At 74.1% G+C, this 57,514-nt stretch carries 51 protein-coding genes and 1 pseudogene (1 of these 52 cut by a window edge); 34 read left to right on the plus strand and 18 right to left on the minus strand.

Features of this window, described 5'->3' with window-relative positions:
* A partial coding sequence (locus ABD879_RS08895) for a helix-turn-helix transcriptional regulator (protein ID WP_345019312.1) occupies positions 1-298 on the minus strand: 298 nt, incomplete at its 3' end.
* 162 nt (positions 299-460) lie between these two features.
* Between ABD879_RS08895 and ABD879_RS08900 the strand changes: the two genes are divergently transcribed.
* The 4 genes from ABD879_RS08900 (at position 461) to ABD879_RS08915 (ending at position 2,932) form a co-directional block, all read left to right on the plus strand.
* Positions 461-769, plus strand: coding sequence for a hypothetical protein (locus ABD879_RS08900; RefSeq protein WP_345019315.1), 309 nt, complete (start codon positions 461-463; stop codon positions 767-769).
* A gap of 6 nt (positions 770-775) precedes the next feature.
* Positions 776-1,000: a hypothetical protein gene (locus ABD879_RS08905; RefSeq protein ID WP_345019318.1), complete on the plus strand. Its 225-nt coding sequence runs from the start codon at positions 776-778 to the stop codon at positions 998-1,000.
* A gap of 379 nt (positions 1,001-1,379) precedes the next feature.
* Positions 1,380-2,429 (plus strand): ribosome small subunit-dependent GTPase A, encoded by a 1,050-nt coding sequence (gene rsgA / locus ABD879_RS08910; protein ID WP_345019321.1) that lies wholly within the window; start codon positions 1,380-1,382, stop codon positions 2,427-2,429.
* The gene (locus ABD879_RS08915; protein WP_345019323.1) at positions 2,426-2,932 is read left to right on the plus strand and encodes a GNAT family N-acetyltransferase; all 507 of its coding nucleotides are present in this window, start codon (positions 2,426-2,428) and stop codon (positions 2,930-2,932) included. Before rsgA ends, ABD879_RS08915 begins: the two co-directional genes overlap by 4 nt.
* A gap of 49 nt (positions 2,933-2,981) precedes the next feature.
* Here ABD879_RS08915 and ABD879_RS08920 read toward each other — a convergent pair whose 3' ends face one another.
* The 3 genes from ABD879_RS08920 to ABD879_RS08930 all read right to left on the minus strand — a co-directional run bounded on the left by ABD879_RS08920 (position 2,982) and on the right by ABD879_RS08930 (position 6,163).
* Positions 2,982-3,998: a polyprenyl synthetase family protein gene (locus ABD879_RS08920; protein WP_345019325.1), complete on the minus strand. Its 1,017-nt coding sequence runs from the start codon at positions 3,996-3,998 to the stop codon at positions 2,982-2,984.
* 336 nt (positions 3,999-4,334) lie between these two features.
* Positions 4,335-5,174: an ABC transporter permease gene (locus tag ABD879_RS08925; RefSeq protein WP_345019327.1), complete on the minus strand. Its 840-nt coding sequence runs from the start codon at positions 5,172-5,174 to the stop codon at positions 4,335-4,337.
* Positions 5,174-6,163, minus strand: coding sequence for an ATP-binding cassette domain-containing protein (locus ABD879_RS08930; RefSeq protein WP_345019330.1), 990 nt, complete (start codon positions 6,161-6,163; stop codon positions 5,174-5,176). Before ABD879_RS08930 ends, ABD879_RS08925 begins: the two co-directional genes overlap by 1 nt.
* Before the next feature lie 221 nt (positions 6,164-6,384).
* Here ABD879_RS08930 and ABD879_RS08935 point away from each other — a divergent pair, with 221 nt between their 5' ends.
* On the plus strand, positions 6,385-7,578 hold the full coding sequence (locus tag ABD879_RS08935) for an amidase (protein WP_345019333.1): 1,194 nt from the start codon (positions 6,385-6,387) through the stop codon (positions 7,576-7,578).
* Here the strand turns inward: ABD879_RS08935 and ABD879_RS08940 are convergent.
* Both ABD879_RS08940 and ABD879_RS08945 read right to left on the minus strand, forming a co-directional pair.
* Positions 7,575-9,329 (minus strand): ABC transporter ATP-binding protein, encoded by a 1,755-nt coding sequence (locus ABD879_RS08940; protein WP_345019446.1) that lies wholly within the window; start codon positions 9,327-9,329, stop codon positions 7,575-7,577. The two genes, ABD879_RS08935 and ABD879_RS08940, sit on opposite strands and share 4 nt — an antisense overlap.
* 253 nt (positions 9,330-9,582) lie before the next feature.
* Positions 9,583-10,416: an L-histidine N(alpha)-methyltransferase gene (locus ABD879_RS08945; protein WP_345019337.1), complete on the minus strand. Its 834-nt coding sequence runs from the start codon at positions 10,414-10,416 to the stop codon at positions 9,583-9,585.
* A 29-nt stretch (positions 10,417-10,445) separates the two neighbouring features.
* Here ABD879_RS08945 and pdxR point away from each other — a divergent pair, with 29 nt between their 5' ends.
* Positions 10,446-11,924, plus strand: a complete 1,479-nt coding sequence (gene pdxR / locus ABD879_RS08950) for a MocR-like pyridoxine biosynthesis transcription factor PdxR (protein WP_345019340.1) — start codon at positions 10,446-10,448, stop codon at positions 11,922-11,924.
* On the opposite strand, the gene ABD879_RS08955 is transcribed toward pdxR, so the two are convergent.
* Positions 11,919-12,929, minus strand: coding sequence for a tyrosine-type recombinase/integrase (locus ABD879_RS08955; RefSeq protein WP_345019342.1), 1,011 nt, complete (start codon positions 12,927-12,929; stop codon positions 11,919-11,921). The two genes, pdxR and ABD879_RS08955, sit on opposite strands and share 6 nt — an antisense overlap.
* A gap of 171 nt (positions 12,930-13,100) precedes the next feature.
* Here ABD879_RS08955 and ABD879_RS08960 point away from each other — a divergent pair, with 171 nt between their 5' ends.
* Entirely contained in the window at positions 13,101-13,949 is an 849-nt protein-coding gene (locus ABD879_RS08960) for an SAM-dependent methyltransferase (RefSeq protein ID WP_345019344.1), read from the plus strand.
* Positions 13,950-14,540: 591 nt separating this feature from the next.
* On the opposite strand, the gene ABD879_RS08965 is transcribed toward ABD879_RS08960, so the two are convergent.
* Together ABD879_RS08965 and ABD879_RS08970 are read right to left on the minus strand one after the other, a co-directional pair.
* Positions 14,541-15,758: a PP2C family protein-serine/threonine phosphatase gene (locus ABD879_RS08965; RefSeq protein WP_345019346.1), complete on the minus strand. Its 1,218-nt coding sequence runs from the start codon at positions 15,756-15,758 to the stop codon at positions 14,541-14,543.
* Between the two features lie 138 nt (positions 15,759-15,896).
* Complete coding sequence (locus ABD879_RS08970) at positions 15,897-16,838, minus strand: 2-hydroxyacid dehydrogenase (protein WP_345019348.1); 942 nt, start codon at positions 16,836-16,838, stop codon at positions 15,897-15,899.
* Between the two features lie 355 nt (positions 16,839-17,193).
* Here ABD879_RS08970 and ABD879_RS08975 point away from each other — a divergent pair, with 355 nt between their 5' ends.
* The 10 genes from ABD879_RS08975 to ABD879_RS09020 all read left to right on the plus strand — a co-directional run bounded on the left by ABD879_RS08975 (position 17,194) and on the right by ABD879_RS09020 (position 23,720).
* A complete protein-coding gene (locus tag ABD879_RS08975; RefSeq protein WP_345019350.1) occupies positions 17,194-17,400 on the plus strand; it encodes a DUF1918 domain-containing protein in 207 nt (68 codons plus the stop codon).
* Between the two features lie 123 nt (positions 17,401-17,523).
* Positions 17,524-18,351 (plus strand): universal stress protein, encoded by an 828-nt coding sequence (locus ABD879_RS08980; protein WP_345019353.1) that lies wholly within the window; start codon positions 17,524-17,526, stop codon positions 18,349-18,351.
* A 31-nt stretch (positions 18,352-18,382) separates the two neighbouring features.
* Positions 18,383-18,757 carry a CBS domain-containing protein gene (locus ABD879_RS08985; protein WP_345019356.1) on the plus strand — a complete coding sequence of 125 codons (375 nt, stop codon included), beginning with the start codon at positions 18,383-18,385 and terminating at the stop codon, positions 18,755-18,757.
* Between the two features lie 385 nt (positions 18,758-19,142).
* Complete coding sequence (locus tag ABD879_RS08990; protein ID WP_345019359.1) at positions 19,143-19,682, plus strand: putative immunity protein; 540 nt, start codon at positions 19,143-19,145, stop codon at positions 19,680-19,682.
* Between the two features lie 167 nt (positions 19,683-19,849).
* Complete coding sequence (locus ABD879_RS08995; protein WP_345019363.1) at positions 19,850-20,284, plus strand: HEAT repeat domain-containing protein; 435 nt, start codon at positions 19,850-19,852, stop codon at positions 20,282-20,284.
* Positions 20,281-20,484 (plus strand): hypothetical protein, encoded by a 204-nt coding sequence (locus ABD879_RS09000; RefSeq protein ID WP_345019365.1) that lies wholly within the window; start codon positions 20,281-20,283, stop codon positions 20,482-20,484. The genes ABD879_RS08995 and ABD879_RS09000 overlap by 4 nt, the downstream gene beginning before the upstream one ends.
* 18 nt (positions 20,485-20,502) lie before the next feature.
* A complete protein-coding gene (locus tag ABD879_RS09005) occupies positions 20,503-21,492 on the plus strand; it encodes a HEAT repeat domain-containing protein (RefSeq protein WP_345019448.1) in 990 nt (329 codons plus the stop codon).
* 85 nt (positions 21,493-21,577) lie between these two features.
* The gene (locus ABD879_RS09010) at positions 21,578-22,063 is read left to right on the plus strand and encodes an RrF2 family transcriptional regulator (protein WP_345019367.1); all 486 of its coding nucleotides are present in this window, start codon (positions 21,578-21,580) and stop codon (positions 22,061-22,063) included.
* 111 nt (positions 22,064-22,174) lie between these two features.
* A complete protein-coding gene (locus ABD879_RS09015) occupies positions 22,175-23,290 on the plus strand; it encodes an MFS transporter (protein ID WP_345019369.1) in 1,116 nt (371 codons plus the stop codon).
* 22 nt (positions 23,291-23,312) lie between these two features.
* Entirely contained in the window at positions 23,313-23,720 is a 408-nt protein-coding gene (locus ABD879_RS09020) for a RidA family protein (RefSeq protein ID WP_345019372.1), read from the plus strand.
* A 326-nt stretch (positions 23,721-24,046) separates the two neighbouring features.
* On the opposite strand, the gene ABD879_RS09025 is transcribed toward ABD879_RS09020, so the two are convergent.
* Positions 24,047-25,285, minus strand: coding sequence for a hypothetical protein (locus ABD879_RS09025; RefSeq protein ID WP_345019374.1), 1,239 nt, complete (start codon positions 25,283-25,285; stop codon positions 24,047-24,049).
* A gap of 151 nt (positions 25,286-25,436) precedes the next feature.
* On the opposite strand from ABD879_RS09025, the gene ABD879_RS09030 reads away from it, so the two are divergent.
* From ABD879_RS09030 to ABD879_RS09090, 13 genes are all read left to right on the plus strand, one after another.
* Positions 25,437-26,396: an ABC transporter substrate-binding protein gene (locus ABD879_RS09030; protein WP_345019376.1), complete on the plus strand. Its 960-nt coding sequence runs from the start codon at positions 25,437-25,439 to the stop codon at positions 26,394-26,396.
* Positions 26,393-27,388, plus strand: a complete 996-nt coding sequence (locus tag ABD879_RS09035) for a FecCD family ABC transporter permease (RefSeq protein WP_345019378.1) — start codon at positions 26,393-26,395, stop codon at positions 27,386-27,388. Before ABD879_RS09030 ends, ABD879_RS09035 begins: the two co-directional genes overlap by 4 nt.
* On the plus strand, positions 27,385-28,446 hold the full coding sequence (locus ABD879_RS09040; protein WP_345019380.1) for a FecCD family ABC transporter permease: 1,062 nt from the start codon (positions 27,385-27,387) through the stop codon (positions 28,444-28,446). The genes ABD879_RS09035 and ABD879_RS09040 overlap by 4 nt, the downstream gene beginning before the upstream one ends.
* A 47-nt stretch (positions 28,447-28,493) precedes the next feature.
* Entirely contained in the window at positions 28,494-29,360 is an 867-nt protein-coding gene (locus ABD879_RS09045) for an ABC transporter ATP-binding protein (protein ID WP_345019381.1), read from the plus strand.
* A gap of 55 nt (positions 29,361-29,415) precedes the next feature.
* On the plus strand, positions 29,416-29,529 hold the full coding sequence (amiA, locus tag ABD879_RS09050) for a streptamidine family RiPP (protein WP_345019383.1): 114 nt from the start codon (positions 29,416-29,418) through the stop codon (positions 29,527-29,529).
* Positions 29,530-29,619: 90 nt separating this feature from the next.
* Entirely contained in the window at positions 29,620-30,483 is an 864-nt protein-coding gene (locus ABD879_RS09055; protein WP_345019385.1) for a hypothetical protein, read from the plus strand.
* Complete coding sequence (locus tag ABD879_RS09060) at positions 30,480-32,009, plus strand: CocE/NonD family hydrolase (protein WP_345019387.1); 1,530 nt, start codon at positions 30,480-30,482, stop codon at positions 32,007-32,009. Before ABD879_RS09055 ends, ABD879_RS09060 begins: the two co-directional genes overlap by 4 nt.
* On the plus strand, positions 32,006-33,382 hold the full coding sequence (locus ABD879_RS09065) for a YcaO-like family protein (protein ID WP_345019389.1): 1,377 nt from the start codon (positions 32,006-32,008) through the stop codon (positions 33,380-33,382). The genes ABD879_RS09060 and ABD879_RS09065 overlap by 4 nt, the downstream gene beginning before the upstream one ends.
* A 13-nt stretch (positions 33,383-33,395) precedes the next feature.
* Positions 33,396-34,760, plus strand: coding sequence for a nitroreductase family protein (locus ABD879_RS09070; RefSeq protein ID WP_345019391.1), 1,365 nt, complete (start codon positions 33,396-33,398; stop codon positions 34,758-34,760).
* On the plus strand, positions 34,757-36,490 hold the full coding sequence (locus ABD879_RS09075) for an ABC transporter ATP-binding protein/permease (RefSeq protein ID WP_345019392.1): 1,734 nt from the start codon (positions 34,757-34,759) through the stop codon (positions 36,488-36,490). The genes ABD879_RS09070 and ABD879_RS09075 overlap by 4 nt, the downstream gene beginning before the upstream one ends.
* Positions 36,487-38,280 carry an ABC transporter ATP-binding protein gene (locus tag ABD879_RS09080; protein WP_345019393.1) on the plus strand — a complete coding sequence of 598 codons (1,794 nt, stop codon included), beginning with the start codon at positions 36,487-36,489 and terminating at the stop codon, positions 38,278-38,280. The genes ABD879_RS09075 and ABD879_RS09080 overlap by 4 nt, the downstream gene beginning before the upstream one ends.
* 385 nt (positions 38,281-38,665) lie before the next feature.
* Positions 38,666-39,787 carry a coiled-coil domain-containing protein gene (locus ABD879_RS09085; protein ID WP_345019394.1) on the plus strand — a complete coding sequence of 374 codons (1,122 nt, stop codon included), beginning with the start codon at positions 38,666-38,668 and terminating at the stop codon, positions 39,785-39,787.
* 155 nt (positions 39,788-39,942) lie between these two features.
* On the plus strand, positions 39,943-40,425 hold the full coding sequence (locus ABD879_RS09090) for a hypothetical protein (protein ID WP_345019395.1): 483 nt from the start codon (positions 39,943-39,945) through the stop codon (positions 40,423-40,425).
* A 779-nt stretch (positions 40,426-41,204) separates the two neighbouring features.
* On the opposite strand, the gene ABD879_RS09095 is transcribed toward ABD879_RS09090, so the two are convergent.
* On the minus strand, positions 41,205-42,194 hold the full coding sequence (locus ABD879_RS09095) for an AraC-like ligand-binding domain-containing protein (RefSeq protein WP_345019396.1): 990 nt from the start codon (positions 42,192-42,194) through the stop codon (positions 41,205-41,207).
* Between the two features lie 1,456 nt (positions 42,195-43,650).
* Between ABD879_RS09095 and ABD879_RS09100 the strand changes: the two genes are divergently transcribed.
* Complete coding sequence (locus ABD879_RS09100; RefSeq protein ID WP_345019397.1) at positions 43,651-44,118, plus strand: hypothetical protein; 468 nt, start codon at positions 43,651-43,653, stop codon at positions 44,116-44,118.
* A gap of 998 nt (positions 44,119-45,116) precedes the next feature.
* Here ABD879_RS09100 and ABD879_RS09105 read toward each other — a convergent pair.
* The 7 genes and pseudogenes from ABD879_RS09105 to ABD879_RS09130 all read right to left on the minus strand — a co-directional run bounded on the left by ABD879_RS09105 (position 45,117) and on the right by ABD879_RS09130 (position 52,954).
* The gene (locus ABD879_RS09105; RefSeq protein WP_345019398.1) at positions 45,117-46,739 is read right to left on the minus strand and encodes an FAD-binding oxidoreductase; all 1,623 of its coding nucleotides are present in this window, start codon (positions 46,737-46,739) and stop codon (positions 45,117-45,119) included.
* A gap of 336 nt (positions 46,740-47,075) precedes the next feature.
* The gene (locus tag ABD879_RS09110) at positions 47,076-47,513 is read right to left on the minus strand and encodes a cysteine hydrolase family protein (RefSeq protein WP_345019399.1); all 438 of its coding nucleotides are present in this window, start codon (positions 47,511-47,513) and stop codon (positions 47,076-47,078) included.
* Positions 47,514-47,523: 10 nt separating this feature from the next.
* Entirely contained in the window at positions 47,524-47,970 is a 447-nt protein-coding gene (locus ABD879_RS09115) for a helix-turn-helix domain-containing protein (protein WP_345019400.1), read from the minus strand.
* Positions 47,971-48,103: 133 nt separating this feature from the next.
* Positions 48,104-48,379: pseudogene (locus ABD879_RS32930) on the minus strand (AraC family ligand binding domain-containing protein); the annotation flags it as partial.
* Between the two features lie 195 nt (positions 48,380-48,574).
* Positions 48,575-50,137, minus strand: a complete 1,563-nt coding sequence (locus ABD879_RS09120) for a potassium/proton antiporter (protein WP_345019402.1) — start codon at positions 50,135-50,137, stop codon at positions 48,575-48,577.
* 78 nt (positions 50,138-50,215) lie between these two features.
* Positions 50,216-50,887 (minus strand): SPFH domain-containing protein, encoded by a 672-nt coding sequence (locus ABD879_RS09125; RefSeq protein ID WP_345019404.1) that lies wholly within the window; start codon positions 50,885-50,887, stop codon positions 50,216-50,218.
* A gap of 1,029 nt (positions 50,888-51,916) precedes the next feature.
* Positions 51,917-52,954: a PucR family transcriptional regulator gene (locus ABD879_RS09130; RefSeq protein WP_345019406.1), complete on the minus strand. Its 1,038-nt coding sequence runs from the start codon at positions 52,952-52,954 to the stop codon at positions 51,917-51,919.
* Positions 52,955-53,050: 96 nt separating this feature from the next.
* Between ABD879_RS09130 and ABD879_RS09135 the strand changes: the two genes are divergently transcribed.
* The 3 genes from ABD879_RS09135 to ABD879_RS09145 form a co-directional block, all read left to right on the plus strand.
* The gene (locus ABD879_RS09135) at positions 53,051-53,947 is read left to right on the plus strand and encodes an alpha/beta hydrolase (RefSeq protein WP_345019408.1); all 897 of its coding nucleotides are present in this window, start codon (positions 53,051-53,053) and stop codon (positions 53,945-53,947) included.
* A gap of 187 nt (positions 53,948-54,134) precedes the next feature.
* Positions 54,135-55,973, plus strand: coding sequence for an ABC transporter ATP-binding protein (locus tag ABD879_RS09140; RefSeq protein ID WP_345019410.1), 1,839 nt, complete (start codon positions 54,135-54,137; stop codon positions 55,971-55,973).
* Positions 55,970-57,514: the 5' portion of an ABC transporter ATP-binding protein gene (locus ABD879_RS09145; protein WP_345019412.1), read on the plus strand. Its footprint extends 186 nt past the window's final position; only the first 1,545 of its 1,731 coding nucleotides appear in the window; its start codon is at positions 55,970-55,972; its stop codon lies off the right edge, out of view. The genes ABD879_RS09140 and ABD879_RS09145 overlap by 4 nt, the downstream gene beginning before the upstream one ends.

Genomic DNA, 57,514 nt, shown 5'->3' on the forward strand with positions numbered 1-57,514 from the left:
CGGCGGCCTCCCACCCGCCAGCCGCGTCACCAACCTGTCGGGACAGAACATCTAGCCAGGACGCGACTTGGTCGAGCGTGGCGGCGAAGGCCAGAGCGATGCGCGCTCGCTGGCTCGCGTGGGGATCCACCTTGCCCTGCTCCCAGCGCGCCCAGGTGGAGGACGACACGCCCACCCGTTCGGCGGCCTGCTCCTGGGAGAGGCCGAATCGCTTACGGGCGGTGATCAAGCCCGGCCGAGGCTGCGGGACCCGTCGCACCATTACCCCCTTGCCGACAGTGATCAATGTCTCACTCATTGTGTGATGGGTGCTTCGGTGGCGTCCGGCCTCTCCGCGAAATGCCCAGCAAATGCCTAGTGGGCGGTCGCCGTATCGAATGATGAGACGGCAGACGCTCTCCACGTCGATCCCTCAGGTCGTCACTCTGCGTGAATCGTCGGCTGCGAGAGAGGAGATCGGATGGCCGTGGACGCGGAGCCGGACGAGGTGCGGCACCTGGAGGGGCTTCGTCTGGCGCTTCGGGAGGTGGCGCCGGAGTTCTACGTCCGGCTGCACCGGCCGTGGCGCGGGCGGGCGTTCCTGCACGTCAACAACCCAGTGGCGGCGGGGCGGTTCGCCGAGGACATCACCGTGCAGCCCGGCGACAAGCCGGGTGAGACATGGTTCATGTGGTCGTGGGGTGAGCGGATCACCCTCACCAGCACCCCCGAGCTCGCCGCACGGGCGGTGGTGCGCGTGCTGGCCGTCGGGGACTCGAGCGGACGGTGAGATGCGGTGGAGAACCGCGCGCCCGACGCCATGACCATCCTGTGGCGACTGCGTCGGGCGTATCCGCACTGGGCGTTCCTCTACGACGCGCGCACCTCCACTTGGACCGCCTTGCGGGGGCGGGACGTGACGATCGTGCGGCGTGACCCCACGTCGCTGTGGTTCGCAGTGGACACGGCGCAAAGCCAGTACCACACGCACCGCCTCACCGGTCCCAGCCACAGCGCTTGAGGGCACGGAGGCTGGGCCGGTCCGGTCGGGTGATGCGTCGTCGAGGCGGTCCGTGGCCCCGTCCGGCAGGAAGGTGGGGTGGGTGGGCGCGGCGCGGAGGGCGTGCCGCGCGCGGTGCTTCGCATCCTTGGCGAGCGTGGTGGGTGTGGCGGCCGGCCCGTCTGGGTTGCGGAGAGAAGGGGCGGTATTGGGGGAATTGGGAGGCGTGTTCCGAGACGGGGCGTTAGAGTAGGGCGCTGGAACCGAAGGGAGGTGTGGTCCATGGCCGTCGCGGCGGTTGTCGCTGCGCGCGACTCCGAGGCCGACCACATTTCCCGGGTCGCCGGCTGACGCTCTTCCGCGCGCCGGGCGGCCCCCTGACACATGGGGTTCCATTCCATTGTTCGAGTCTTCTGACGTCCTTGCCGTCTACGGTTGGGACGAGTACTTCGATGACGCCTTCGCGGCGTACCGTGCCGAAGGGCTGGCGCCGGCCCGTATCGTCCGCGTCGACCGCGGGCGTTGTGATCTCGTCACCGAGCACGGGCCCGTGCGCGCCGACACCTCGCGGGTGAACGGGCCGTGCACGGGTGACTGGGCCGTGCTGCGGCCCGGTGACCGGCCGGTGGTCACGCATCTGCTGCCGCGTCGTACGGCGATCGTGCGGTCGTCGGCGTCCGGCCGCTCGCAGGGGCAGGTGCTCGCCGCCAACGTCGACACGGTCGCGGTGACCGTGTCGCTGGCCGTCCCGGTGGATCTTGGGCGGCTGGAGCGGATGCTCGCGCTGGCCTGGGAGAGCGGCGCCCGTCCCGTCGTCGTGCTCACCAAGGCCGACCAGGTCGGTGACACGGCCGAGATCGAGGCGGAGGTCGCGGCGGCCGCGCCCGGGGTGGACGTGGTGGCCGTCAGCGCCGCCACCGGGTTCGGCGTGGACGCGTTCGCCGCGCTGCTCACCGGGACGGTGGTGCTGATCGGGCCGTCCGGTGCGGGCAAGTCCACGCTCGGCAACGCCCTGCTGGGCGAGGAGCGGCTCGCCACCGGTGCCGTGCGCGCCTCGGACGGCAAGGGGCGGCACACCACCGTGCACCGCGAGCTGCTGCCGCTGCCGGGAGGCGGCGTGCTCATCGACACGCCGGGGCTGCGCGGCGTCGGCCTGTGGGACGCGGCGGACGGGCTGGAGCAGACGTTCGCCGACATCGAGGAACTGGCCGCCGACTGCCGGTTCGCCGACTGCGGGCACCACGCCGAGCCGGGGTGCGCCGTGCTGGCGGCGGTCGAGGACGGTGTGCTGACGCGCCGCCGCCTCGACAGCTACCGCAAGCTGCTGCGCGAGAACGAGTGGATCGCCTCGCGCAGCGACGCGCGTCTGCGCGCCGAACGCGAGAACCGGTACAGGGCGATCAGCAGGTCGCTGCGGCAGAAGTACAAGCACGAGGGGAGGAAGCGGTGAGCGCCTGGACGACGCGGCCCGAGACCTCCCAGGACGTCGCCGACGTGCGGCGGGTGCTGCAGGCGGCGTTCCCCACCGCCGAGGAGGCCGATCTGGTCGACGCCCTGCGGCGGGACGCGGCGTGGCTGCCCGGTCTGGCGTGGGTGGCCGAAGAGCCCGGCGGCCGGGTCGTCGGGTACGCACTGCTGACGCGGTGCCACGTGGGTGAGGTGCCCGCGCTGGCGTTGGCGCCGGTCGCCGTGCTGCCCGCGTTCCAGCGCCGGGGCGTGGGCGAGGCGGTCACGGCCGCCGCGTTGCGCGCCGCCGAGCGGGCGGGCGAACGGCTGGTGATCGTGCTGGGGCATCCGGAGTACTACCCGAGGTTCGGGTTCACGCGGGCGTCCCGGTTCGGCATCGGGGTGTCGTTCGAGGTGCCGGACGAGGCGCTGATGGCGCTGGTCCTGAACGAGGGGGCCGAGGTGCCGCGGGGCGTCGTCCGGTATCCGGCGCCGTTCGGGGTGTGAGTTCGAGACGGCCCGGCCGAACGGCGGCCGGGCCGTCGCCCTGCCCGTGCTACGGGGCGGGTAGGGGCATGGCGGCCAGTTCGGCGCGGGCCCGGCTTTGCGGCAGCCGGTCCAGGGCTTGGCGGGCTCGGATCCAGTACTGGTCGGCCATGTGGCGGGCGCGGGCCAGTGCGCCGGTGTCGTGCAGGATCTGGTGCACCTGCTGCAGGGACGGGGCGCGCCGGGTGAGTGCGCGGCGCAGCGTGCGGCGCTGCTGGCCGTTGCCGCGCTGGTAGGCCAGCAGGAGCGGGAGGGTGGGGCGCCGGTTGCGCAGGTCGCTGACGGCGGGCCTGCCGTTCTTGGACGCGGCGTCGCCGGTGCGGTGGGCGAGCATGTCGTCGCGGATCTGGAAGGCCATGCCGTACCGTTCGCCGAAGGCGGCCAGGGCGGCGGCCTGCTCGGGGTCGGCGCCGCCGAGCACCGCCCCGGACTCGCATGCGGCGCGGGTGAACACGGCGGTCTTGCCGTGCGCCATGGCCAGGTACGTCTCGACCGGGCAGTCGAGCCGACCGGCCAGCGCGAGCTCGTCGTAGGCGCCGCGGCGGGCGGCGGCTCCGGCCTCGGCGGCGATCCGCATCGTCTCCAGCACGGCCTGCGGCGGCACGCCGCGGTCGGCGACGCGGACGAGCGCCCCGAGGAACTCGATGAGCAGCGCGTTGCCCGCGATGACGGCCGGTTCGGCGCCGAGGGCGAGGGGGACGGCGGGCCTGGAGCGGCGGATACCGTCGCCGTCGTGCACGAGGCCGGCGGTGTGCGCGGCCTCGCTGCCGACGGCCACGGGCAGCACGTGGTCCAGGCGGCCGCCGACCGCCAGGGCCGACCAGACCGTCAGCAGCGGACGCACCGGCTTTCCGGGCGGGATCCGCGCGTAGCGCTGGACGCGGCCGAGGCCGTCGACGGTGGCGGGCCGGCGTTCGGCGAAGGCATCCCGCAGCGCCGCGTCGACCTCCTCCGGACTCCACTCGTGAGGCTCCCGGACCGCCGACCCGGCCGATCGCACGACATGGTGGTTCACGATGGTCTCCAAGGGAAAAGGGCAGCCAGCGGGCATCGGGCTGCTGGGGGCACGAGGCTGGCGATACCCGTCCGGTGCGCTGGTCAGCCCTTCCGTTCACTGGCCGTGTCACTGTCGCCCAATCGACGCCGATACCGCCGTCGGGATACATGGCGGGTGCCGGGGCGGCCCCTAGGCTGCGTTACGCAATCGAGTCACCACGGTTCGCGGCACTCTGGAGAGCGCATGACGCAGCGGCCTGCCGAGCGGCTGCGGCAGGAGACCGGGCCGCCCCCGGCCGATCTGCTGATCCGCACCGGTGGCCGCCCCGCCGGACCGCGCGTGAGCGGCCCGGCGGGGACGGGGCGTTCAGCGGCCGCGCCGCTGGTAGGCGCGGATCGTCAGCGGCACGAACACCGCCAGCAGCACCGCCGACCACACCAGCACCGCCGCGACCGGGTGGGCCAGCGGCAGCGGCAGGTCGTCCCCGGTGGGCGCGCCGGGGTTGCCGAACAGGTCGCGGGAGGCCGCGGTCATCGCGCTGACGGGGTTCCATTCGGCCACCACGCGCAGCCAGGCGGGCATCCCGTCGGTGGGGACGAACGAGTTGGACAGCATCGACACCGGCAGCGACAGCGGCACGAAGTTGTCGGCGGTCCGCTCGTCGCCCACCAGCAGGCCCAGGTAGCAGCCCACCCAGCTCAGCGCGAACCGGATCAGCAGCAGCAGGGCGAACGCCTCGGCGGTGGCGACCGGCCCGTTGTGCGGGCGCCAGCCGACCAGCAGCCCGGCACCCACCATGATCAGCAGCGCGAGCAGCCCGCTGACCAGCGTGTCCGCGCCGACCTGCCCGAGCGGCACCGCGGAACGCGCCATCGGCATCGAGCGGAACCGGTCCATGACACCGTGGGAGGCGTCGGTGGCGACCTGCAGCATCAGGGCCAGCACCGCACTGAAGGTGATCATGGAGAACAGGCCGGGCATCAGGTACTCGCGGTAGTCGCCGCCGGGCACCTGGATGGCGCTGCCGAACACGTAGCCGAACAGCAGCACCATGATCCCCGGGAAGATCAGTGCGGTGAGAAGCTGGCCGGGTTCCTGGCGCAGCTTGCTCAGCTCCCGGCCGACCAGCACGGAGGCGTCGGCGGCGGTCCAGCGCAGCCGCCCGGCCAGGGACGCGGGCGGGGCGGGCATGGGCGCAGCGGTCATCACACCGCCTCCTTCACGGGTGCGGTCTCGTCGGCGTGGTCGGGCTGCTCGGTGGCGGGGCGGCCGGTGAGGCTGAGGAACACCTCGTCCAACGTCGGGCGGCGCAGGCTGACATCGGCGGCGGCGACCCCGGCGCGGTCGAGTTCGCGCACCACGTCGGCCAGGCGCACGGTGTCGCCGGGCAGGGCGACGCCGAGGCGCGCGTGTTCGGCGTCGACGGCCGGTTCGGCTCCGGTGAGCCCGGCCAGCACCGACGCGCCGTGCTCCAGCTGCGCCCGGTCCTGCAGGACGACGTCGAGCCGGTCGCCGAGCCGGGCCTTGAGGGCGTCGGGCGTGCCGGTGGCGATGACGCGGCCGTGGTCGACGACGGCGATGTCGTCGGCGAGCTGGTCGGCCTCGTCCAGGTACTGCGTGGTCAGCAGGACGGTGGTGCCGTCGGCGACCAGCCGCCGGATGGCGTCCCAGATCTCGCCGCGGCTGCGCGGGTCCAGGCCGGTGGTCGGCTCGTCCAGGAACAGCACCGCCGGGCGCAGGATCAGGCAGGTGATCAGGTCCAGTCGGCGGCGCATGCCGCCGGAGTATCCGCCGACCTGCCGGTCGGCGGCCTCGGCCAGGCCGAACCGCTCCAGCAGTTCGTCGGCCCGCCGGTGCGCCTCGCGGCGCGGCAGGTGGTACAGGCGGGCGAACATGCGCAGGTTGCCGCGGCCGGTCATCTTCTCGTCGACGGCGGCGTACTGCCCGGCCAGCCCGATGCGCGCCCGCACCCGGTCGGCCTCGCGCACGACGTCGTGCCCGGCGATGCGGGCCCGGCCCGCGTCCGGGGCCGCCAGCGTCGCCAGGATTCTGATCAGCGTCGTCTTGCCCGCCCCGTTGGGGCCGAGCACCCCGCACACCGTGCCCGCCGGGACGGTCAGGTCCAGGCCGCGCAACGCCTGTGTCGTGCCGAAGCGTTTGTGCAGCCCTTCGGCCACGACGATCGGCTCTTCCATCACCCCTCCAACTGGGTACGCCGTACGCATGAATGTCTTGAGGGTAGGCAACCGGGTACGGCGTACGCAACTGGGTGGGCGGGCACCGTCCGCAGGGAGCCGGCCTGCACGCCCGGTATCGGCGTCGCCACCGTCGGCGGGCGCGCGTAGTCTGTCGGACTCACCGAACTCGACAGCGATCGCGTCCCGGGGGCGGGGCCGCAAGTGAAGGCAGGGGCGGCATGGACGACGGCCTGGCGGCACTGGACGCGACGGCGGTGGCGGACATGGTGACCCGGCGCGAGGTGTCCGCGGTCGAGATGGCGGCCGCCGCGTTGGCGCGGGTGCGCGAGATCGATCCGCGGTTGCGGGCGTTCCGTGACGTGTGGCCCGACCAGGCGCTGGCCGCCGCGCGGGCGGTGGACCGGGCGGTGGCGCGCGGGGAGCGGCCGCGGCTGGCGGGCGTGCCGATCGCGGTCAAGGCCTGGCAGCGGATCCAGGCGCCGCAGACCGAACGGCTGCGCCGCGAGGGCTGCGTCGTGGTGGGACTGACGTCGGTGCCCCGGCCGAGCACCGACTGGCAGACCTGGGGGCACACCGACCGCGGCCCCACCCTCAACCCCTGGCGGCCCGACCGCACCCCCGGCGGCTCGTCGGCCGGGTCCGCCGCGGCGGTGGCCGCGGGCATCGTGCCGCTGGCCACCGGAAGCGACGGAGCCGGCTCCCTGCGCATCCCCGCCGCCTGGTGCGGAGTCCTCGCGCTCAAACCCACCAACGCGCGCCTGCCCACCCGCGACCCCTCGGGGCTGGCGGCACTGGGCGCTGCCGTCCGCACCGCCCGCGACGCCGCCCTCCATCTGTCGGTGCTGCTGGACGAGCCGTTCACCATCGACGACCTTCCGGCCGGGCTGCGCGCCGCCTGGTCGACGCCCCTGGGGTTCGCCGCCGTCGATCCCGAGCAGGCCGCCGTCGCCCGCGCCGCCGCCGACCGGCTGAACGACGCGGGCGCGATCACCTGGCGGCCCGCCCCCGTCCGGCTGCTGGACCCCGAACCCGCGTGGCGGGAGATGCGGGAACGGCCCTCCCCCTCGGCCGCCGCGCGGCTGCGTTCGGCCAACGACGCCCGCCTGCGCGAGGTGTTCGACCAGGCCGACGTGCTGCTGACCCCGACGACGCCGATCCCCGCGCACGGGCACGCCGGGCCCGGCACGGCCATGAGCGTCAGCCTCACCTGGGGATTCAACGTCACCGGCCACCCCGCGATCAGCATCCCCGCCGGCCTCGCCCGCGACGGCACCCCCGTGGGCCTGCAGGCCGTCGCGCCGCACGGCCGCGAGGCGACCCTGCTGCGCCTGGCCGCCGCCGTGGAGCGGCACGCGCCCTGGCCCGTCCTGGCCCCCGGACCGCCGCCCGCACCGGCCCGGGCCCGCTCCTAGCCGACGCCCGAGCCGGAGGGGGCGCGGTCGGCGATGCGCAGCGCCTCCACCAGCTCCCGGTACAGCGCGTCGGCGGCCAGCAGCTCCTCGTGGCTGCCCCGGGCGCGGACGCGGCCGTCCTCCAGCACCACGATGGTGTCGGCGTCGATCACGGTCGACAGCCGGTGCGCGATCGTCACCACGGCCCCCGAGTCCGCGCGTGCCCGGACGCAGTCGTGGACGGCGGCCTCGGTGAGCCCGTCGAGCTGCGCGGTCGCCTCGTCCAGCAGCAGCACGTCCGGCGTGCGCAGCAGCGCCCGGGCCAGCGCGATGCGCTGGCGCTCCCCGCCCGAGACGGTCGTGCCCGACAGCGGCGTGTCCAGGCCGCCCGGCAGGCTCTCGACCTTGCCGTCGAGCCGGACCGCCGCCAGCACCTGCCCGATCTCCTCCTCGGACGCCTCGGGATGGGAGAACAGCAGGTTGTCGCGGATGGTGCCCGGCACGATCGGGGTGTCCTGCTCCACGTAGGCCAGCCGGGACCGGATCTCGTCATGGGTGAGGTCGCGGTACGGACGGCCGTCCAGCAGCATCTCGCCGCCCTGCGGCTCCAGGAACCGCAGGATGAGGGAGAACAGCGTCGTCTTGCCCGCGCCCGACGGACCGACGATCGCGACGTGCCCGCGGCGCGGGATCACCAGATCGATCCCGCGCACGGCCGGGGCGGCGTCCGGTCCGTAGGCGGCGGTGACGTTGCGCAGCTCCAGCACGGGCCGCTCGGCTCCGTCGTCACGGGCGGTGCGGTCGCGGACGGCCGCGGGCCGCGGCGCGGGGTCGGGCTCGACCTCCAGCTCGTCGACCTGGCGGATGCGTTCGGCGGCGACGAGCCCCTCCTGCAGATCGGAGGCGTTCTGGCTCAACTCCATGATCGGGTCCAGCAGCCCGAACGCGTACAGCAGGAACGCGACCAGACTCGACAGCGGCAGCTGCCCCTCGGCCGCGCGCCACGCCCCCAGGGGCAGGATCACGATGATCGCGATCTGCACGCCCGACCAGGAGATCGTCCAGGCCAGCGCCTGCCGGCGGATCGCCCGCATCCCGAACGCGGCCGACGAACGGGCGTCGGCCACGATCCGCTCCGCGGTGCGGTGCTCGGCGCGGCTCACCTTCACGGTGCGGATGGCGCGCAGCATGCCCTCCAGCACACCGCCGAGCCGTCCGAGGTCGTCCTGGGCGCGCTCCTGCGCGTTGGCGATGCCCGGCATCAGCGCCCCGTACACGGCGCCGACCAGCACGACCGCCGTCACGGTGGCGGCCAGCAGCACCGGGTCGAGCACCGCCATCAGCACCAGCGTGCCGACCAGCATCACCGTCCCGTTGATCAGCCCGACCACCGCGTCGGCGGCGGCCTCGCGCAGCAGCACGGTGTCGGAGGTGACCCGGGTGACCAGCTCGCCCGGAGCGCGGCGGGTGACGGCGGGCACGGTGGCGCGCAGCAGGCGCCGCACCATGGACTCGCGGGCCTCCAGCACCACGCGTTCGCCCAGCGTGCCCATCAGGACCCACTGCCAGTACCCCACCAGGCAGCTGATCGCGAACAGGCCCAGCAGGGTCAGGACGGGACCGGTCAGCGACGCCGACTCGTCCAGCGCGTCGAGCACCCACTTGGTGACCATCGGCGTGGCCAGCCCGAGCGCCGAGCTCAGCAGCGCCAGCAGCAGTCCCAGCGCGAGCGTGCCGGTGTGCGGGCGGGCGAACGACCACAGGATGCGCATGCGCGTCCTGAACGCCCGGTGCTCCTCGTCCTGCTGATCGCTCGCAAGGGTCACGGCGGCGATTGCAGCACAGCTGTTCGATCATGGGCAAAGGGATTTCGCCCTGGGGCCGCGCCACCGTTCGCGCATGGATGACCGGCGTATGTAGCGGCCTGCGCGCAGGCGCGAACCCGGTGAACGGTTGGAGCAGGGGGCGGTGCCCGGCTCGGCGCCGCCCCCGTCGCGCCCCGGTCCGCGCGGCGCGAGCGGCGCCCTACCGGCGCGGGTTGACGGCGACGCCCTTGAAGTAGGTGTAGTGGAACGTGCCGTTGGGGTCGGCGGTGCGGCGCAGGTCGGCGATGCCGCGGTCCCATTCGGGCGCCGTGATCAGACCGGCGGCCAGCGCGTCGTCCCGCACCGACTCGACCATCGCGATGAAGGTGTTGCGGGTGAAGCCCTCCACCAGCGCGGGACGGGTCCGGTCGGCGTACACGGTACGCGGGCCGACCGCGACCTGCATGTACCCGGCCTCGAACAGCAGCGGCTGCAACCGCCGCCCCACCAGGGCGTCCCCGCCCGCGGCGGCCTGCAGGCGGACCAGGCACTCGATCGTCGCCTGCGCGTAGCGGCTGTCCGGATGGAAGATCGCCGAACCGTGGTCCCCCTCGATCACCGTGATCGTGCCGCCCGGGGCCAGGACGCGGCGCAACCCGGCCAGCGCCCGGGCCGGGTCCCGCAGGTGCTCCAGGACGAAGCACACGAAGACATGGTCGAACGCCGCGTCGGGGAACGGCAGGTCGAACAGGTCGGCGCGGTGCCACTCGACGTGGGCGCCGGGCCGTTCGGCGGCGACGCGGGCGCGCGCCCGCCGCAGCGAGTCCTCCGACACGTCGACCGCCACGAAGTGCGCGCCCGGGCTGTTGGCCACCAGGTGCACCGTCTGCGCGCCGACGCCGCACCCCACCTCGAGCACCCGGCTGCCGTCCGGGTAGGCGGTGCCGGAGTGCAGCAGCGCCGCCAGCGTCTCGGCCTGGTCGCCGAGCCTGCGCGTCTCGTGTTCGGAATATCCGTGGACGTAGCTTCTGCCCGGGAGGATGTCGGTGTTCATGTCTGTCACCCTGCTGGCAATATGGCCCAATGCACAGGTCCAATAGCGACCATAATGACCGGTCCATAACGTGCGGTGCGGACTTCCTGCAACTGGACGTGCGGGACGCGCCGCCGGGCGGGCTGTCGGACTGGCTGGCCCGGCGGCTGCGGCACGCCATCGCCGACGGACGGCTGCCGATCGGCAGCAGGCTCCCCGCCACCCGCGTGCTCGCCGCGCAGCTGGGCGTGTCGCGCGGCGTGGTCACCGAGGCCTACCGGCGGCTCGGCGAGGACGGCCACGTCGCCGGACGCGGCCGCGCGGGCACGATCGTCGTCGCGGCCCCGGTGTCGACGTCCCAGCCGGCCGCACCGCGGCCGTCCGCCGCCCCGCGCAGGACCGCCGTGTTCGGCCCCGAACCCCGCGCCGACGTCTTCGACGCCCTGCGCAGCTCACCCGCCCGCATCGACCTGTCCCCCGGCCTGCCCGACCTGGCCGCGTTCCCCCGGTCGGCGTGGCTGCGCGCCGAACGCGCCGTCATCGGCGAACTCCCGGCGGCCGGCCTCGGCTACGGCGACCCGCGCGGAACACCCGCGCTGCGCCGCGCCGTCGCCGCCTGGCTGGCCCCCAACCGCGGCATCAAGGTCGATCCGGACGAGGTCATCATCGTCGCGGGCACCGCCCAGGCGATGGGGCTCGTCGCCCAGGTGCTGCGCAACGACGGCATCACCACCATGGCCGTCGAGGACCCCGGGTCGCTGGGGGCGCGCATGCACCTGCACCACTGGGGCATGGACACGCCGCCCGTACCCGTCGACTCCGAGGGCCTGCGGGTGGACGAGCTGGGCGACGCGCCGTCCGTCCTGCTCACCCCGGCCCACCAGTTCCCGATGGGCATGGTGCTCGGCGGGGAGCGGCGACGCGCGCTCATGCGGTGGGCCGCCGGCGGAGGGCTGATCGTCGAGGACGACTACGACGCCGAGCACCGCTACGACCACCCGCCCGTCGCCGCCGTGCGCGCCATGCTGCCCGAGCGCGTCTTCTACGCCGGAACCGTGTCCAAGCTGCTGGCGCCGGCGCTGCGCATCGGCTGGCTGCTCGCACCGCCCCGATACCGCGACGCCATCGTGGACGCCAAACGCTTCACCGACCTGGGCAACGCCGCGCTGCCGCAGCTGGTGCTGGCGCGGCTCATGCAGTCCGGCGACATGGAACGCCACCTGCGCTACCTGCGCCGGCGCCACCGCAAGCGCCGCGACGCCATGATCCGGGCGATCGCCGCGCACCTGCCGGACGCCTCCGTGCACGGCGCCGCCGCGGGCCTGCATCTGACGATGACCTTCGACGGCGCGTTGTCCGACGTGGCCCTGGCCGCGGCGGCGCTGGCCCGCGGCGTGAAGACCCAGCCGCTGTCCTGGCACGCCCAGCGGCCGCACCGGCCCGGGCTCGTCCTCGGCCACGCCGCCAGCACCCCGACCGACATCGCCGAGGGCATCGCCGTCATCGGCGAGGAACTGCGCCGGCTATGACACCCCGGCCGGGAACACCAGCCGGTCGACCGCGCTGCGCCGCCGCCGCTCGGGCCTGCGGTCGTAGCGGGCCGTCGTCGCCGGCGACGCGTGCCCGACCAGCTGCTGCACGGTCGCCAGATCGACGCCCTGGTCCAGCAGGTCGCCGATGAACGTGCGGCGGAAGTCGTGCGGCGTCATCGGCGGCAGCCCCGCCTCCCGCCGCCGCTTGACGACCGCGTTGCGCACGGCCGCGTCCGTCATCGCCCGATGCTGGATCGCCCCCGACTTGTGCACGGGCGTGAACATCGGCCCCTTCGGGCGCTCGCTGAGCGCCAGCCACGCGCCGAGCAGCACCGCCGCGCCCTCGTGCACGTACTCCATCCGCTCCTTGTCGCCCTTGCCGACGATGCGCAGCGACCGCTCGCCCGGGTCGTAGTGCTCGCGGCGCATCGCCGCCACCTCGGCGCGCCGCGCACCCGTGGTGTAGAGGACGGCCAGCAGCGCCGCGTCCCGCCGCCCCGCCGGAGACGGATCGTCGGCGCACACCTTCAGCAGCGCGGCGAACTCGGTGGCGTGCACGCTGCGCCCGGCGGGCAGCCGCGACCCCCGGAAGTTCTTGACGGCCTTGGCCCGCTGGTAGTCGTCGGTGGACATCTCCCCCAGCCGCCACGCCGTGTGCAGCACGCCGCGCAACGCCGACAGGTGCTGGTTGCGGTAGGCGGGCGACCACGGACGCTCCTCGCCGTCCGGCCCGGGCGTGGTCTGCGCGGCGATCAGCGACCGCAGCGCCGCGGTGTGCTCGGCCCGCAGCATCGCCCACGGGAACGTCTCGGCGGGCGAGGGGCCGGGATCGCGTCCCGAAGCGGTGTGGAACAGCGCCGCCAGCCTGTGCAGGCACGCGCTCATCGCCCGCCGCGACCGCGGACTCTCCAACGACGCCACGTACACCAGGAACGGATTGCGTCCCGCGTCCACCACGGCGGGCTCCCGGGCCCCCGCAACGGTGATCGCCAGCTCCTCCACGGACGCCCACCCTAACGCCGTGCCCTTCCCGGCGCCGCGCATCACCTGCCGGGCCCGGGACAGTGGCCTACAGCACACCGGAATCGCACCACAAGATCACAATTTTCCCTCAAAGGGAGTACCGTCTCTGCCAGACATTCGAGCCCCGCGATGCCCAAAACGGAGTGTGCAGTGGCTGAAGAGTGGATTCCGCCCGACATCCCGAGCGACGTGCCGACCTCGGCGCGGGCGTACGGGTGGCTGCTCGGCGGCAAGGACAACTACGAAGTCGACCGGCAGTTCATCAAGGCTCAACTGGAGCAATTCCCGGCCGGCCTCGACATCACCCGGCAGAACCGGCTCTTCCTCTACCGCGCCGTCCGCTACCTGACCCTCGAGGCCGGAATCCGGCAGTTCATCGACATGGGCTGCGGGCTGCCCACCGACAACAACGTGCACCAGGTCGCGCAGAGCATCGCCCCCGAGGCCCGCGTCGTGTACGTGGACATCGACCCGATCGTGCTGGTGCACGGCCGCGCCCTGCTGGCCGACAACGACCTCACCACCGTGATCACCGCCGACATGCGCGACCAGGAGGAGATCCTCCAGCACCCGGACGTGCAGCGGCTCATCGACTTCGACGAGCCCGTCGGGGTGCTGTTCCTGTCGGTCGGCCACCACCTGCCGGACGAGTTCGACCCGCGGCGCATCCTCACCACGATCATCGACCGGGCCGTCCCCGGCAGCCACCTCACGTTCTCGCAGGTGGTGTGCGAGGACCCGGCGGAGGGGGCGCTGATGACCGAACGCGTCACCGCCGCGGGCATCCCCTGGCAGACCCGCACCCCCGAGGAGGTGGACCGGTTGCTGTCCGACCTGGACCCGGTGGAGCCGGGACTGGTGAACCTGGCGCAGTGGCGTCCCATGGACGTGCAGCCTCCCCTGCCCCCGGTGCCCGCCGAGATCGCCCACTACGAAGGCGCGTCCAAGCTCAACCCGAAGGTGTACGAATACGGAGGCGTCCTGCGCAAGCGGACCTGAGCAGGTGCCCTCCGGGGCGACGGCGCTCGCGATCACGGCGAGGGACCGCGATCGAACGAAGCGAACCCGACCGCCGTCCCGTCGGAACTCGACCGTATTCAAGTCGCCGGGTCAACGGCCGTAAGTTTTGCAGTATCCCCCATCTCTCCGATTTTTCAACGGGAAACTCTGCGTGGTCGCGCTCAGCGGTGAGTGACATTGCGGATGCGCGGTGTCCGCACGCTTTTCGAGTGGGGCGGTCTTCTGAGCTTCGGTGACGACGTACGGTATTCGGGCATGCACCTGGAATACGCGGGAAGCATCCTCGTCCATGCCGCGCACCGAGTACCGCGAATGCGGTGCGGTGGTGCTGCCCGCGGCGTGGTCGGTGCTCAGTGAACGGCCGAAAGAGCCGACGTTCGACGGAGGCGGCTGCCGTGCGGCGCGGCGGCCTGCGGTCCCGCAGGCGTGCCGTCACGGCCGCGCCTGGCGGGGATGCTGATCGCCTCCGGGTATCCCCGGGCCCTGCGACCCGGCGATATGCGCCGGCCGGACCGCCTGGGACGCCCGTCGGCGGCCCTGAGCGGCTCGCGCAGCCGATGCCGCCGGGGGTCAGCCCGGGGTGCGGCGCATCAGCAGAAGCGCGACGTCGTCTTCGGCCCGCTCACGGCCGATGAGCGCCGAGATGACCTCGGCGCAGACCGCTTCGGGCGGACCCGCGTACACCGCGTCGCGCAGGCGGGAGAGGTCGTGGGAGATCTCACTGTTGCGGCGCTCCACCAGCCCGTCGGTGTAGAAGCACAGCAGGGCGCCCGGAGGCAGCGTCACGGCGGTGCTCTGGTGGGGCATGTCGTCCCCCAGACCGATCAGGACGTCGGTCTTCAGGTCGACGAACCTGACATCGCCTTCCGGCAGGGCGAGGACCGGGGGCCAGTGGCCCGCCGACGACACCCGGACCCGCCCCTTCCCGACGTCGCACATCGCATACAGCACCGTCGCCGTCGCCTCCGGCTCGAAGTGCTGAAACTTGCGGTCGAGCTTGCGCAGCACCTCCGCCGGATCGTCGGCCTCCAGCGCATAGGCCCGCAGGGCGCTGCGCATCCGCCCCATCACGACCGCGGCCGGGAGCCCGTGGCCCGCCACATCGCCCATGACGATGCCGATCTCGCCGGAGGGAAGGGGGAAGACGTCGTACCAGTCGCCCCCGACGCTCGCCTTGCCGGGGCGGTAGCGGGCGGCGAACTCGACGCCGGGGACGGTCGGCAGCGCGGTCGGCACCAGGCTGCGCTGCAGTTCCAGCACTCCGGCGCGTTCGGCCCTGCTGAGCAGGGAATGCATCGCCATCGCGATCCGCGCGGCCGCGACCTGCAAAAACTCGGTCTCGTCCGGGGTGAACCGGCGTTCGGTGAGCGACCCGACGTGCAGGACGCCCACCAGCGTGCCACCGGCGATGAGGGGAACACCGAGCAGGGCGCGCAGGCCCCGCCGGACCAGCAGCGGGTCGTACACGCCGGCATTGGCGATGTCGTCGGTGTAGACCGGTCTGCGCTCGGCGGTGACACGCCCGGCGAAGCCTTCGCCGACCGGGACGCGGACGTCCTGGCCGACCTCCTCCTCGAGCCCCTTCGCCGCGGCCGCCACCAGGAAGCGCGCCTGACGCTCCATCAGCAGCACGACGGCGGTGTCGACCTCCAGGATCTGGCGGACGCGCTCCAGCAGGGTGTCCAGGAAGTCGTCGAGGCCCAAATGGGCCAACACCTCATCGGTGATCGCCTGGATGCTCTCAAGCTTGGGGGCGGTGTCCCGCAGGGCGCTTGCCGAGTTCTCCACTTGACCACTGTATGTGACCTCTGTGCGGGTTCCTCCTTATCCTCGCAGGTCGGGGGCCGGTCGCACGGCGCGGCGGCCCGTGTCGGCGACCCGCCAGGCCGCAGAGCGGCCGTACCCGCCCGGCGGGTCGCCGGGGCGTCAGATCTCCGGGACGGGTGTGATCAGCGTGCCCTGCTCCAGGAAGGTGCGGAGGTTGCGGAAGGCCAGGTCGCTCATGGCCCGCCGCGTCTCGTGGGTGGCGCTGCCGATGTGCGGGAGCAGAACGACCGAGTCCAGGGTCAGCAGCTCGGCGGGCACGTCCGGCTCGTGGGCGAACACGTCGAGTGCGGCGCCCGCGATGCGTCCGCCGGTCAGGGCGGCGACCAGGGCGGGTTCGTCCACCACGCTGCCGCGCGAGATGTTCACCAGGTAGCCGTCCGGCCCCAGCGCCTCCAGCACCGCCGCCGAGACCAGACCCCGGGTGCCCGCCCCGCCGGAGGTCGCCACGATCAACGCGTCGCACCAGGCCGCGAGCTTTTCCGGGCTGTCCATGCGCTCGTAGGGGACGCCGTCGACCCGCGACCGCGAGTGGTAGGCGATCTCGACGCCGAAGCCCTCCAGGCGGCGGGCGACGGCCCGGCCGATGCGGCCCAGGCCGAGGATGCCGATCTTCTTGCCGCTGACCTTGGTCGCCAGCGGGAACGGGCCGCGGGCCCAGTCGCCGCGCCGCACGAACCGGTCGGCGGCGGAGAGGCGGCGCATCACGTCGATCAGCCCGCCCACGGCCGTGTCGGCCACGCAGTCGTTGAGCACGTCGGGCGTGTTGGCGACGGCGATCCCGCGTTCCTTGGCGGCCTCGACGTCGATCGCGTCGTACCCCACCCCGAAGTTCACGATCACCCGCAGCGACGGCAGGCGTTCCATCAGCGCGCGGTCCACCCCGATGCGGGAGTTGGCGACCGCGGCCGTGAACCCGGCGCCGTGCTCGTCGAGATGACCGTCCGGCACGTCGTTCAGCTGCACGACGTCGTAATGCTCGCGCATGTCGCGTTCCAACGACGGCGGCAGCGGGCCGATCTGCAGTACACGGTTCAAGGTCACGCCTCTCCCGGCCTCGTCACGGTTGATCTGCACCACCCACACCTATCAGCCCGGACGACCACCAATCGCCAGGACCAGGGCGCCGGAGCGGTCGAGGCCACGGCACAACCCGGGCCCGGCACGGCCGAGACGCCCCTGGCGGCGACCACGACGCAGGCTGTGACGGAGCAGTCACACCTTCGGGTAGGGCACGAGTGACGCAGTTCCTTGCCCGGCGGCGTGGGGGTTGCGCGTCCGGAAGCGCCCCATGGTCTCCATATTGCCGTTGACCTGTGCGTTTACCGACCTTCGCCCCTTGTGGCCGCCCATCACCCGCACCACGATGGAGTTTCAAACGGCCTGTCAGGAGGACACCATGCGAGCGAACGCAGGAGACCGGCTGGTAGTCCACGGACACCACGTGGGCGACCCCGACCGCGAGGCAGAGATCCTGGAAGTGCACGGGCGGGACGGAGGGCCTCCCTATGTCGTCCGATGGGACGACGGCCACGAGAGCACCTTCTTCCCCTCTTCCGACGCCACCATCCAGCACTTCCCACCCGAATCGGCCAAGGAGCGGTAGGCGGCACACCAAGGACGCTCGCCCCGGTGGCGGTGAGCGCCTGCCGACGCACGATCACCGCAGTAGACGCCTCGTCCTGGGGGATGAGGACGGAACCGGCCCGATGAGGTGAGGGGATGGCTCATGAACACACCCGTTGTCGCAGGGCTGGACGGTTCAACGGCGTCACCGCGGTGCGTCGCGTGGGCGGCCACCGAGGCGCGCCTTCGGGGCCGTCCGCTGGAGTTGGTGCACGCCTCGATGCTGCTGTACCGGGACGGATCATTGAGCGAGGCCGCCTACGAGGGGCTGGAGGAGGAGCGGACGCGCCTGCTCATCGAGGCCAAGGCGTACGCGCTGGGGCTGCACCCCGGGCTGGAGGTTCGCACACGGCTGCTGGCTCAGGAGCCGGGCAAGGCCCTGGTGTTCGAAAGCGAGCGCGCGGAACTGATCGTCGTCGGGACGAGCAGGCTCGAGGCCTTCGGCGGTCCCATCCTCGGGGCGGTGGCCCTGCGCCTCATGACGGGTGCCCGCTGCCCGGTGCTGGCGGTCACCGACAGTGCGCCCGATGCCGACTCGGCGCCCGCCGAGATCGTCGTGGGGGTCGCCGAACGGGGGCGCGAGTCCCGCGCGATCGGCTGGGCCTTCGAGGAGGCCGCCCTGCGGGGTGCGCATCTGAACGCCGTGCACGCGCTCGGCGGCGAGTTCACGGGCCGGGCGAAGGCGGAGGAGGACGTGCTGCTGGCCGAGGCGCTGGCGGGATGGCGGTCGAAGTATCCGGACGTGGAGGTCTCCCGGACCATCTCCGAGCAGCACCCGGCGCGGGCGCTGGTGGCCGAGTCCGACGAGGCCGCCCTGGTCGTCGTCGGTGCGACGCACCGCCCCGGTATCACCGAGCACGCCCTGGGCAGCGTCGGCCACGCGCTGCTGCACCAGGCGCTGTCCGCCGTGGTGATCGTCCCGGAGACCTGACGACCAACGATCGGCTCAGCGGGGAGGGAACATGCTGATCAGGAACGTGTACCGGCCGGAGATCTTCGGATGCCAGGCGGCGGAGCGGCTGGCGGATGCGGCGCGGCGGATGCAGGAGCAGCGGGTCGGCGCCCTGGCCGTCCTCGACGGTGAGCGGATCGTCGGGATCATCACCGAGCGTGACCTGGTGCGGGCCCTGGCGACGTCGGCCGACCCGGCATCGGAGCGGGTCGCGGCGTATGCCTCGACGCAGATGAAGACCGCCGCCTTGGAGGAGGACTCGAGCGAGGTCGCACGCCGGATGCTGGAGACGGGCATCAGGCACCTGCCGGTGGACGATCACGGGCGCCTCGTCGGCATGGTGTCGATGCGCGATCTGCTCACCTTGGAGACCTGGGCGGTCTGAAGCCTCCGGGTCGCCCGCGCTCGGCGCCGGCGCCGCGCCGGTCACGCCGCACCGCAGCAGCTCGTCCACCAGCGCCGTGGCCGGGTGTCGTGTTCGTCATCACCAGGATCGGCAACGGCTCCACTGCCGGTGCTCTTCCGCGCACGGGATCATCCTCCCGGGGGCATGGCGCCGATCGTCGCCGCCGTGTGCTTCAGCCTCGTATGACACCGATGCGGCCGAACGCCGTGCGGCCCGTGGTCGATGGTGACGTGCAGCGGGTGCAGTGTCACCGGCGTTTGAAGGTTGCTCCGCTTCGAGTCACGAAATACGCGCTCAGGTTTACACCGAAGGTTCAACGATACGGTTGAACGTGCCGTTCGGTTCCTATGCAGAGGGATGACCTGTGGCGCACGACTCCACGGCGATCGAGCTGAGCATGTCCGAACTTCGCGAGGTCACCGGCTTCGCCGCGGCCTGCGCACGACCCGCTTTGGCGATCTTCGAGCGCGACCGCCCCGGCGATCGGCGTCCGCGAGCCGCGGTCGACGCCGCGCAGGCGTTCGCGGAGGGAGCCGAGCGGACCAAGGCGCTCCGTGACAGCGCGTGGGAGGCGCATCGGGCGGCTCGGGAGGCCCGCGACGCGGAGCAGGCCGCGGCGAGCGACGCCGCGCGTGCGGCCATGGCCGCGGCCGGGGCGGCGTTCCTCCACCCTTTGGCGAAGGCCACGCAGGTCAAGCACATCCTCGGTTCGGCCGCTCATGCCGCACGAGCGTTCGAGCTGTCCGCTGGGGGCGATCCCGCTGTCGGAGCCGACCACATCGCGCGGGTGCGGACGCTCGCCGGTCCCGTGGTGGTGGACGTCCTGAAGCGCTATCCGCTCGCCCCCTCCGGCGGCGGGCGGGTCGGAGAACTGATGCGTCAACTGGACGCGTCGCTCCGGTGACGCCGAGATACGGCCCCGCCGGCCCTGCACGAGGCGGCGGTGGACCGTCCGGGACGGCGCGTTCCAGCGCGGTGCGGCGGCCCGTCGCGCTTGACCTTGACACAGTGACAGGGCCTTCACTCAAGCCCGGGAGGTGGCGGATGTCCATGCCAGAAGAGAACACGGACATGACGCGAGCGCTCCGCGGGCTGGAGAACGGCAGTTCGTCGGTGCGGCTGCGGGCGGCGATGGCCGTCGGCGCGGCCCCCGACCCGGGGTTCGTGGACAAGCTGATCGAACGGTGCGCGGTGGAGCCCGATTTCTTCGTGCGCGACATGCTGACGTGGGCGCTCACCCGCCACCCGTCCTCGGCGACGCTCCCGCGGCTCGTCGACCAGCTGCGTTCGGAGCGTGCGCAGGTGCGCAGCCAGGCCCTGCACACGCTGTCCAAGATCGGGGACCGGCGGGCGTGGCCTGCGATCACCCGGGAGCTGCTGACCGACGCCGACGACGAGGTGGCGCGTGGCGAGCGGCGGTCGTGCTCGTGCCCGAAGGCGAGGAGGCCGACCTGGCCGCGGTGCTGGCCACGCAGCTGGGGCGCGGCGGGCGGGAGACCCGGTTGAGCCTCAGCCGGGCGCTCATCGCGCTCGGCGAGGTCGTCATGCCGGTACTGCGCGCCGCGATGACGGGTACCGCCCCCGGCGTGCGTCAGCACGCGATCGCCACCGAACGGCTGTTCCGCGACCCGGAGGCCGGGTTCGGGTTCGCGGTCGAGGAGGCGAAGCGGCTCGTGGCCCTCGGGACGGCCGACCGGGAGGGTTAGGCAGTGCTGATCGGGGATGTGGCTCGGCGGTCCGGGGTGAGCGCCCGCATGCTCAGGCACTACGAGTCGCTCGGCCTGGTGCGGCCCAAGGGGCGTACCGACGCCGGATACCGGGAGTACTCCAGTGAGGACATCCGGCGGATCTTCCACATCGAGAGCCTGCGGTCGCTGGGGCTGTCGCTGAGCGAGGTGAGGCGCGTCCTGGACGGTCCCGGCTTCAGCCCCTCCGAGCTCGTCGACGACCTCATCCGCCGGACGCGCGAACGCATCGCGAGCCAGACGGAGCTGCTCACGCGGCTGCGCCGGATCGACGCCGCCGGGCCCGCCGACTGGGCGGACGTCCTGCGGATCATCGCGCTCCTCCAGGCCCTGGGGTCGGAGAGCGCCACACGGCGCCAGCGCGGGGCCCTGTCCTCGGGCGAACGGGATCCGGTGCCGGTGGAAGCCCTGGCCGAGGCGGTGCTGAACGAGACGGACCCGAACGTGGCGGGGGCTCTGCGATGGGCCCTGGCGCGGTCGGGCGAGGACGGCCTGGCGCCGCTGGCGGAGGCCCTCGGCGCACCGGAGGCCGAGGTGCGCGAACGCGCCGTCCAGGCCATCGCCGAGATCGCGGGCGACGGCGCGACCGCACTGCTGCGGGACGCCCTCACCGACTCCGCCGTCGCGGTCCGCAGGCGTGCGGCTCTGGCGCTCGGGTCGCGCGGAGTCGCCGAGGCGATCCCGACGCTCATCGGCATGGTCGCCGAGGGGGCGAGCGACGTCGACGCGGCCGATGCGCTCGGCGCGCTGGCCGGTGATCCCGCGTTGGCGGAGCGGATCGCCACCGGGCTCGTGGACCGCCTCGCCCGCGGCGGTCCCGATCCGACCGCGCGCCGCCGGCTGACGGAGGCGCTCGCGGACATTCCGGGGCCGACGACGTCACGCGCCCTGGCGGAGCTGTCCCATGACGAAGACCGCGCCGTCGCGCTCACGGCGACCTACCTCCTCACGCTGCGCAGCGCACGCTGAGCGGCAAGTCGTATGCCGTGGCTCCGGGCGCGGCCGGCAGGGGGGCGGGTGCGGCGGTGAATTCTGGACATGTATGATCCAGGACATGCGGATGAGCGAGGGCGTGGAGTGGGCGCTGCACACATGCCTGAACCTGGCGTGGGTGGAGCGTGATCGCGCGGTCCCCACCTCGACCCTGGCCGCGTTCTACGAGCTGCCGCCCGCCTACCTCAACAAGCAGCTGCAGGCGCTGGTGCGGGCGGGCATCCTCGCCTCCACGCCCGGGCCGCGGGGCGGTTTCCGGCTGGCGCGCGCCCCCGAGGAGATCACGGTGCTGGACGTGGTGGTGGCGATCGAGGGCCCGCAGGAGGCGTTCGAGTGCGCCGAGATCCTGCGGCGGGGCCCCGGCGGCGCACCCGGGGTCGACTACCGGAAGATCTGCGTGATCTCCCAGTTCATGCGCCAGGCGGAGCTGAACTGGCGGCGTGAGCTGGCCGGACGCACCCTCGCCGATCTCAAGGCGACGGTGGAGGAGCGCTTCCCCGCCGTCCCCGGGGAGGTCCGCCACGGGCTGACCGGCACGCGCACCTGAAACCCCCCTCCCCCTGAGAGGGCTTTTTCGCAGGAGAAATTCTGGATGTTTCCTAGTCAGATTAGGGATAGGTCGCGGTCGCTCGACCGGACGTGGCCGGCGGTCCTGGCGGTGGCGCTCGGCATCTTCGCGCTGATGACGTCGGAGCTGCTGCCCGTCGGCCTGCTCACCCCGATCGGCTCCGACCTGGCCGTCTCCGACGGCACGGCGGGGCTGATGCTGACCGTGCCCGGCCTGGTCGCCGCCGCGTCCGCGCCGGTCGTCACCGTCACCGCCGCCGGGGTGGACCGGCGGGTCCTGCTGGCGGCGCTCATCGGTCTCATGGCGGCCGCCAACCTGGTGTGCGCCGCGGCACCGCACTTCGCGGTCCTGCTGGCGGCGCGGCCGGCGATCGGCGTGAGCATCGGCGGGTTCTGGGCCATCGCGGGCGGCCTCGCGGTGCGGCTGGTGCCCGCCGAACACGTGCCCCTGGCCACGTCGATCGTGTTCGGCGGGGTCTCCACCGCCTCGGTCGTCGGCGTCCCGGCGGGGACGCTGATCGGCGACCTCGGCGGGTGGCGCGCCGCGTTCGCCTCGGTGGGGATGCTGGGGCTCGCCGCGCTGGCGGCCCTGCTCGTCCTCGTGCCGCCGCTGCCGTCCCAGGGCACCCTGTCGTTCCGGGAACTGCCGGGGCTGCTGCGGCGCAACACCGGCGTGCGGATCGGCGTGCTCGTCACGTTCCTGCTGATCACCGGGCACTTCGCCGCCTACACCTTCGTCCGTCCGGTGCTGCGCGAGGCGGCCGGGGTGGACGACGCCCTCGTCGGCGGCCTGCTGATGGCGTACGGGGCCGCGGGCATCGCGGGCAACTTCGTGGCCGGGTCGCGGGTGGGGGCGCACCTGCGCGGCACCCTGCTGGCGATCTGCACCGGCCTGGCGGCCGTGACGGCGCTTTTCGCCGTGCTCGGCACCGCGCCGGTGACCGCGTCCGCGCTGCTGGTCGCCTGGGGCCTGGTCTACGGCGGGGTGTCGGTGAGCCTGCAGACCTGGATGCTCAAGGCCGCCCCCGACGCGAGCGAAGCCGCCTCGTCCCTGTTCGTCGCCGCGTTCAACCTGTCCATCGCCCTGGGCGCCCTCGTCGGCGGCGCCACGGTCGATGGCCTCGCCACCACCGGTGTCCTGTGGGTCGCCGGTTCCTTCGCGCTGGTCGCCGCCGCGACCGTCGCGACGTCCCGCAAACCCCTTTGATCGACAACAGAGAGGTATCGCCATGACGCACGACATCGTCAACCCCGCCGGACTGCACGACCCGGTCGGCTTCGGTTACAGCCACGTCGTCCGCGCACCGGGCGGCCTGGTGTTCATCGCGGGCCAGTACGCCTCCGACGAGCAGGGGAACGTCACCTCCTCCGACTTCGGCGAGCAGGTCGAGCGGTCCCTGGCCAACCTGGGCACCGCCCTGGCCTCCGCGGGCCTGGGTTTCGCCGACGTCGTGCAGATCCGCACCCACATCGTCGATCACGACGCGGACAAGCTGACCGTGCTCGTCAAGCACCTCGAGCGCATCTGGGGTTCCCGGCCGCCCGCGCAGACCCTCACCGGCGTGGCCTCGCTCGCCCTCCCCGGCATGCTCTTCGAGATCGACGCCGTCGCGGTCGCCCCGTCCGCCCGGTCGTGACGCGATGACCCCGCCCTGCCGCCCCGGGGATGCTTCCGGGGCGGCAGGGCCCCTCACCACTTCGGCCGTGCGGCGCGTCCGGGAACGCGATCGGCGTTCCGCCGGGTCGGCGGGCGGCTCCGGTGCCGCGCGACGGTCGTGCTCGCGCGGCCGCAGCCGCCCTCCTGGCCACCGACCTCGCCGATCGGGCCCACGGCCGCACGAACGCTCCGCTGCCCGCCCGCCGACGCCTGCGCAGGCTCGACCTGCGCGGCCTGCCGGTGCGCTGCTCAACCCCGTCGGCTTGTCCGCGCCGGCGCACACGTCCGCCCGCCTCACCGGCGGCCTCAGCGGCCGACGGGGTCTCCTGCCGAGCCGTCGTCGGGGGCGACCAGGGCCATGTGGCCGCCCTCCTCGAAAGAAGTGGGCAGGTCGAGCGTGCGCGGCTGCGCGGCGCCCGAGGCGTCGAGCAGGTGGATCTGGCCGTGCCCGCCGCGGGTGACCGCGACCAGGGAGGCGGCGGGGGACGCGGCGACGGCGCGGCGCTGCACGCCGTCCCAGGGGGTGGCCCCCCGACGCGGGGCCCGGTCCATCGGCGGCAGCGGGACGCGCGCGAGGACGGCAGGGTCCTTCGCGTCGACGATGATCACCTCGTCTCCGTCCGGATGGATCCGGGTGAAGACCGCCCGGTCGGCGCAGAAGGCCAGCCGGAAGACCAGCCCGGGGCCGAGCGGCACCCGCCCGGCGGCGGCGCCGTCCAGCCGGTGCCACCACGCGTCGTTGGTCCACTCCGGCCACCGGCCGGGCTCACCGGGCCCGCCGCGCACGGTGCTCCACAGGGTGCGGCGGGCGGAGTCGAGCCGCAGGTAGAAGCCCCGGCCGCCGGTGTGCTCCGGGGTGTCCCAGGGCAGTGGCCGCTCGGCGCGCGGGGCGGACCCGTCGAAGCGGGCGCGGTGCACGCCGCCGCCGGTCGCGGCGAACACCCGCCCGGTGACCGGATCGACCGCGTCTCCGTGGCCGTCGTCGGGCAGGGGCAGCCGTGCGAAGGGTTCCACCGGCGGGCAGCCCGGGGGCGCCTCCAGCAGTTCGCGGAGCCGGTAGAAGTCCAGGGAGCCGGGCATCCGATGCCGCAGGACGACCAGCGGGTCGCCCGCGCGGTCGGCGAGCAGGGCGACGCCCGGTTCGCCCACGCGGGTGCGCACCCGTACCGAGCGGGGGCGGTCCGCGGCGGCCAGGTCGACGACGGTGAGCAGGTCGCTCCACGGCTCCCAGGACCGGCCGCAGCCGGTGGTCACCGCCAGGTACCGGCCGGTCGGGTCGGCGGCGAGGTGTTCGGCGGGGACGGCGACCGGGGCGGTGGCGGCGACCAGCGGACCGCCGGTCCCGGCGGCGAACGGGTCGAGCAGCACCAGTTCGCCGGCCAGCTCGTCGGCGAACGCGAGCCTGCCGCCGGGCAGGTGCAGGAAGCCGGCGTGTTCGGCGAGGTGGCGTCCGTCGAGCCGGGCCAGCGGGCGGCCGGTGCGCGGCTCGACGACGTGGACGGCGCCCGCGACGTGGTCGGCCGCGACGAGACGCAGATCGGTCACCAATCCTCCCCAGGCGGCGGTCGGATGCGCATCGATAATGAAAACGATTATCATGCCGAACCGTTGCCCGGAGGAGCACGCCCCGTTCGGCCGTCTCCCCCGGCGCGTCCCGACCCCGGACAGAGAGAACCCACCGACCATGCCGCGCACTTTGAGCCGCATCCTGCGACGCACCGTCGCCCTCGCCGCCGCAGGCGTCCTGCTGGCCGGCTGCGGCGCCGCCGACGACGCCCCCGGCGCCGCGGGCCGGGCCGCCGCGAGCCTGCCGCCCGTCCAGCCGGTGGCCGACGCCGACAGCATCACCGACGTGCGGGGCAAGAAGATCTCGCCCGAGCGCACCCCGGAACGCATCGTCTGCCTGGTCGCCCTCTGCGACGACATGCTGACCGAGCTGGGCATGGTGCCGACCGCCACCAACTCCTCGCTCCTGGCCCACCCCCGCTTCCTGGGCAAGGAGAAGGCGCAGCAGATCCCGGTCATCCCGGGCGGGTTCCTCAGCCCCGAGGTGGAGGCGATCCTGTCCCACAAGCCGGACCTGGTCATCGGCCTCGAGGACACCCACGGCAAGCTCGCCCCCGCCCTGCAGGGCGCCACCACGTTCTGGGCGGTGCAGCCCGCCACCTGGCGCGACAGCGTCGCCTACCTGCGCGACCTGGCCGCGCTCACCCACCGCGGCGACCGGGCGGTCGCCGCCGAGCGGCGGCTGCGCGCCAAGCTGGCCGCCGCCGAGAAGGCCAAGAGCGGCAAGACGGCGCTGATCGTGTTCGGCAGCGACGAGAACTTCGGCGTGGCCGCGCCCGGCAGGGACGTGGCGGCCGGCCTGTTCCCGCGGATCTGCGACTACCCGTGGAAGGACCGGGGGGTCGAGGGCGCCTACAGCCTGGAGGAGATCCTGGCCCAAGACGTCGACGTGCTCTTCGTCGAGACGATCGCGTTCGGCGCGCCCGGCAAGAGGCTGTCGGAGAAGATGGCCGGCAACGCCCTGTGGTCGCAGATCCCCGCCGTCAAGAACGGCAAGGTGATCGAGGTCGATCCGGAGGTGTGGGCCAAGGGGCGCGGCACCCGGTCCCTGGGCATCGTGCTGGACGAGGCCACGGCCGCCCTGCGATGAGGCGGACGGTCGTCCTGGCGGCCGGGCTGCTGGCCGCCGCGGCGCTGTGCGCGCTCTGCCTCGGAACGCCGAACATCCCCCCGTCCCGGCTGGCCGCCGCGCTGCCCGGCGGCGCGGCCGACGGGCTGGAGGCGGTGGTGGTGCGGGACGTGCGGCTGCCCCGCCTGCTGCTGGCCCTGGTCGCGGGGGCCTGCCTGGGGGCCGCCGGGCTCGTCATGCAGGAGGCGCTGCGCAACCCGCTGGCCGTGCCGGAGATGCTGGGCGTCTCGTCGGGGGCGGCGCTGGGGGTCGCCGCCCCGCTGGTGCTGGCGTTGACGCTCCCCGGCTGGGCGCACCCGATCCTGGCTTTGGCGGGAGCCGCGTTCGGCGGGCTGGCGACGCTGGTCGCCGCCGGGTTCGGCCGCAGCCCCTCGGCGGTGCTGCTCACCGGGGCGGCGGTGGCGGCGGCGCTGCAGGCCGCGCTGCTGGTGCTCATGGTGATGGCCGACCAGCTCGACCTGCAGGTGATCTTCCGCTACCTGCTGGGCAGCCTGTCCGGCCGCACCTGGCGGGCCTGGCACGACGTGTGGCCGTGGCTGCTGGCGGCCGGGCCGCTGCTGGTGCTGTGCGCGCCGATGCTGGCGGTGCTGCGGCTCGGCGACGAGGACGCCGCCGCGCTCGGGCTGCGGGTGCGGCACGCCCGGCTTGGGGCGCTGGCCGTCGCCGTGCTGCTCATCGCCCCCGTGGTGGCGGTCTGCGGCCCGATCGCCTGGGTGGGGTTCCTGGCCCCGCACCTGGCGCGGCGGCTGCGTCCGGACGCCGACGTGGTGCGGTGGCTGCCCTGGACGGTGGCGTGGGGAGCGGTGGTCACCGTGTGGGCCGACCAGGCCGCGCGGCTGGCGCTCAAGCCGGTCGAGACCCCGGTCGGGGCCTGGACGGCGCTGGTCGGCGTGCCCGTGGGGGTGGTGTTGCTGCGGCGGCCGCGCATCGAGCCGAAGGGCGGTGCCCGATGACGCCCTCCGCGCAGGCGGCGTCCGCCGTACCCGGCACGGCCCGCCGGCTGCGGCCCGCGCTCATGCTCGGCGCGCTGCTGTTGGCCGTGCCGCTGGCCGCCGCGATCGACCTGGCGGCGGGACGGGCGCTGCCACCGGAGGCGACGTGGCGGGCGCTCACGGGCGGTGCGGTGGATCCGACCGCCCACCACCTGGTCTGGCAGGTCAGGATGCCGCGGGTGCTGGTCGCGCTCGGCGCCGGTGCCGCGCTGGGGCTGGCGGGGCTGGTCCTGCAGGCGGCGCTGCGCAACCCGCTGGCGGCGCCCGAGGTCACCGGGGTCACCCCCGGCGCGGTGCTCGGCGCGGTCGCCGCCACCGGGGCGGGCCTGGCCGACTGGGCGTCACCGGCCGCCGTCGTGGTCGCCGCGCTCGCCGGCGGCTGCGGCGGGGCGGCGCTGCTGTGGCTGCTGGCCGGACGGACGCGCTCGGATCCGGCGCAGATGGCGGTGCACGGCGTCCTTGTCTCGGCGGCCCTGAGCGGTTCGACGGCGGTGACCCTGCTGGCCGCGCCGGGCGAGATCGGCAGCGTCGTGCAGTGGATGGTCGGCACCACCGAGGCGCGCACCTGGCGGCACTGGACGCTGCTGTGGCCGTGGGAGCTGCTGTGGGGCGCCGTCGCCTGCCTGGCCGCGGGCCCGCTGATGCTGCTGCGCTGCGGCGAGCAGGTGGCCGAGGCCGCCGGTCTGGCCCCGGCGCGGACGCGCGGGCTGGCGCTGCTGTGCGCGGTGGCCTTGACCGCGGGGGCGGTGGCCTCGGTGGGCGCGCTCGGCTTCGTCGGGCTGGTCGTGCCGCATGCCGCGCTGGCCCTGTTCGGGGCCGACCTGCGGGTGGCGCTGCCGGGGGCCGCGCTGGCCGGCGCCGTCGCGGTGTGCGGTGCCGACGCGGTGGCCCAGCTGGCGTCGCGGGCGGTCACCGCCTGGGGCGCCGAGCACCTGAGCGTTCCCGTCGGCGCGGTCACCACCTGTGTGGGCGCCGCGGTGCTGCTGGCCGTCGCCCGCCGGCATGCCGTCGAGCCGTGAATCCGTCCCCCTGCGGACTGCTCATGCGTACAAGGAGTGGCTGAACCGTGTCCGAGCTGATCAGCGATCCCGGATCCGTGCCGACGGATCCGGCGCCGGGGCCCGCCGCCGCGCTGGACATCGACGGGGTGAGCTTCGGCTATCCCGGACGGCGGGTGCTCGACCGGGTGAGCCTGCGGGTCCGGCCCGGCGAGCTGGTCGCCCTGGTCGGCCTCAACGGCTGCGGCAAGAGCACCCTGCTGCGCCTGGCGGCCGGGGTGCTGCGTCCGGAGGCGGGGCGGGTGACGGTGGACGGCGCCGACATGGCCCGGCTCTCCCGCCGCGCCGCCGCCCGCAGGGTCGCGCTGCTGCACCAGTCCGCCCCGGCTGTTCCGGGGCTGACGGTGCGCCAGCTGGTCCGGCAGGGCCGCTATGCCGCGCGGGGGCCGCTGGGCATGCTGCGCGTCGGCGACGACGCGGTGACCGTGCGGGCGATGCGGGACGTCGGCGTGGAGGCGTGGGCGGACCGTCCGGTGGAGGCGCTGTCGGGCGGCGAGCGGCAGCGCGTGCGCCTGGCCCTGGCGCTCGCCCAGGACACGCCCGTCCTGCTGCTCGACGAGCCGACCACCTACCTGGACCTGCGGCACCAGCTGGAGGTGCTGCGGCTGGTGGCGCGGCTGCGCGCCGAACGGCGGCTCACCGTGCTGGTGGTGCTGCACGACCTCGGCCTGGCCGCCCGGTTCGCCGAGCGCCTGGTGGCGCTGCGGGACGGCCGCGTGGCGGCCGAGGGGCCGCCGGAGCAGGTGGTGACCCCCGGGCTGCTGCGGGAGGTGTTCGGCGTCGAGGGCCGCGTCGGCCGGGATCCCGAGCGGGGGTGGCCGGTCTGCTATCCCGACCGCCCCGCCCCTATTGAAAATGAAAACGGTTTTCATTAGTGTTCGTTGCGGTATCCACCGGGATGCCGGATTTCTACGAGCTCTTGGAGGTTCCATGGAGCAGCAGCAGGTGTTCACCCCGATCGCCGAGCAGGCCCAGCTCGCCCACCTGTCCGCCACCCACTCCAACGCCCTCGTCGAGAACCCCTTCGACGACGAGCAGGAGTAAGCGGCGCTGACGTGCCCGTCCGGAGCCGCCTCCGGACGGGCCCGTCCCTGTCCGGCAGACGGCCATCGAGCAGCGATGAACAGGAGAAACGTGTCGCGGCCCCAGCTCGCCCCCGGCGTCGAGATCGTCACCGCGCCGGGCCGGCCCCCGGCGGTGCGCACCCCCGGCGGAGAGTTCGTGCGTCTCAACGCCCCCCGCGAGGCCGTCGCGGGGCTGCTGGACCTCCTCGGCGGCGGACCCGCGGACCGGCCCGCCGAACCGCAGGCCGCACGGCTGCTGGACGCCTTCGCCGAGGCCGGGTACCTCGACGCGCCGCCGCCCTGGCCGCCCGAGCGCGCCGACATCCTGGTGCTCGGCGACGACCGGCTGACCGCGCCGCTCACCGGGTTCCTGTCGGCGGCGGGCGCCCGCCCGCGCCCGGGGACGCCGAAGGACGTCGCGGCACTCGCCGACGCGCGCACGTCCGACGCCGCCGCGGTGGTCTGGTGCCTGGACCGGCCCGTCCCGCCGGGCCTGTGGGAGGACGCCGACCGCCTGCCCGCGCGGGGCATCGCCTGGGCGCGCTGCCACCGCGAGGGCCTGCAGGTCTGGATCGAGCCGATCGCCGCCTCCCCGGGCGACGTGCTGTCGGCCCACGTGGCCGCGCGCCGCCTCGCCGCCACCCCGGCGCACCGCGAACTGGCCGCCTACTGGGCCGGCGCCGCGGGCGCCTCCGGCGGCACCGTGGTGAGCGGCCCCCACCCGGTCACCGGGCCCGCGGCGGCCGCGACCGCCGCCGCCCTCCTGGCCGCCGACCTCGCCGACTGGGCTGTTGGCGCTTGCGACGGCCGCACGAAGGCCCCGCTGCCCGCCCGCCGGCGCCTGCGCAGGCTCGACCTGCGCGACCTGACGGTGACCGACCACTGCGTGCTGCCCGTTCCCCGCGTCGCCCCGATCACCGAACACCGCGCATGAGCCGCAGCCTGCCCGTCACCGCCCCCGACGGCACGCCCCTGGCCGCCGACTACCGCCTGCCCGACGGGCCCGGCCCGTTCCCCTGCGTCCTGATCCGCACGCCGTACGACCGCCGCTCGCACGCCGCCGAGCTGCGCGCCTGGGCGCGCCGCGGCTTCGCCGCCGTCGCCCAGGACGTCCGCGGCAGGCACGGCTCGGGCGGACGGTGGCACCCTTACCGCCACGAAGCCGAGGACGGCGCGGCCACCGTGCGCGCACTGCGCCGCCGGCCGTGGAGCAACGGCGCGGTCGTCGCCTGCGGAGCCTCCTACGCCGCGCACTGCGCGCTGGCGATCGCGCTGCACGCCGACCCTAAGGCGCGGCCCGACGCCGTCATCGCCGCCGTGCCGGCGCTCGGCCTGGCGGAGACCGCGCGCGAACCGAGCGGAGCGGAACGGCTGCTGGCGCGCGCGGGCTGGTGGGCCGCCCACGGCGACCGGCCCGACAGCGACCCGTCCGCGCTCGACCGCGCCCTGGCCGCCGACCCCCGCCTGCTCGAACACCTGCCGCTGCTGGATCTGCCCCGGCGGCTCGGACGCCCGCTGCCCTCCTGGCAACGGCTCTGGAACGCCGCACGCTCGGGCGACCCCGCCGGAACGTCCGGCACCGGCCTGCGCGCCGCATCGGCGACCGTGCCCCTGCTCGCCGTGGGCGGCGCATACGACCCTTTCGCCGCCGACACCGTCGCGCTGTGGCGGGCGTGGGGTGCGGCCGCCCGGCTGCTCATCGGCCCCTGGGGCCATGCACTCACCGCCTCTCCCGGCCCGGGATGCGGTGCGGGGCACCGGCTGGTGCTCGGCCCCCTGTACGCGGCGTTCGCGCAGGCGGCGCTGAACGGGACGCTGACCGGGCGGCGCGGCGCGGTCGCCCTCGCGGGGACCGACGCCTGGCTGGCCGCTCAAGACCTGGCCCGCCCGCTTGCCCCCCTTCGCATCGACGGCACGGACCTGCAGGTGCTCCAAGGGGAAGAATTCGTCGCCGACCCCCAACAGCCGGTGCGCTCGGACCGCCTGGACGTGCCCGCCGGCGCACCACCCGACCGCCTGCTGGCCGTGGGACGGCCGCTGCCCCACGCGCTCGACCTGGCCGGGGACGCCGAAGCCCGCATCACCGCGGCCGCCGACGCCCCCAGCGCCGACTGGGCCGTCCGGCTGGTCGCCGTCACTCCCCGCGGAACCGCCGAGCCCCTGGCCGTCGGCATCACACGCAGCCGGGCACCGGCCGGGAAGCGCACAGCGATCGGCGTTCCGCTCGGCCCGCTGTACCGCCGGCTGCCGCCCGGCGTCCGGCTGCGGCTGGAGATCGCCGGACACCACTTCCCCGCCCACGCCCGCAACCCGCACACCGGCCAGGACCCGCTCCGCGCCACCGCGCTGCGGCCCTCCCGCCGCGCCGTCGACCCGCACGGCAGCCGCCTGCTGCTGCCCGTCGCCGACCCGGCCGCCCCGATCCGCACCGTCGACCCCGTCGAGGAGATCACCCGATGAGCGCGTCACCGCTCCCCGTGCACGCCCTGGTGGACCCGGTCTGCGGGCTGGTCAGGTCGGTGGCCCCCGTCGAGCACCCCGCCGGGACCCCGGCCCGCTACGTGGCGATGACCGCCGACGTCAGCGACGCCCGCCGCTTCGGCGCCTGGCCCGCCGACCGGGTCGCCCTGGGCACCACGTTCGGCGACCCCGAAGGCGCCCGCATCGCCGCCATCGCCGAGGCGGTGGAGCGCTACTGCGGCAACCGCCTGCCGCCGCCCGGCGAACCCGGCGCCCCGCTGCGCGCCACCGCCGCCGACCTCGCCGGGCAGAACCACCTCGCCCCCGCCGAGCTGCCCGCCTACGCCGACTGGCAGTACGGCCGGCCGCGCTTCCCCTACCGCCGGTTCACCGACACCACCGAGGCGCTGTGGGCGCTCGGCACCGAGCAGCTGCCCGACGGCGGCGAACGCGACTGCCTGGCCCCGGTCGCCCTCACCCACCTCAACTGGCGGCAGGGCGACCTGAAAGCCCTGCCGCGCACCCACCACCTCAACTACGCGGGCATCGCGACCGGCGTCGGCCTCGCCGACGCCGCCGACCGCGCGCTGCTGGAGACCGTCGAACGCGACGCCCTCGAACTGTGGTGGCACCTGGACGGCCCCACCCGCGGCATCGACCTGGGCAGCGTCCCCGGCCTGGCGGACGACCTGGCCGGATCGCCGCTGCGGACGTGGGTGGTGGAGCTGCCGAACGAGTTCGCCCCGGCCATGGCCGCCCTGGTGCACGACGCCGACCGCGGCATCTACGCGGCCGGGTTCGCCTGCCGGTACGACCCGGCCGAGGCCGCACGCAAGGCCGTCCTGGAAGCCGTGCACACCTGGGTGTTCACCCAGGGCCTCACCGACCCCGACGGGTGGGTGTTCCAGGCCATCGACGCCGGGATGCTCGCCAAGGGCCTGTACCTGGAGCACCGGGCCGACCGCCGCTACCTCGACGACGCCGGAGAGCACTTCGCGCACGTCCGCGACCTGGGCGCCCATGTCCAGGTCTGGCTGGACGACCGGCTGGCCCCGCTCGCCCGGCGGTTCACCGACCCGGCGCGGACCGTGCCGATCGACCAGATCCCTCCCGGGTCGCCCGAGCGGCTGCGCGAACGGCTGGCCGCCGGCGGCCACCGCGTCGTCGTGTTCGACCTGACCACCCCCGACGTCGCCGAGACCCCGCTGCGGGTGGCGCGCGTCCTGGTCACCGGCCTGGTGCCCAACGCCCCCGCCGCGTTCGCCTACTACGGCTGCCCGCGCTTCGGGCAGGCGGCGCTCGCCCGCGGATGGCGCACCACCGCCCCCACCGGCCCCGGCGACTTCACCCTCGCCCCTCCCCCGCACATGTGAGGTGCCGCCGACCATGACCGTCGCACCCGCCGCCGACCGCCTGGTCGCCGAGGCGCTCGCCGAGGCCCGCTCCACCCGGCCGGTCGGCCCGGACACCCCCGCGGGCCCGGCGCGGCAGCGCTGGACCGGCACCCCCGTCGACCTCGCTCCCGGGGACGGCCCCCTGGACCTGGGCCGCCTGCTGGCGTTCTCCCTGGCGGCGCGACCGCTGCGCCCCGGCGGCCCGCGATCGACGCGGCTGCGTCCCGTGGCCTCCGCCGGCGGGCTGCACCCGGTCAACGCCCACCTGCTGGTCGGCCCGGGGTGCTCACTGCCCCCGGGGCGTTACGCCTACGACCCGCTGGAACACCGGGCCCGCCGACGCGGCCCCGCACCGTCCCAAGCCCCTGCCGGAACGGTCGTCGTGCTCACCGTGACCGCACAGCGCACCGCCTCCCACTACGGCCACCGCGCCTGGCCGCTGCTGCTTTTGGACACCGGGCACGCGGCGGCCGCCCTGGCCATGGCGGCCCTGGCACACGGCCACCACGCCCGCCTGACCCTGGACGCCGCAGCCGACACCCTCACGGCCGCCGCCGGACTGCCCGCGCCCGGCCGGTGGAGCAGCGTATGGCCCGGCACCACGCCGGAGCATCCGCTGGCCGCCGTCCACGTCACGGCCCGCGCACCCGCCGAACCCCTCCCCTGCCCGCTCACCGCCTGGGGCACCGAGCCGGACGCGGCCCCACCGGCCGCAGGGCCCGCGCCCAGCCCCGCCGGGGCCCGAGCGGGAGTGGTCCTGGACGCGCTGTGCCGAACCGCGGCCCCCGCCACCTGGTGGCGCGCCAAGGCCCCGTTCACCGGACAGGAACCGTCCCTGGCCTGGGCCATCACCAACCGCCGCAGCGCCCCGCCGCCCCTGGACGGCGAGCCCCGGCCGGGCGACCTCGCCGCCGTGCTCGCCGCGGCCCGCGATGCCGCCCCGTACGGCCCCTCCTGGTGCGCCGCCGTGGGCGGTCCGCAGCCGGGCCTGGTCACCGCCGACCCGTCCCAGCCGGAGACGCCGCGCCGCATCGCCACCGGGGAGGCACGGCCGACGCTGGCCGTATGGGCGGCCCGGCAGACCTGGCTCGCGACGGCCGGAGCCGTCCTGCTGGCCGAAGGGCTTCCGGACGCGGCTCCCGCCGCGCGGATACGCGCCGAACATCTGGCCGCCGGCTACGCCGCCGCCTGCGCCGAGCTCACCGCGACCGCGCGGGGCCTGCGCACCCGGCCGGTGGGCTCCTGGCAGGCCGCCGACCTGGGCGCCGCCCTCGGCGGCCCGGCCGGACGGCGATGGATCGTGCACGGCCTCGCCGCGGCGTCCCGCCCCTCCCACTCCTGGAGCGACCACCGATGATGCTTCACCCCGAGCTGCTGCGTGCGGTCCGCACCGCACCGGGCCCGCTGCTGCGCGCCACCGCCCTGCTCACCGCGGTCACCGCCGCCCACGCCGGGCAGGCCGCGCTGCTCGCCGTCACGCTGGCCGACATCGCCCGCCACCGCACCGACCGGCTGCCGGCCCTGCTGGGCGCGGTGGCCGCGGTGCTGTTCCTGCGCGCGTTCCTCACCTGGCGGCAGCGGACGGCCGCCGCCGACGCCGGCGCGCGGATCCGCACGCTCCTGCGCGACGAGCTGCTGGTCCGACTCGGCCGGCTCGGCCCCGCGCACACCACCGCAGCCCGGACCGGGGCGCTGCGCGCGACCGTCGTCGACGGAGTCGAGGGCGTCAACACCTACCTGTCGCGCTACCTGCCGCAATTGGCGGTGGTGTGCCTGGTCACCCCCGCGCTCCTGGTGTGGATCGCCACCGTCCACGCGTGGGCGGCGGCGGTCCTGGCCGCGGCGGTCGTCCTGGCGCTGCTGGCCCCGCGGCTGTGGGACCGGGCGCTGGCGGCGCGCGGACGGGAACACTGGGACACCTACGAGGGCCTGGCCGCCGACTACCTGGAGGCGCTCCAGCAGATGCCCGCCCTGCGCGCGGCCGGAGCCGTCCGGCGCAGGCGCCGAGCCCTGCAAGAGCGGTCGCGGCTGCTGCACCGGGCCACCGTCGCCAAACTGCGCGTCTCTCTGGTGGACACCGCGCTGACCGACCTGGCCATCCAGGCCGGCACCCTCGCCGCGGTGCTGCTGGCCTGCGCGTCGGCCGCCGCCGGCCGCGCGACGGGCGCCGAGTCCTACCTGCTGCTGATGCTCGCCTCCGAATGCTTCCGGCCGCTGCGCGACCTGTCCAGGGAATGGCACGCCGGTCACGTCGGCGTCTCCGCCGCCGACGGCATCGCGGCGCTGCGCACCGCCCGGCCCGCCGTGGCCGACACCGGCACGCTCGCCCCGTCATGGCCGTCGCCGCCCGCGGTGACGTTCACCGGCGTCCGCTTCGCCTACCCGGGCAGCGACCGCCCCGCGCTCGACGGCGTCGGCTTCCAATGCCCCGCCGGCCGCACCACCGCCCTGGTGGGCCCGTCGGGGGCGGGCAAGTCCACCCTGCTGGCGCTCCTGCAACGCCACCACGACCCCGACGCCGGAGCCGTGCTGCTCGACGGCGTCGACATCCGCGAACTGTCGCTGACGGCGCTGCGCCGCTCCATCGCCGTGGTCTCCCAGGACGTCTACCTGTTCGCCGCCTCCATCGCCGACAACCTGCGGCTGGCCGACCCCGACGCCACCGACCGGCGGCTCGTCGCCGCCTGCCGCGACGCGGGCATCCACGACGAGATCGCCGCGCTCCCCGACGGGTACGCGACCGTCCTGGGCGAACGCGGCGCCACCCTGTCGGGGGGCCAGCGGCAGCGCCTGGCCCTGGCCCGCGCCCTGCTGTGCGACGCCCCGATCCTGGTGCTGGACGAAGCCACCAGCGCCGTCGACGAGCGGCGCGAACACCAGATCACCGAGGCGCTGCGCCGCGCCGCACGGGGACGCACCTGCCTGATCGTCGCGCACCGGCTGGCCGCCGTCCGGCACGCCGACCGGATCGTGGTCCTGGACCGCGGCCGCGTCGACGACATCGGCGACCACCGGACCCTCGTCGGCGCGGGCGGCACCTACGCCGCGCTGGCCACCGCGGACCTGAGCCGTGGAGCGGCCCGGTGAACCACCGTTCGCACGCCCTGCGCGGCCTGCTCCCGGCGCTGCGGCCGCACCGCCGCATGGTCGCCCGCACGATCGCCGCCTGCCTGGTCGACCAGGTCGCGCTCGTCGTCCTGATCACCTGGCTGGCGCACATCGTCGCACGGGCCGTCATCGACAAAGCCGCCCCCGGCCCCGCCGCCATCTGCGGTTTCATCGGCCTGGTTTTGCTGCGCTCGCTCGCCACCTGGCGGCAGATGGACCTGTCGCACGACCTGGCCTACCGGGTGCTCGCCGAGCTGCGCGTGCGCATCTACGACGGCCTCGCCCGCAGCGCCCCCGCCCGCATCGCCGGACGACGCAGCGGCGACCTGGCGGCGACCGCGATGAACGACATCGAGACCCTGGAGTTCTTCTACGCGCACACCACCGCCCAACTGCTGGCGTCCGGGCTGGTGTTCGCCTGCGGCACCGCCGTGCTCGGCGTGCTCGACCCACGGCTGGCGCTCGCCGTCCTGCCCGCGGCCGCCGCTTTGCTCGCGCATCCGCTGCTGGGCGACCGCGGCCGCACCGCCCGCGGACAGCAGGTGCGCGCGGCCACGGCACGTCTGTCGGCCGACGCCGTCGACACCGTGGACGGCATGCGGGAACTGCTCGCCCGCAACGCCCTCGACCGCCGCCGCCGGCAGCTCCTCGACGTCGGCCGCAGGCTCGCCCTGGCCCAGCGCGCCGAGGCCCGGCACGACGGCGCCTTCACCGCCGTCCAGGACGCCCTGGTGGTGCTGGCCCTGATCGCCGTGGTCGCCGTCGTCGCGGAGAACGCCGCCTGGGCCCCGGCCGCGCTGGCCCTGGCGCTCTCCATCCTGGCCCCGGTGGCCGCCTCCGCCGACGCCCTGCGCCAAGCCGGCAGCCTGCGGGCCTCCGCGGCGCGGGTGAAGGCCGCGACCACCGCCGCGCCGACCGCGCCGCCCCCTGCGCGGCCGGTCCCGCTCCCCGACGGGCCGCTCGGTGTCCGCCTGTGCGACGTCCACTTCTCCTACGGCGGCACCCCTGTGCTGCGGGGCCTGAACCTCACCGTCCCTGCGGGCCGCATGATCGCCCTGGTCGGAGCCTCCGGCGCGGGCAAGACCACCGTGGCGCACCTGATGGCCCGCTTCTGGGACCCCGCCCAAGGCACGGTGCAGCTCATCGCCGCCGACACGGCCGTCGACCTGCGCGATCTGGCCGATGACGACCTGCGTTCCGCGGTCGCGCTCGTCGGCCAGGACGCGGCCCTGTTCCACGGCACGCTCCGCGACAACCTGCGCCTGGCCGCGCCTGACGCGGACGACGTCGTGTTCCACCAGGTCATCGAACGGTGCGGCGTGGACCGGATCGCCGCCGCCCTCCCCGACGGCCTGGACAGCATCGTCGGAGAACGCGGCGCGACCCTCTCCGGCGGACAACGCGCCCGCGTCGCCCTCGCCCGGGCCCTGCTCGCCCGTCCCAGGGTGCTGATCCTCGACGAGGCCACCGCCCACGTCGACACGGTCGGCGACGCCGAACTCGCCCGCCTTCTCGCCGAAACCGCCACCACCACGATCGTCATCGCGCACCGCCCGGCCACCATCCGCCGCGCGCAGCACATCGCCGTCCTGGAGAACGGCGAGATCGTCGAAGAGGGCACGTGGGCCGCCCTCACCGCCGCCTCCGGCCCGCTGACACGGTTGCTGACCCCCACCCGTGACGCGAGTCCCCTGAGGCGCGCCGGGCTCGCCTGTCACCGGTCAACCGAGATCACCTCGGTGCCGCCGCACGAGGCCGACACACTTTGACCACGCGGTTCGCGCTTTGCCGCTCTCGGTTCATGCTCTCTGCAGGCGTGTTGCCCGGCGTGCACCTGTGAGTCACGTGCCTGCTGCGCGGTGGACCGCGCCGAGAAACGGGAGGCGCTGGCAAGCCGAGCAAGCCCGTCGTGCGACCGACCGCCAGCGAGGCGGCGAAGGCACGCGACGACGTGTCCGCGGACTCCGGCGTCGTTCCCGCCGCGGGGCGCACAGGCCACACCAGCCCGTCGACCCGCCGCACGGCTAGGACCGCGCCCCTGGCACCGGCCAAGGCTGACTTCCGTCAACGGACATTGTCGTCAGTTAGGTGCTGCGGTTTTCCGTCGGTTGTTGTTTTCTGGAAACAGAAAATCAAAAAATGTAGGATGGGGTCGTGAGCGAGGTGACAGCGCAGGAGCGGCCGTGCCGGTACTGCGGGCGGCCCGTGCCGCAGAGGGGTGGGCGGGGGCGTCCCCGCGAGTACTGCATGGACAGCGACTGCCAGACTCGGGCCAAGCGGGAGCGGGAGCTGAGGCGCGCGACACCGGGCCTGGAGGGAGCGCTCGCCCGGGCGGAGGATCTCTACGAGCGCATGGAACAGGGCTTGGCGGCGGCCCTGGCTCCCCTGGCTCAAGCACTCGATGCGGAACTGTCGCCCCGGGGCGTCGAGGCGCGGATCAGTGCGGTCAGGGCCGAGGCCGAGGCCACGGTGGCGGCGGCGTTGGCGGAACGGCAGGACGCCGAAGACCGGGCCGTCCGGGCAGAGAAGCTGGCGGAGAAGGCCCAGGAGCGGGCCCGAGCCGCCCGCGAACGCGCACAGCAGGCCGAACAGGAGCGCGACGAGGCCGTCGAAGCGGCGGAGCGGACGCGTGCGGAGGCCGAGGCGGCGGTCAAGGCGGCGCAGGAGGAGGCGCAACGCGTCAGCGAAGCCGCGCTGGCCGAGGCCGCGGAAGCCAGAGCCGAGGCCGACAAGGCACGTGCCCGAGCGGACCGCGACCGCGCCGAGAAACGGGAGGCGCTGCGGCAGGCCGAGCAGGCCCGTCGCGCGGCCGAGGCCGCCGCCGACGACGCGGCGAAGGCACGCGACACCGCGCAGCAGGCGCGTGACTCGCAGGTGCGCGCCGAGCGGGAACGCGCCGCCGCGCTCGCCCGGGCCGAGGCGGCCGAAGAGGCCCGCGAACGTGCCGAACAGCACGCCCGCCAAGCCGAGGCGCAGCGGGTCGAGGCCATCGCCGGACGCGACGCGGCCCGGGCACAGGCCCAGCAGTCCGCGGCGGCCGCCCAGCACGCGCGCGAGCAGGCCGACGCTCTGCGCGCCGAGGTCGCCGAGCTGCGCGCACTGCTCGACCGGGCGCGGGAGGACCTGGCCACCGCGCGTGCGGAACTGCGCGCCGAGCAGGCACGCAACGACCAGCTCACCCGTGAACGCGACTTCGCACGGGCGGAGGCCACCGCCCAGCGCGAACGCGCGGTCGCCGCCGAGCTGCGACGCGAGGAACGTCCCCGTGACACTTGAGCCGGGGGCGGCGAGTGGGCCGTCCGTCTCCCCCTCACCATGACCCGGCCGCCGCTGCAGGTCGACACGCCCGCCCGCACGCATGCCGGCAGTCGCGGGGCCCCGGCACCGGGGTCTACAGTCGCGTTGACGTTGGCGGCCGGCAGAGGAGAGGCATGTCCCGCGAGCGGAGCCTGACAGTGAAGGTCCTGACCGCGGCTGCCCGAGACCTGGCTCTGGCCATCGCGGAACTGAACAGCCGGCAGCGCCGCCTGGCGCGCGTCGAAAGGTATTTCGTGGCCATCGACCACGATCTGTACGCGCCCGCGCAAGAGCTGCGGCCGTGGCCGGGCGAGAACGGCATCCTCTACCGGTTCGAGGCGCAGTCCTTCACCGAAGGCTGGGACGTCGCCTCCGGCGAGGCCACCCTCGGATACGTCATCAAAGTGAAGCGCTGTTACAGCACGCGCAAAGGTGTGGCGAAACGGGTGTTCGGGGCATGGCGTCGCACCGCCACGCGTGAGAGCACGTTGGTCCGCCTGCTGGTGGTGGATGACGGCGTCCCGGCCCTGTTCCACGACGGAAAGCGGTACAGCGGCGACATCAAGGGCTTGTGCCGGATCCTTCACGACATCGGGTGGCCGAACCACGCCCCCTGAGCCGCACGGCCGCCTCGGAAGCCGACAGCGACACCGACTGGCGGTTCACGACGTCCGTGAGCTCGGCGGCAGGTGATGATGTGAAAGGTCTGCCGGGATCGCCGCAGTCCGGCCGGCGCCTGGAGAAGTTCGCCGCTGACGTCTTGAGGCTGCAGCGAGCTGCACGTAACCCGGCAAGCGGTGCCCGGGGCCGGACCCGGTAGACCGAGCCCGTCGGCGGGAATCAAGGGAACTGCGCATCGACACGCTCTCCCCAGGGAAGGCTCACACACTTTATCGGCACCTTCGAGCGATCGGCGGGCCCGCCCGAAGTCTCCAGCGCGTCGCGTCACTCGTCGGTGTAGTGCCTGCGTGCCGGTCCATCGCCCCCCCGACTCGACGCAGACGATTCGGAGTTGCCGGGCGCCCCGCACTGCCTCGTCCGGGCGGTCTAGCGCCGCGTTGACTGTCTTCGGCAGACTCCGCGCTTGTCGGCCACCTGCGCAAGCTCGCCGGTCGGCTTCTTTACGCCCCGGCGCTCAACACGGCGTTGCCCGAATGAACCAGCCTGCCTACCCGGTGCTGCCGGGCGGGCACCGACTCGCCATACCGGCGCCCGCCTCAGCCACCCGGCTCTATGAGTGCCTGCCCATCGGGGACGTGGAGCCCTGACCTGGCGCAAAGCGCGGGTGTTCGCACCTTCGGTGTCGGCTGGACCTGGAGAAGTACGTAAAGGAAGAAAACGGGCTCTCGAACGCCCCGCTTTCAGCGCGCTACCGCGTGAGCCGTTTTCGCCTTCATCACGTGGATGGGATGGCGGAGTGCGCTTCTTGCTTTCGTCGGTATTCGCTGGGGGTGAGGCCGTAGGCGGTGTGGAAGGCGCGGGTGAAGTTGCCCGGGTGCGGGTAGCCCCAGCGTGCGGCGATGGTGTGGATCGCGAGATGCCGGTGGTCGACGCTGGCCAGCTCGCGGCGGCACTGCTCCAGACGTCGGGTACGGATCCAGTCCGCGACAGTGGTGCCCTGATCGGCGAACAGCCGGTGCAGGGACCGCAGGGAGATGTGATGAGCGGCGGCGATCAAACCCGGAGACAGTTCGGGGTCCCCCAGGGACCTTTCGATGAAGGCGTGGATCCGCAGCAGCAGAGTGCGTTTGCGGCTGTCGTGGGGTACGGCGTGTTCGGTTTCGAGATGGCGGGCGAGCACGGCGGTGAGCAGGTCGATGCAGACGCCGCCGAGCCGGGCGGCATCCGCCGGTCGGTAGGTGCCGGCATTGCGCGTGACCTGGTTGAGGAACTGCACCAGCAGAGCACCGACCCCCTCTCGCCCGGGCAGGCGGACGGCGCACAGTCGGCCGACCTGGTCCGGGGGCAGTGGGACCAGCTCCCTGGCGACCATGACCTGGACGCCGTCGACTCTGCGGTAGCCGGTGTGGGTGCCGTGGAAAGGCCGCCAGGTGTCGTGCAGCATCAGATCGCCCGGTCCGACCGCGGTGTCCCGGCCCGCCTGGGTGGCGCTGGTCGTTCCTCGGCGGACCAGTGTGAGGTGGTAGTGCTCGGCGCCGGACTGCCGGATCAGCTTCGCCGTCCGACGCACGTGAATCGGCGACTGGACATGCCTGGAGATCTGAACCGCGCCGAGATTCAGCACGTGCATCGTCGCGTCGAAGTCGTCGGCGTGATCGCTGCGGATGTCGTACGGGACGGGGGCGACCGCCGACGCCACGGTCTCCCGCCACAATGCGAAGCGATCGCGCGCCGGCAGGTCGTTCAGGGTGAGCGTTTGGTACATCGACTGCTTCCCGCGGGGTGGCGGAGCCCCTTGGGACGGTGACGCCCGACCACACGGCCGGGGCCGTCTCCTATGGGGGCGTAGGGCAGCTTTGGGTGTCGGACATGGACCGACGCATACGCGGCTGCAGCCGCTGTGCGACTGGACCATTGTGAGCTTTGCTGGACGCCTGGCGCCGCGCAACGCCTTTCAGCTGTGCCTGAAAAGCGTGGCTGATGATCGAAACGGCAGCGAAGGGCGAGCAGAGCAGCCGCGCCCGTGAAGATCATGTGACTGTCCGATCACGCACGCTGACGCGTCTTTCGAGTCGACACCCTTGAGCTACCGACTTGGTGATCTGCGGGAACGCTCTGATGTGCGCTCATCGCACGGCCCGGCCGAAGGCCGCTGCGCCGTCATGACCCGCCAGGCTCAATCGCTCTGCGATACGGGCGCTGTCGGCTCCGGCCAGGACGGACGGCGAACTGCCGCCGCACCGAGGTCCGCGACAGCCGCACCCCCGCACACTCGCGCGGCCATCTGCCGCATACGCTGCGGAATCCGCAGGTCGGCCTTGAAGTCGTGGTCCTCAGCGCCCCGCTCCAACACGGCACGCACCCGCTCGGCCAGGGCGTCACCGACGCTGGGCGATGGCCGGATGAAGCCGCATCGCCGCCGCTTCCAGCGCGCAGGCTCTCAATCGGCAACGGGCGGTTTCGTGGCCGGACGCGTACGGGTAGCCGGCACGAACAAGCATGTGGCGTCTGCCGGCCTTCGCGGTGGCAGCGCGCCCGGTCGGCGAGGCCTGGGGCGAGGAGGGCGACGGCGGTCGCGGGTCCGGTCACCGAGTGCGGGCCGCTGACGACGGTGTCGGCCCGGCGGCCAGTTCGCGGTGCGCCGGGTGGCGGCGAGTGGCCGGCGTGCCGTGCAGGAGGCGCCGACGGCGGCAAGAAGGGGCACGATCCGCAGTGCCGGCCACTGCTTGGAGTACTTCACCGCCGCCCTTGCTGTACAGCTCGTCATCGACGATCTCCGCCTGCTCCCCCCCGGCCCGCCGTGCGGCGTCCTAGCGGCCTCGGCCCCCAGCAGCGGACCTGTCCGTGCGGTTCGGCCGCACACTTCCGCCGCGCCTCGGCCGGGTCAGCGATGAGCTGGATTCTTCCCGGTTATCGGCTTCGTCCCTGGCGAGGCATACGCGATACCGAAAAGTCCCATGTCTCTACCCGCGGAACCAAAAACCTCGGTAAGCCTGCCAGATCGCCCGGTTGGCGTGCAGGAACAAGGAATTGGCGCTGTATGAGAACGACAGCTCTAACGCCATTCTTGCAATCTGGAGGCGCAGCGCAAGCTCAAGATCGTCTGCTCTGCTGAGCCCGAAGCCGCCTCGCGCCAGGTCAGATGGCTTCTGAGTGCTGCGAGGGTGCGAACCGTAAGGGGCCGACATAACACCCCTCTTCCTCAAGGAGGCTGAATTGCTGTGAACAACCAGCGTCACTCGGGTCATGCACCGGTTCCTGCCGGCGGACGGAACCTCCCGCAGCGCATGCTCCGGCTCGGCGTGGCGGCCGCCGCCCTCGCCGCCGTGACGGTGCCGATGGCAGGACCGGCCCAGGCCGCATCCGGAGGCGGCTGCAAGAACACCAGCGCGGTCCGATCGTGCATCAGCTTCGCCGGCAGCCCGAACCGGCTCATCGCCGACTTCTACATGCTCGAGCCGCCCGACGCCAGCTGGTGCAAGTACGAGCTCACCATCATCAAGAACGGCCGGGTCGCCGCCAGTTCGGGACTCCAGTGGCTCACGGGGCTCGGCCGCCACGGTCCGATCGTCAACCGCACCGACACACTGCCGCCCTCGAAGGGTTCCGCGTACACGCGGGTGAACATCTACACCTGCAGCAACCAGTTCCACTTCTACGCCGACAGCCCGATCCAATACTGGCCCTGACCTCACCCATCGGGTGACCGAGGCCGCCGGAGGCGGACAGTGTCCGGCCCCGGCGGCCTCGGCCTGCCGAGGTGCAGGTCGGTCGATCGTCGCGTGGTGGGGTCGGACAGGTGGGTGACGGCGGCCGGGTGGTGCGTGGCCCGCTCCCCGTTCAGGCCGCGTGGTGGCGGCCGCGCGCACCGCCGGCGCAGGCGGCCGCGAGGGGCGGTGTGCCGTCGGAGGCGGGCTGACGGTCACCACCAGCAGTGTGGAGGCATGCTGCGCGGCCTGCTCGAAAAGGTTCGCAACCGGACTTCATTGTTGGGCGGCGGTCCGGGTGTGCCGGGGGCGACGATCCTGGCGGGCGGCGGTTCGCGATAGCGGCAGGGGAGAGCGTCCGTGCTGGTCACAGGCCGTGCACGCCGTCTGGTGACCGGGTCGGGTCGTGGTCCGGGCACACGATGATGAGTCGAATGGCGGCGGTGCCGACATGGTCGGAAGACCGCGTGGTCGTTCCTCGCTCCCGGGTTGATGCGCTGACCTGCACAGGTCACTGCATCAACCCGGGAGCGAGACCAGGAGAGCCGTGCGCCGGTCGGGCGGTGTCACGCCCCTGATGGCTGCCGCCGACGTTCGTCCGACGGACAGTGGCTCAGGGCTGAACTTCACTGTTGACGCCGGCTCCCCCGGCCAGGGCCTGTTTCGAGGTGTGATGGGCGTCGTGTGTCGCGCGCCGGACGCGGTGAGGCCCGCCCGGTCGAGCCGGGCGACCACCGCGGGCGCCGTGCGGCGGGTGCGGCATCGACCGGCTCGAAGGCCCCTGGGCACCGGCTACCGGATTCGGCCGGTGTGCCGTCCGCTGCCCTGCCGCCGTCGACATCGCCGCCATGGACGGATGACTTCGAAACAGGCCCTGGCACGCGACCGGTGTGTGAGAGACCCGCAGAGGTGCGGCAGGTCGGTGTCATGGCCGGACCGTCGTTGTGGGGCCGGCGGTTCTACCTGCCGCACATCGGCGGTCAGGCGGGCCGCACCGAGAGGGTGTGGCGGAAGACGTTGCGCGGGTCCCACTTGGCCTTGATCTGCTGGAGCCGGGCGTAGTTGTCCCCGTAGTAGAGGGTGTGCCAGGGCGCTCCCTTGTTCCAGGCGGGGTCGGCCAGGTCGGCGTCGGGGTAGTTGATGAACGCGCCGTCGGCGGGCGCCGGGACGCCGCCGGTGTCGGCGTACAGGTCGCGGTACAGCTCCCGCAGCCAGGTGATGTGCCGGTGGTCGTCGGCGGCGGCCTCCCACCCGTTGATCAGGAGCATCTTGATGACGGTGTCGCGGTGCGGCGTCGCGGTCGCGTCCGGGGCGACGGTGTTGACCCGGCCGCCGAAGGTGCACAGGTTGACCAGTCCGCCCGGGTAGTCGTAGTCGGTCCGGGTCAGGTGGTGGTACAGGACGTCGGTCTGCCGGTCGCTCAGGCGGCGGCGCAGGTACGCCGACTTGGCCTTCAGCCGCCAGTAGGGGCCGGGTTCGCCCGGCGGTCCGGCCAGGGCGGCGGCCAGCCACGGCTCGTCCCTCACCTGGCGGACCGGGGTGACCGGGACGCCGCGGTTGATGGCGGCCAGATGGTCCTCCAGCAGCCGTTCGGCGCCGGACGCGGCGGCCACCTGGCCGATCATGCCGATCGTCCCGGCCGCCCGGCGGTTGAGCTGGAACTCGCTGTAGAGCCGGGTGGACGGGGAGTCCGGGGCGCTGTTGCGCTCGGCCCATTCGCCGTAGTTGCGTACCAGGCGGGCGAAGGATGCCTTGTCGAACTTGTTCCAATCCCAGGTGATGGTGAAGCTCAGCACGGACGACGGCGGCGCGGGCAGCAGCCGGGAAGGGTCGTCGCCGCGCGCGCCGGGCGTGCGGAACCAGTAGCGGGTGACGATGCCGAAGTTTCCGCCTCCGCCGCCGGTGTGCGCCCACCACAGGTCCCGGTTGGGGTCCGTGGCCTCGCGGGTGGCGACGACGCTGCGGGCCCGGCCCGCCCGGTCCACCACGACGACCTCGACCGCGTGGAGGTGGTCGACGACCAGTCCCATCACCCGCGCCAGCGGGCCGTAGCCGCCGCCCAGGACGTGCCCGCCGGCGCCCACGTCGGGGCACCATCCGGCGGGGATCGTCACGCCCCAGCCCAGGTAGAGCCTGCGGTACACCTCGCCCAGCGGGGCGCCCGCCTCCACGGCGAACGCGCGGCGGGCCGGGTCGTAGTAGACGGCGTTCATGGCGGAGGTGTCGATGACGACCTGCACGGCGGGGTCGGCGGCGAAGTCCTCGAAGCAGTGGCCGCCGCTGCGGACGGTGACCCTCTTGCCGCCGTCGACCGCCTCCTGGACGGCGCGGACGACGTGCTCGGTCGTGCCGACCACCCACACGTGTTCGGGCCGCCCCGCGAACCGCCGGTTGTAGCCGCGGGACGCCAGTGACCGGTGGCGGGGGTCGTTGCGGCCGATCTTGGCGGGGCCGGGCGGGGGCGGGCAGCCGGCCTCGCCGGAGTCCGCTGCGGCGGGGACGGCTCCCATGGCCGGGACGGCGATGCCCGCCGCCGTCGCAGCCAGGCCGCCCCGCAAGACGTTCCTTCTGGTGTGCTCGGGCCTTCCGGTCCGCTCGGTCATCAGGGCTCCTCTTAGTCGGGTTGCCCTCAACCTAGGAACGCGGCCACCACGCGTCAGTGGGTCTGACTCCACCAGGGCGGTAGGCATAGCTCCCCGATCCGGGAAGCCGCGCCCGTGCGGCATACGGCCGGGTCCTGGACGGGCCGGTGCGCCACCGCTCGAGTGGGTGGCACCCGCGCAGCTCTATGCGGTCGACTGGTGGTGGCTGGCGGAGCCTGCGGGGACTCCGGCAGCAGGCCGCCGCGCACTGTGCGGCCCCTTACGCGGCCGCCTCGCCCTCGGCGCGAAGGAGCCGTTCGATCGTGGGGACGGTCAGGCGCCAGGCGGCGATCCCGGTCATCTCCGCCCGGCGTGCTCGCCGAAACCCGAGATGGCGTGCTCGCCGTCGGCGAGCCGTTGCGCCGCGCCCGACAGCAGCCGGTCGGGGTCGAGGGGCGCGGCGTCCGCCGGGGTCAGGCCGTCGGCCGGGCGGGAGCCCGGCGAGTGCGGGGCGACCAGGCGGGTTCCGGAGGCGATGAGCGAGCGGCGGCAGCTGTCGGCGTTGCTTCCGTCGGGCAGGTAGAGCCGGAGGATGTGCACGATGGGCCGTCCGGCGTCCCGGAACGCGCGTACCAGCCTGGCCACCGCCGGCGCGATCTGCTCGGTGCCGGGCACCGCGTGCGGGCCGGACACGAAGTCGGCCTGCATGTCGATGGTCGGCAGGGCGGCGCGGGTGAGATGCGGTCGGGTGTGCTCGTCGCCGGGGACCGGCTCTGCGGCAGTCTCCTTGGTCACCCTGCGCACGTTACGGCTCGTCGGCGAGGTGTTCTTGTACGTCGTTGCACGCCCGCCCGGTACGGGCGAACCGCCCGGGCGGTGCGGCGAACGTCCGGCGGAAGTGGCGGTGCAGGTGGGCCTGGTCGTAGAAGCCGCTGTCGGCGGCCGCCCGGGCGACGCTGTGGCCTGCGGTCAGCAGCTGCTGGGCATGCCGCAGCCGCAGCGCCGGCAGGTACCCGTGCGGGGTCACCCCGGTCACGGAGCGGAACACGCGAAGCAGCTTGAAACGCGACATCCCGACCGTCTCCGCCAATTCGGCCAGGCTCGGGGGGCGCCTGATGTCGGCGGCCAGATGCTCCTGGATCCGGCGTACCGCGGTCGGCCAGGCGGCCTTGGACGGCTGCGTCGGCCCGCGGGACGCGTGCCGGGCCAGCAGCCGCGCCAGCACCTGGTACAGCTGCTCGCAGGCCGGCAACGACGCGGTTCCGGGTTCGCCAGCATGCGGTGCACCCGGAGCAGGCGGGCGGCCAACTCCGGGTCCCGCGGGGGCGCGACCGGGAACGTCGGCCTTCGCCCCGCGATCTCGGTGAGCAGACGGGAGGCACGTAGAAGACCCGGTAGTCCCATCCCTGCGGTGCGGCGGACCGCCCGGCATGGATGGCCTCAGCATCCAGCAGCAGCAAGTCCCCGACACCGGCGCGCTCGTCCGCGCCCCGGTAGCGCACCGCCTCCACGCCACGGTTGATGACCGCGATGGCGTACTCGCCGTGCGCGTGTGGGACGAAGTGGTGCGTCCGGAAGGATGCCGTCACCAACCGCACATCACCGGTTCCCGGGGCGTACCGGTGCCGGACCCGGTCCGCGCGGGGCTGCTCACCTTTCACCGTCGGCCCTCATCCACCATCGTCAGCCCGCCGCCCCCACTGCGTGGGGCAGGAGCATCGACGGGGCGCGGGCGAAATACCGACCGTTGGGACAACGCGGCTCCACCTGCGGCCGGAACCTGTTTCGCCCGCGAAATCCGGGCGGCAACGGACCTTCCGCGCTGCCCGAGACGGGTGCGGGTGCGGTGCGGCCGGTCATCTCCGCCGACGTGACGGGGGGTTGGGGGCGTCACCGGATTCGTTTCCGGGGGCGGGTGCGGGGTCGGGGTCGCCGTATTCACCGTGCCAGTAGGCCAGGCGGCCGCGGCGGCCGACGGCGCGCAGGCGGCGTTCGGTGGCCTCGCGGGTGGCGCTGGTGGCCACGATGAGGAGCTGGTCTCCCTCCAGCAGCACGGTGGTGGGGCTGGGGACCAGGGTGGTGCCGTCGCGGATGATCAGGTTGATCGCGGCCGGTGCGGGCAGCCGCAGCTCGCAGATCTCCACGCCGTGCAGCCGGGAGCCGGGCGGGATGGTCAAATTCAGCAGTTCGGCGCCCAGCACGTCCAGGGGGGCGGCCTCGACCTGCAGTTCGCGGGCCTGGTCGGGGCGGGTCACCCCCAGCAGCCGGGCCACCGGCGCCAGGCTGGGCCCCTGGATGAGGGTGAACACCACGACCAGCAGGAACACGATGTGCAGCAGGTCCCGGGCGCCGGAGACGCCGGCGACGACGGGAAAGGTGGCCAGCACGATGGGCACGGCGCCGCGCAGCCCGGCCCAGGAGATGAACGCCTGCTCCCGCCAGGGGACGCGGAACGGCAGCAGGCAGGCCAGAACCGAGATCGGCCGTGCGGCCAGCAGCAGGATCAGGCCGACCGCCAGGGCCGCTCCGATGGCCGACGGCAGCTGGGTGGGGGTGACCAGCAGGCCGAGCATCACGAACAGGGTGATCTGGGCGAGCCAGCCGAGGCCTTCGGCGAAGGAGCGGGTGGCCGCGCGGTGCGGCAGCCGGCAGTTGCCCATCACCAGCCCGGCCAGGTAGGAGGCGATGATCCCGCTGGCGTTCGCGGCGCCGGCGGCGGCGAACGCGATGATGCCGAACCCGACGATGGCCAGCGGATACAGGCCGGTCGCGGGCAGCGCGATGCGCCGCAGCGCGCCGACCCCGACACGCGCGATCAGCAGCCCGAGGACGGCGCCGACGGCCAGCTGGTACAGCACGTTGCCCACGATGTGGGCGAGGTCGGGCGGGTCGGCGGCGGCTCCGCTGAACACCAGCACCAGGATGATGGTGGGCGCGTCGTTGAACCCCGACTCGGCCTCCACCAGGCCGGTGACCTTGGACGGCAGCGGCACCGAGCGCAGCACGGCGAACACCGCCGCGGCGTCGGTGGACGACACGATCGCGCCGAGCAGCAGCGCCAGCTGCCAGTCCATGCCCAGCAGCAGGTGCGCGCCGGTGGCGGTGACCAGCACCGAGACGCCCACACCCGCGGTCGCCAGCACCCCGGCCGGGGCCAGCAGCCGCCGTATGTTGGACCACGAGGTGGTCAGGCCGCCTTCGATGAGGATGATGGCCAGTGCCGTCGTCCCCAACGCCTGGGCCAGTTGCGCGTTGTCGAAGTCCAGGCCCAGCCCGTCCTCGCCCACGACGACCCCGACGGCCAGGAACAGCAGCAGGCTGGGCAGCCCGACCCGGTGCGCCAGGCGGGCGGCGGCGATGCTGGCCAACAGCACCGCCCCGCCGACCAGCAGCGCCAGGTACAGCTGCGGCAGGGTCATCGCCCCGCTCCCCGGCCGCCGACGGTTCCGGCACGGTCTTCGGTGTCCTGGTGCCTCATGCCCGCCCCCGTACGGGTGTCAGGCGCGGTCCGGCCCGCCGGCCGCGGAGGCGGCGCGGGTGGCCCAGTGGTGCAGGCTGTGCAGCGGGACGTCGGCTTGGACGATCTGTATCAGGGACACCGCCAGTCCCCACTGCGCGAGCTCCCAGCGGTGCGCGGCGTCGTCGGGGCCGCGCACCGCCGAACCGCCGTCGGCGGTGATCGTCCCGGTCAGCCGGGTCAGGTCCCGCTCGGCGATGTAGCGGCGCACCCGGCTCTCCACGATGACGCCGGTCGCGGCGCCGGCCGCACCCGGCGACTCCGCCGCCCGCGCCGCGTAGCGGTCCGGGTCGACGACCGACACCACGGCGATGATCTTCAGCCGCAGGAGCACCCCGTCGCGGGTGAGGGCCTGCGTCCACATCTCCAGCGGGGCCATCCGCAGCCAGACGCGTTCCCACCGGTCGATGCCCGGCAGGACCCGCACCAGTCCAGGCCCCCGCACCCTCGGAGCGCCGCCCAGCCGCCAGACCACCAGACGCTGGTGCCCGGGGACCACCCGCACCAGCGCCGCCACCGCGATCACGGCCACGGCCAGGGCCGCCACGATGAGGACCACGGCCGGCGGCGGGCCCGCGCCGAACGGGTCCGACGGCGGCTGCGCGGCCTGCCTGCCGACGGCCGCGCCGCCCGCCGCAAGGCCCCCGGTCATGGTCCCTCCTCCCCTCGTGGCCGGGGACGCGCAGCGGCGTCCTCGACGCGCATGGGAACGTGTCCGGCATTGATCCCCGCTGCTGTTCGCCGCAGTCGTGTCATTGCGGGCATTCGGCACGGCGGCGGGCCGGTGGAAGCGGGATCGGCCGGGAAGGCAATGGGCCCGGCGCGGCTCCGGCGACGGCCGCCGATGCGCGGCCGGACGGCGTAGGGCTCGGCGAGGGCGGTCCGGGCGCGCGGCCGGTCGTGCTCGGCTGGGGCGAGTTGTGCCGTGGGATGGGGGTGGTCGTGCGGGGCGGGCGGCCGCTCGTATATATAGGCGCCGTGCCGCGGCGGCTGCCCGAGCAGGCGTTCACGCGGCGCCTGCACGCCGGACGGGTGGTCACGGGGCTGGGGCGGCATCGGCGGCCTCCGTTGGGTCGGTCGGTTCCGGTGATCTGTCCACGGTGGGTGCGACCAGTGCCCGCGCGGCGGCGAGGCCGGGCCGCGGATCATGGCGCGGGCCGGGGCGGGGACGACGGTGGCAGGGCCGGTCCGGTGACGGGCCGGCTCGGCGCGGATGGCAGCAGCGTCCCGCCTCTGACCAGCAGCTTTTTCCCGAGGGCGGGCCTGGGCACACGGCCGGGCCGGTAGATCGTCCATCATGTGGTCCGGCCCGGTGGCCGGTGTCCCTGCGGGACGACGGCCGTCTGCGCGATGCCGCCGCCGTCCTGCGGATCTGCCGGGCGGCCGCGCCGTCTGGCTCGCAGCCGCCGGGCGTGCCGTGCGGGGCGCCGCTCACCGTCATCGCGCGAGTTTCCCTTCGGGCCCGGGGCAGGTCGCATCACCGGCGGCCGGCCGCAGGGATCGGGTTGCGAATGCGGCCGCCGGTGACGCGGGGTCGGAGCAGGAGTTGGGCTCTGCTGGGCTCTCTTCCACCCTGGGCGATCGACGCGGCGGCCACCATGGGGGGCGACACCCATTTACCAGCGGAAAGACCCTGATGTTGCAGACCGCTCCCGGCCCGGGCCGGCGGTGGCGGGGTTGCTCAGTTGCCGTTGAGCAGCCGCCATGTGGTGAGGGCGAGCCTGGCTCGTGTCAGTCCGGCCGGTTGGGTGAGTTCGATGCCGAGGGCCTTGCCGATCTGTTCGAGGCGGCGGGCGATGCTGCTGTGGTGGAGGTGCAGGAGGCCGGCGGCCTGGCGCAGGGAGCCGGTGGCGCAGTAGGCGTCCAGGGTCTGCAGGTCGTCGGAGTCGGCGGCGATGCGGCTGATCGCGGCGACGTCGGCGTTGGCCCGTGCGGTGTCGGAAGGTATCTCGGCCAGCAGCGCCAGCGCCCCCAGGTCGTCGTAGAGGACGACGGGCTGGCGCGGGGTGGTGAAGCGGAGGGCGGTGCGGGCCTGCTGCCAGGACCGGTGCGGGGGACCGGCGGCGCCGATGCCGGCGCGGGCGTCCGCGGGGAACCGGGCCGGGTCCAGGGCGGTGGTCACCAGGACGCCGACGTCGGCGAGCGGGGCCGCCTTGACCGGCCGGTTCGGGGAGACCAGGCCGCCGATCCGGTCGAGCGGGACCGGCGAGCGCACGGCGACGACGCGTACCGGCAGGTCGGCGGCGAAACCCAGCAGGCGCAGCGCCCGGGCTCGGGCGGCGTCGTCGGCGTCGGTGCTGATCGCCAGTTCGACCAGGGCGGGGTCGGCCATGGTGGTGCGGGCCGGTCCGTACCGTTCGACGACCGCCGCGGCGGCGATGGCGAGCCGGTCCAGCAGCAGCTGGTCCAGCGCGCCGGGCGGGGCGGGGCGTTCCAGCCACACCGTGCCGATCTCCTCGTCGTCGAGGGTGATCGGTGCCGCGATGGTCGCCGCCGCCGACGGCGCGGCGGCCTGCGTGCCGTCGGGCGACATGCGGATCACCTTGCCGGTGCCGTGGAGCCGGATCCCGGCCACGCACTCGGCCAGGACCGCCGAGGCCCGGGCGAGGGCCGGCAGGTCCACCCGCCGGCGCATCAGGGTGTCGTAGAACATGACGACGCGGATCGCGCCTTCGGCGTGCGCATCCAGTTGGGACAGCCGTAGGGCCAGTGCCTCCATGGCGACGAGGATAGGCGCCGATCGGTGCGCGATCCGGGCGCAATGCCCGACATGTGGCGGCTGATCTTCGGTGCGGCGGCGGCAAGGATTGCAGGCATGGATCCCGAACTGGAAGCATTCGTTCCGCTGTTCCCCTCGGCCGACCTGAGCGACCCGGTCACCGCGCGCAAGAACCTGGCCGAACTGGCCGGTGCGGCGCCGCCGGCGGACACCTCGAACATGCGGATCGAGGACCGCACGGTGCCCGCCGAGCCGGACGTGCCGGTGCGGATCTACCGGCCGCACCAGGCCCAGGGCGCCATCGTCTGGCTGCACGGCGGCGGTTTCGTCATGGGCGATCTGGACACCGAGCACCCGTGGGCCACCCGGGTGGCGAACAACGCCGGCACGGTGGTGGTCTCGGTGGACTACCGCCGCGCCCCCGAGAACCGGTTCCCGGCCGCCCTCGACGACGCCTACGCCGCGCTGACCTGGACGGCCGAGCACGCGGCCGAGCTGGGCATCGACCCCGAACGCATCGCGGTCGGCGGGCACAGCGCCGGCGCGGGCCTGGCGGCGGCGGTGGCGCTGCGGGCGCGCGACGAGCAGGGCCCGCCGATCTGCTTCCAGCTGCTCAACCAGCCTGAGCTGGACGACCGGCAGGAGACGTGGTCGGCGCGCAACTTCACCGACACGCCGTGGATGACCCGCGACAAGGTCGCCACCACCTGGCGGCACTACCTGGGGTCTGAGCCCGCCACGCCCTACGCCGCCCCGGCGCGGGCCGCGGACCTGTCCGGCCTGCCGCCCGCCTACATCGCCACCGCGGAGTTCGACCCGCTGCGCGACGAAGGCATCGACTACGCGCTGCGCCTGCTGGAGGCGGGCGTCTCGGTCGAACTGCACCAGTGGCCCGGCACCTTCCACGGATCGCAGGCGGTCCTGTCCGCGGAGGTGTCGCAGCGGCAGATCAACGAGCTCGCCGAGGCGCTGCGCCGCGCCCTGAGCAGGTGAGGAGTCCGCGTCCGGCCGGGCCGCCGCCCGGCCGGACGCACGGTCCGTGCCGTCCGGCCGGCCGCGGCGGGCCCGCCCGGCTCCGGCGTCGGGCGATCACGCCCGCCGGGCGGCACCGCTTGGAACAACGGCCCTCGGCCGAGGGCCCGGTCGCGACGAGACCGACGAAGACGGGAAGGGGAGGGCGATGACCACCACCGGCCTCGCCGAGGCGAGGCGGCCGCACGCACCGCCACCGGACCCCGGGGCCGCGGCGGCACCGAGCCTGGCAGGGCTGCTGCGGCCGTATGCCGGCAGTTTCGCCGCCATCATGATCCTGCAGGTGATCGGCGCCGTCGCGGGGCTGGCGCCGCTGCTGGCGGTCGTCGAACTGGGCCGCGCCCTGCTGGCGCCCGGCCCGATCGACCACGGTCATGTCCGGCTGGTCGTGCTCGCGGGTGCGGTCGGCCTGCTGGTCCGGCTGCTGTTCACGGCCGCATCGTCGGGTCTGGGGCATGCGCTCGACGGCCGGGTGCAGCTGTCGTTCCGGCGGCGGCTGGCCGAGCGGCTGGGCCGCGTGCCGATCGGCTGGTTCCTCCAGCGCCGGACGGGCGAGCTGGCGAAGGTCGTGGGCGAGGACGTGAGCGCCGTGCACCCGTTCATCGCCCACTCCCCCAGCGAACTGGTGTCGGCGTTCGTGGTGCCGCTGGTGTCGCTGGTCTACCTGTTCACCGTCGACTGGCGGCTCACCCTGATCACGCTGGTGCCGGTGGTGCTGGCGGTGGCGCTGGTCCCGCTGATGATGACCCCGGCCCGGCTGCGCGAACAGCAGGAGTTCGACCAGGCCCTGGGGCGGATCTCGAATGCGGCCGTCGAGTTCGTGGAAGGCATCGCGGTGGTCAAGGCGTTCGGCGGAGCAGACCGCGCCCACCGCAGGTTCCGCACGGCCGTGGACGACTTCGTCACGGTGTTCTACCGGTGGGTGCGCGGTGTCTCCGCCGTCGCCGCGGGCATGCAGCTGGCGCTGTCGCCGCCGTTCGTGCTGCTGGTCGTGCTCATCGGCGGCGCGGTCCTGATCACCACCGGGGGCATGGCCCCGGCCGACCTGCTGCCGTTCCTGCTGCTCGGACTGGGGCTGACCGCCCCGGTGGCGGCCCTGGGCCACGGCTTCGACGATCTGCAGGCCGCGCGGCGCGCCGTCGGCCGGATCCGGGACGTGCTCGCCGTGCCGCCGCTGCCGGAGCCCGCGCACCCGGTCGCGCCGCAGGGGCACCGGGTGGAGCTGCGCGGCGTCCGCTTCGGCTACGAACCCGGCCGCGAGGTGCTGCGCGGCGTCGACCTGGTGCTCGAACCCGGCACGGTCACCGCGCTGGTCGGGCCGTCGGGAAGCGGCAAGTCCACGCTGGTGCGGCTGCTGCCGCGGTTCTTCGACCCGACCCGCGGCGCGGTGCTGCTCGGCGGCGTCGACCTGCGGGAGGTCGCCACCCGGGATTTGTACCGGATGGTCTCCTTCGTATTCCAGGACGTCCGCCTGCTGCGCGCGTCGGTCGCCGACAACATCGCGCTGGCGGTACCGCACGCCGACCTCGACGACGTGGTCCGCGCCGCCCGGCTGGCGGACATCCATGAGCGGATCCTGCAGCTGCCGCGCGGATACGACACGGTGATCGGCCAGGAGGCCGGGCTGTCGGGCGGCGAGGCGCAGCGCATCGCGATCGCCCGCGCACTGCTCGCCGACGCGCCCGTCCTGGTGCTGGACGAGGCGACCGCGTTCGCCGACCCGCACACCGAGCAGGCGGTGCGCCGGGCCCTGGCGACGCTCAAGGGCGAGCGGACGATCCTGGTCATCGCGCACCGCCTGGAGACGGTCGCCGCCGCCGACACCGTCGTGCTGCTGGACAACGGGTCGATCGTCGAGCGCGGGGCACCCGCCGAGCTGCTGGCGCGCGACGGCAGGTTCGCGGCGTTCTGGCGATCCCACTGGCCGGCGGCCGCCGACGCGAGCGGACCCGCCGGCGGCGCACCGCGAGGAGGCGAGACGCGATGATCCGAATGCTGCTGCGGGTGCTGGGGCACCAGTACGCCGGGCCGGTCCGCCGCACCGTGGCGCTGATGACGGTGACCGCGGTGGCCGAGGGGGCGTCCTACGCGCTGCTGGTCCCCGTGCTGCGGGCCCTGTTCGGCGACACCCCCGGCGACGCCCGGCCCTGGCTGGTCGCGTTCGGCGCCGCGGTCGCGGGGTACGCGGTGCTGCGCTACGCCGGCGACCTGTCCGGTTTCCGCGTCGGCACGACCCTGCTGCGGGGCATGTACCACCGGCTCGGCGACCACCTGGCCTGCCTGCCGCTCGGCTGGTACGCCGCGGGCCGCGTCGGAGAGGTGTCGGTGCTGGCCGGTCGCGGCGTCCTGCAGGCGATGAGCGTGATAGCGCATCTGCTGTCGCCGTTCATCTCCGCCGCCGTGACCCCCTTGACGGTCGTCGCCGTCATGCTCGTCTGCGACTGGCGCCTGGGGCTGGCCGCGGCGGCCGCCGCACCGGCCGTGGCGGCGATCCACGTCTGGGCGGGACGCTCGATGGCCGCCGCCGACGCCGAGCGCGCCGAACGCGACCGGGAGGCCACCGCGCGGGTCATCGAGTATCTGCAGGCGCAGCCGGTGCTGCGGGCCGGCGGCCGGACCATCGAACGCTTCCGGCTGCTCGACGACTCGCTGCGGGGCCTGCACCGCGCGTCCCGCCGCAGCCTGCTGTCGGCGCTGCCCGGCGTCGTGGGCCTGACGCTCATGGTGCAGGCGGTGTTCACCGCGCTGCTGGTGCTGGGCGCCCATCTCGCGCTCGGCGGGGACATCGGGGCGGCGGAACTGCTGGCGGTCCTGGTGCTGGCGGCCCGCTGCGCCGATCCGCTGCTGTCGCTGGCGGAGCTCGGCGGCAAGCTGCGCGTCGTGCGTACCGAGCTGGCCAGACTGGATGCGGTGCTGCGCACCGAGCCGCTGCCGGAGGCCCCCGAACCGGTCCGGCCGGTGGGCCATGGCCTGGAGTTGGAGTCGGTCACCTTCCGGCACGGCGACCGCACCGTCCTCGACGACGTGTCGCTGTCGGTGCCGCAGGGGCAGCGGCTCGCCGTCGTCGGACCGTCGGGCGCGGGCAAGAGCACACTGCTGCAGCTGCTGGCGCGCTTTTACGACGTGGACGCGGGCGCGGTGCGCGTGGGCGGCGTGGACGTGCGCTCCATCGGCACCGAGGCGCTGATGGAGCAGGTCGCCATCGTCTTCCAGGACGTCTACCTCTTCGACGGCACGATCGAGGAGAACGTGCGGCTCGGCCGCCCCGACGCCGGCGAGGCCGAGGTGCGGGCGGCGGCGGCCGCGGCGCGGCTGGACGAGGTGGTCGAGCGGCTGCCGGGGGGATGGTCGGCGAACGTCGGCGAGGGCGGCGCGCTGCTGTCGGGCGGTGAGCGCCAGCGCGTCTCGATCGCCCGGGCGCTGCTGAAGGACGCGCCGATCGTGCTGCTGGACGAGGTGACCTCCGCGCTCGACCCGGTGAACGAGGCGGCCGTGCACGAGGGCATCGAGCGGCTGGTGGCGGGTCGG

The organism is Actinomadura keratinilytica, assembly GCF_039539665.1.
GTDB classification, from domain to species: domain Bacteria; phylum Actinomycetota; class Actinomycetes; order Streptosporangiales; family Streptosporangiaceae; genus Spirillospora; species Spirillospora keratinilytica.

Excerpts from the sequence above, each read along its gene's own strand:
- ABD879_RS08900 (WP_345019315.1), top strand. The coding sequence starts at position 461 with ATGGCCGTGGACGCGGAGCCGGACGAGGTGCGGCACCTGGAGGGGCTT.
- ABD879_RS08925 (WP_345019327.1), bottom strand. The coding sequence starts at position 5,174 with ATGACCGCTGCGCCCATGCCCGCCCCGCCCGCGTCCCTGGCCGGGCGG.
- ABD879_RS08930 (WP_345019330.1), bottom strand. The coding sequence starts at position 6,163 with ATGGAAGAGCCGATCGTCGTGGCCGAAGGGCTGCACAAACGCTTCGGC.
- ABD879_RS08935 (WP_345019333.1), top strand. The coding sequence starts at position 6,385 with ATGGACGACGGCCTGGCGGCACTGGACGCGACGGCGGTGGCGGACATG.
- ABD879_RS08940 (WP_345019446.1), bottom strand. The coding sequence starts at position 9,329 with ATGCGCATCCTGTGGTCGTTCGCCCGCCCGCACACCGGCACGCTCGCG.
- ABD879_RS08945 (WP_345019337.1), bottom strand. The coding sequence starts at position 10,416 with ATGAACACCGACATCCTCCCGGGCAGAAGCTACGTCCACGGATATTCC.
- pdxR (WP_345019340.1), top strand. The coding sequence starts at position 10,446 with ATGCACAGGTCCAATAGCGACCATAATGACCGGTCCATAACGTGCGGT.
- ABD879_RS08975 (WP_345019350.1), top strand. The coding sequence starts at position 17,194 with ATGCGAGCGAACGCAGGAGACCGGCTGGTAGTCCACGGACACCACGTG.
- ABD879_RS08980 (WP_345019353.1), top strand. The coding sequence starts at position 17,524 with ATGAACACACCCGTTGTCGCAGGGCTGGACGGTTCAACGGCGTCACCG.
- ABD879_RS08985 (WP_345019356.1), top strand. The coding sequence starts at position 18,383 with ATGCTGATCAGGAACGTGTACCGGCCGGAGATCTTCGGATGCCAGGCG.
- ABD879_RS08995 (WP_345019363.1), top strand. The coding sequence starts at position 19,850 with ATGACGCGAGCGCTCCGCGGGCTGGAGAACGGCAGTTCGTCGGTGCGG.
- ABD879_RS09010 (WP_345019367.1), top strand. The coding sequence starts at position 21,578 with ATGCGGATGAGCGAGGGCGTGGAGTGGGCGCTGCACACATGCCTGAAC.
- ABD879_RS09020 (WP_345019372.1), top strand. The coding sequence starts at position 23,313 with ATGACGCACGACATCGTCAACCCCGCCGGACTGCACGACCCGGTCGGC.
- ABD879_RS09035 (WP_345019378.1), top strand. The coding sequence starts at position 26,393 with ATGAGGCGGACGGTCGTCCTGGCGGCCGGGCTGCTGGCCGCCGCGGCG.
- ABD879_RS09040 (WP_345019380.1), top strand. The coding sequence starts at position 27,385 with ATGACGCCCTCCGCGCAGGCGGCGTCCGCCGTACCCGGCACGGCCCGC.
- amiA (WP_345019383.1), top strand. The coding sequence starts at position 29,416 with ATGGAGCAGCAGCAGGTGTTCACCCCGATCGCCGAGCAGGCCCAGCTC.
- ABD879_RS09060 (WP_345019387.1), top strand. The coding sequence starts at position 30,480 with ATGAGCCGCAGCCTGCCCGTCACCGCCCCCGACGGCACGCCCCTGGCC.
- ABD879_RS09065 (WP_345019389.1), top strand. The coding sequence starts at position 32,006 with ATGAGCGCGTCACCGCTCCCCGTGCACGCCCTGGTGGACCCGGTCTGC.
- ABD879_RS09070 (WP_345019391.1), top strand. The coding sequence starts at position 33,396 with ATGACCGTCGCACCCGCCGCCGACCGCCTGGTCGCCGAGGCGCTCGCC.
- ABD879_RS09075 (WP_345019392.1), top strand. The coding sequence starts at position 34,757 with ATGATGCTTCACCCCGAGCTGCTGCGTGCGGTCCGCACCGCACCGGGC.
- ABD879_RS09090 (WP_345019395.1), top strand. The coding sequence starts at position 39,943 with ATGTCCCGCGAGCGGAGCCTGACAGTGAAGGTCCTGACCGCGGCTGCC.
- ABD879_RS09095 (WP_345019396.1), bottom strand. The coding sequence starts at position 42,194 with ATGTACCAAACGCTCACCCTGAACGACCTGCCGGCGCGCGATCGCTTC.
- ABD879_RS09105 (WP_345019398.1), bottom strand. The coding sequence starts at position 46,739 with ATGACCGAGCGGACCGGAAGGCCCGAGCACACCAGAAGGAACGTCTTG.
- ABD879_RS09120 (WP_345019402.1), bottom strand. The coding sequence starts at position 50,137 with ATGACCCTGCCGCAGCTGTACCTGGCGCTGCTGGTCGGCGGGGCGGTG.
- ABD879_RS09125 (WP_345019404.1), bottom strand. The coding sequence starts at position 50,887 with ATGACCGGGGGCCTTGCGGCGGGCGGCGCGGCCGTCGGCAGGCAGGCC.
- ABD879_RS09130 (WP_345019406.1), bottom strand. The coding sequence starts at position 52,954 with ATGGAGGCACTGGCCCTACGGCTGTCCCAACTGGATGCGCACGCCGAA.
- ABD879_RS09135 (WP_345019408.1), top strand. The coding sequence starts at position 53,051 with ATGGATCCCGAACTGGAAGCATTCGTTCCGCTGTTCCCCTCGGCCGAC.
- ABD879_RS09140 (WP_345019410.1), top strand. The coding sequence starts at position 54,135 with ATGACCACCACCGGCCTCGCCGAGGCGAGGCGGCCGCACGCACCGCCA.